The organism is Pseudomonas sp. PA-1-3F (genome assembly GCF_021609665.1).
Classification (GTDB): Bacteria; Pseudomonadota; Gammaproteobacteria; order Pseudomonadales; family Pseudomonadaceae; genus Aquipseudomonas; species Aquipseudomonas paracarnis.
This window is the reverse complement of record NZ_WJZD01000024.1, coordinates 1-55,424: the sequence shown is the minus strand read 5'-3', so window position 1 is coordinate 55,424 and position 55,424 is coordinate 1. Positions and strand designations below refer to the sequence as shown.

General features: G+C 59.6%; 60 protein-coding genes (1 of these 60 running past the window's edge). 29 read left to right on the top strand and 31 right to left on the bottom strand.

Annotation, left to right across the window (positions count from 1 at the left end; all coding sequences use genetic code 11):
- The 3 genes from GIV26_RS18065 to GIV26_RS18055 all read left to right on the top strand — a co-directional run.
- A protein-coding gene (locus GIV26_RS18065; RefSeq protein WP_236281730.1) for an MFS transporter crosses the window boundary here: on the top strand, positions 1-952 show its 3' portion. Its footprint begins 365 nt before the window's first position; only the last 952 of its 1,317 coding nucleotides appear in the window; the start codon falls outside the window, past its left edge; its stop codon occupies positions 950-952.
- Between the two features lie 11 nt (positions 953-963).
- The gene (locus tag GIV26_RS18060; protein WP_127881265.1) at positions 964-2,196 is read left to right on the top strand and encodes a Zn-dependent hydrolase; all 1,233 of its coding nucleotides are present in this window, start codon (positions 964-966) and stop codon (positions 2,194-2,196) included.
- A gap of 134 nt (positions 2,197-2,330) precedes the next feature.
- A complete protein-coding gene (locus tag GIV26_RS18055; protein ID WP_236281728.1) occupies positions 2,331-3,383 on the top strand; it encodes a histone deacetylase family protein in 1,053 nt (350 codons plus the stop codon).
- An 18-nt stretch (positions 3,384-3,401) separates the two neighbouring features.
- Here GIV26_RS18055 and GIV26_RS18050 read toward each other — a convergent pair whose 3' ends face one another.
- Positions 3,402-3,755, bottom strand: coding sequence for a type II toxin-antitoxin system RelE/ParE family toxin (locus tag GIV26_RS18050; protein WP_236281726.1), 354 nt, complete (start codon positions 3,753-3,755; stop codon positions 3,402-3,404).
- Positions 3,752-4,156, bottom strand: coding sequence for a ribbon-helix-helix domain-containing protein (locus GIV26_RS18045; protein ID WP_080757712.1), 405 nt, complete (start codon positions 4,154-4,156; stop codon positions 3,752-3,754). Before GIV26_RS18045 ends, GIV26_RS18050 begins: the two co-directional genes overlap by 4 nt.
- A gap of 210 nt (positions 4,157-4,366) precedes the next feature.
- Between GIV26_RS18045 and GIV26_RS18040 the strand changes: the two genes are divergently transcribed.
- Positions 4,367-5,269, top strand: a complete 903-nt coding sequence (locus tag GIV26_RS18040; RefSeq protein WP_034127031.1) for a LysR family transcriptional regulator — start codon at positions 4,367-4,369, stop codon at positions 5,267-5,269.
- Here the strand turns inward: GIV26_RS18040 and GIV26_RS18035 are convergent.
- On the bottom strand, positions 5,261-6,019 hold the full coding sequence (locus GIV26_RS18035) for a substrate-binding domain-containing protein (RefSeq protein WP_236281724.1): 759 nt from the start codon (positions 6,017-6,019) through the stop codon (positions 5,261-5,263). The two genes, GIV26_RS18040 and GIV26_RS18035, sit on opposite strands and share 9 nt — an antisense overlap.
- The gene (locus tag GIV26_RS18030; protein WP_003189550.1) at positions 6,016-7,323 is read right to left on the bottom strand and encodes an MFS transporter; all 1,308 of its coding nucleotides are present in this window, start codon (positions 7,321-7,323) and stop codon (positions 6,016-6,018) included. The genes GIV26_RS18035 and GIV26_RS18030 overlap by 4 nt, the downstream gene beginning before the upstream one ends.
- A gap of 197 nt (positions 7,324-7,520) precedes the next feature.
- On the opposite strand from GIV26_RS18030, the gene GIV26_RS18025 reads away from it, so the two are divergent.
- Both GIV26_RS18025 and GIV26_RS18020 read left to right on the top strand, forming a co-directional pair.
- Entirely contained in the window at positions 7,521-7,667 is a 147-nt protein-coding gene (locus GIV26_RS18025) for a hypothetical protein (protein WP_164919346.1), read from the top strand.
- 152 nt (positions 7,668-7,819) lie between these two features.
- Positions 7,820-8,746 carry a LysR substrate-binding domain-containing protein gene (locus GIV26_RS18020; protein ID WP_003189553.1) on the top strand — a complete coding sequence of 309 codons (927 nt, stop codon included), beginning with the start codon at positions 7,820-7,822 and terminating at the stop codon, positions 8,744-8,746.
- A gap of 46 nt (positions 8,747-8,792) precedes the next feature.
- Here the strand turns inward: GIV26_RS18020 and GIV26_RS18015 are convergent, their stop codons facing one another.
- From GIV26_RS18015 to GIV26_RS17985, 7 genes are all read right to left on the bottom strand, one after another.
- Positions 8,793-9,197, bottom strand: a complete 405-nt coding sequence (locus GIV26_RS18015) for a hypothetical protein (RefSeq protein WP_054920030.1) — start codon at positions 9,195-9,197, stop codon at positions 8,793-8,795.
- 27 nt (positions 9,198-9,224) lie between these two features.
- Positions 9,225-10,112 (bottom strand): hypothetical protein, encoded by an 888-nt coding sequence (locus GIV26_RS18010; protein ID WP_233098214.1) that lies wholly within the window; start codon positions 10,110-10,112, stop codon positions 9,225-9,227.
- A gap of 110 nt (positions 10,113-10,222) precedes the next feature.
- Complete coding sequence (locus GIV26_RS18005) at positions 10,223-11,407, bottom strand: amidohydrolase family protein (protein ID WP_089041235.1); 1,185 nt, start codon at positions 11,405-11,407, stop codon at positions 10,223-10,225.
- A gap of 18 nt (positions 11,408-11,425) precedes the next feature.
- Positions 11,426-12,445, bottom strand: a complete 1,020-nt coding sequence (locus tag GIV26_RS18000) for a TauD/TfdA family dioxygenase (protein ID WP_096143706.1) — start codon at positions 12,443-12,445, stop codon at positions 11,426-11,428.
- A gap of 142 nt (positions 12,446-12,587) precedes the next feature.
- Positions 12,588-13,658, bottom strand: a complete 1,071-nt coding sequence (locus tag GIV26_RS17995; RefSeq protein ID WP_096143705.1) for a fatty acid desaturase family protein — start codon at positions 13,656-13,658, stop codon at positions 12,588-12,590.
- A 180-nt stretch (positions 13,659-13,838) separates the two neighbouring features.
- Positions 13,839-14,375, bottom strand: a complete 537-nt coding sequence (locus tag GIV26_RS17990) for a hypothetical protein (RefSeq protein ID WP_052199952.1) — start codon at positions 14,373-14,375, stop codon at positions 13,839-13,841.
- A 14-nt stretch (positions 14,376-14,389) separates the two neighbouring features.
- Positions 14,390-15,349, bottom strand: a complete 960-nt coding sequence (locus GIV26_RS17985) for an isopenicillin N synthase family dioxygenase (protein ID WP_034126602.1) — start codon at positions 15,347-15,349, stop codon at positions 14,390-14,392.
- Positions 15,350-15,627: 278 nt separating this feature from the next.
- On the opposite strand from GIV26_RS17985, the gene GIV26_RS17980 reads away from it, so the two are divergent.
- Complete coding sequence (locus tag GIV26_RS17980) at positions 15,628-16,587, top strand: LysR substrate-binding domain-containing protein (protein ID WP_236281722.1); 960 nt, start codon at positions 15,628-15,630, stop codon at positions 16,585-16,587.
- 32 nt (positions 16,588-16,619) lie between these two features.
- On the opposite strand, the gene GIV26_RS17975 is transcribed toward GIV26_RS17980, so the two are convergent.
- The 3 genes from GIV26_RS17975 to GIV26_RS17965 all read right to left on the bottom strand — a co-directional run bounded on the left by GIV26_RS17975 (position 16,620) and on the right by GIV26_RS17965 (position 20,685).
- A complete protein-coding gene (locus GIV26_RS17975; protein WP_236281720.1) occupies positions 16,620-17,555 on the bottom strand; it encodes a LysR family transcriptional regulator in 936 nt (311 codons plus the stop codon).
- Positions 17,556-17,692: 137 nt separating this feature from the next.
- On the bottom strand, positions 17,693-18,880 hold the full coding sequence (locus tag GIV26_RS17970; protein ID WP_236281718.1) for a cyanate transporter: 1,188 nt from the start codon (positions 18,878-18,880) through the stop codon (positions 17,693-17,695).
- Between the two features lie 182 nt (positions 18,881-19,062).
- The gene (locus GIV26_RS17965; RefSeq protein WP_236281716.1) at positions 19,063-20,685 is read right to left on the bottom strand and encodes a 5-guanidino-2-oxopentanoate decarboxylase; all 1,623 of its coding nucleotides are present in this window, start codon (positions 20,683-20,685) and stop codon (positions 19,063-19,065) included.
- A gap of 111 nt (positions 20,686-20,796) precedes the next feature.
- On the opposite strand from GIV26_RS17965, the gene GIV26_RS17960 reads away from it, so the two are divergent.
- A complete protein-coding gene (locus GIV26_RS17960; RefSeq protein WP_236281714.1) occupies positions 20,797-21,666 on the top strand; it encodes a LysR substrate-binding domain-containing protein in 870 nt (289 codons plus the stop codon).
- 75 nt (positions 21,667-21,741) lie between these two features.
- Here the strand turns inward: GIV26_RS17960 and GIV26_RS17955 are convergent, their stop codons facing one another.
- Positions 21,742-22,356 carry an NAD(P)-dependent oxidoreductase gene (locus GIV26_RS17955; protein WP_106117888.1) on the bottom strand — a complete coding sequence of 205 codons (615 nt, stop codon included), beginning with the start codon at positions 22,354-22,356 and terminating at the stop codon, positions 21,742-21,744.
- A gap of 34 nt (positions 22,357-22,390) precedes the next feature.
- Positions 22,391-23,257 (bottom strand): MBL fold metallo-hydrolase, encoded by an 867-nt coding sequence (locus GIV26_RS17950; protein WP_060764432.1) that lies wholly within the window; start codon positions 23,255-23,257, stop codon positions 22,391-22,393.
- Between the two features lie 105 nt (positions 23,258-23,362).
- Between GIV26_RS17950 and GIV26_RS17945 the strand changes: the two genes are divergently transcribed.
- A complete protein-coding gene (locus GIV26_RS17945; protein ID WP_034126609.1) occupies positions 23,363-24,268 on the top strand; it encodes a LysR family transcriptional regulator in 906 nt (301 codons plus the stop codon).
- Between the two features lie 91 nt (positions 24,269-24,359).
- The gene (locus GIV26_RS17940) at positions 24,360-24,539 is read left to right on the top strand and encodes a hypothetical protein (protein WP_003189580.1); all 180 of its coding nucleotides are present in this window, start codon (positions 24,360-24,362) and stop codon (positions 24,537-24,539) included.
- Here GIV26_RS17940 and GIV26_RS17935 read toward each other — a convergent pair.
- Complete coding sequence (locus GIV26_RS17935) at positions 24,532-25,407, bottom strand: helix-turn-helix domain-containing protein (RefSeq protein ID WP_236281712.1); 876 nt, start codon at positions 25,405-25,407, stop codon at positions 24,532-24,534. The two genes, GIV26_RS17940 and GIV26_RS17935, sit on opposite strands and share 8 nt — an antisense overlap.
- Before the next feature lie 189 nt (positions 25,408-25,596).
- Between GIV26_RS17935 and pobA the strand changes: the two genes are divergently transcribed.
- Positions 25,597-26,781, top strand: a complete 1,185-nt coding sequence (pobA, locus tag GIV26_RS17930; RefSeq protein WP_236281762.1) for a 4-hydroxybenzoate 3-monooxygenase — start codon at positions 25,597-25,599, stop codon at positions 26,779-26,781.
- 66 nt (positions 26,782-26,847) lie between these two features.
- A complete protein-coding gene (locus GIV26_RS17925; RefSeq protein WP_236281711.1) occupies positions 26,848-28,365 on the top strand; it encodes an MDR family MFS transporter in 1,518 nt (505 codons plus the stop codon).
- A gap of 56 nt (positions 28,366-28,421) precedes the next feature.
- Here the strand turns inward: GIV26_RS17925 and GIV26_RS17920 are convergent, their stop codons facing one another.
- From GIV26_RS17920 to GIV26_RS17910, 3 genes are read right to left on the bottom strand one after another with little or no spacing between them, the layout of a single operon-like run.
- The gene (locus GIV26_RS17920) at positions 28,422-29,261 is read right to left on the bottom strand and encodes a cache domain-containing protein (RefSeq protein ID WP_236281709.1); all 840 of its coding nucleotides are present in this window, start codon (positions 29,259-29,261) and stop codon (positions 28,422-28,424) included.
- 55 nt (positions 29,262-29,316) lie between these two features.
- Positions 29,317-29,787, bottom strand: coding sequence for a cyanase (gene cynS, locus GIV26_RS17915; protein WP_236281707.1), 471 nt, complete (start codon positions 29,785-29,787; stop codon positions 29,317-29,319).
- Positions 29,788-29,815: 28 nt separating this feature from the next.
- A complete protein-coding gene (locus tag GIV26_RS17910) occupies positions 29,816-30,457 on the bottom strand; it encodes a carbonic anhydrase (RefSeq protein WP_236281705.1) in 642 nt (213 codons plus the stop codon).
- 112 nt (positions 30,458-30,569) lie between these two features.
- On the opposite strand from GIV26_RS17910, the gene cynR reads away from it, so the two are divergent.
- Positions 30,570-31,421, top strand: a complete 852-nt coding sequence (gene cynR, locus GIV26_RS17905; RefSeq protein ID WP_034126614.1) for a transcriptional regulator CynR — start codon at positions 30,570-30,572, stop codon at positions 31,419-31,421.
- A gap of 93 nt (positions 31,422-31,514) precedes the next feature.
- On the opposite strand, the gene GIV26_RS17900 is transcribed toward cynR, so the two are convergent.
- The gene (locus tag GIV26_RS17900; RefSeq protein WP_236281704.1) at positions 31,515-32,288 is read right to left on the bottom strand and encodes a transporter substrate-binding domain-containing protein; all 774 of its coding nucleotides are present in this window, start codon (positions 32,286-32,288) and stop codon (positions 31,515-31,517) included.
- A gap of 448 nt (positions 32,289-32,736) precedes the next feature.
- On the opposite strand from GIV26_RS17900, the gene GIV26_RS17895 reads away from it, so the two are divergent.
- The 5 genes from GIV26_RS17895 to GIV26_RS17875 all read left to right on the top strand — a co-directional run bounded on the left by GIV26_RS17895 (position 32,737) and on the right by GIV26_RS17875 (position 37,393).
- A complete protein-coding gene (locus GIV26_RS17895; protein ID WP_034126616.1) occupies positions 32,737-34,107 on the top strand; it encodes a glutamine synthetase family protein in 1,371 nt (456 codons plus the stop codon).
- Positions 34,108-34,207: 100 nt separating this feature from the next.
- The gene (locus GIV26_RS17890) at positions 34,208-34,807 is read left to right on the top strand and encodes a class I SAM-dependent methyltransferase (RefSeq protein ID WP_054919994.1); all 600 of its coding nucleotides are present in this window, start codon (positions 34,208-34,210) and stop codon (positions 34,805-34,807) included.
- A gap of 122 nt (positions 34,808-34,929) precedes the next feature.
- On the top strand, positions 34,930-36,063 hold the full coding sequence (gene rnd / locus GIV26_RS17885; RefSeq protein ID WP_034126618.1) for a ribonuclease D: 1,134 nt from the start codon (positions 34,930-34,932) through the stop codon (positions 36,061-36,063).
- Positions 36,060-36,353, top strand: coding sequence for a YcgL domain-containing protein (locus GIV26_RS17880; RefSeq protein ID WP_236281702.1), 294 nt, complete (start codon positions 36,060-36,062; stop codon positions 36,351-36,353). Before rnd ends, GIV26_RS17880 begins: the two co-directional genes overlap by 4 nt.
- Positions 36,354-36,460: 107 nt before the next feature.
- Positions 36,461-37,393 (top strand): D-2-hydroxyacid dehydrogenase, encoded by a 933-nt coding sequence (locus GIV26_RS17875; protein ID WP_054919992.1) that lies wholly within the window; start codon positions 36,461-36,463, stop codon positions 37,391-37,393.
- A 140-nt stretch (positions 37,394-37,533) separates the two neighbouring features.
- Here the strand turns inward: GIV26_RS17875 and GIV26_RS17870 are convergent, their stop codons facing one another.
- Positions 37,534-38,127, bottom strand: a complete 594-nt coding sequence (locus GIV26_RS17870; protein ID WP_034126620.1) for a nitroreductase family protein — start codon at positions 38,125-38,127, stop codon at positions 37,534-37,536.
- A 153-nt stretch (positions 38,128-38,280) separates the two neighbouring features.
- On the opposite strand from GIV26_RS17870, the gene GIV26_RS17865 reads away from it, so the two are divergent.
- Positions 38,281-38,730 carry a YcgN family cysteine cluster protein gene (locus GIV26_RS17865; protein ID WP_137211423.1) on the top strand — a complete coding sequence of 150 codons (450 nt, stop codon included), beginning with the start codon at positions 38,281-38,283 and terminating at the stop codon, positions 38,728-38,730.
- Positions 38,731-38,743: 13 nt separating this feature from the next.
- Entirely contained in the window at positions 38,744-39,964 is a 1,221-nt protein-coding gene (locus GIV26_RS17860; protein WP_236281700.1) for a hypothetical protein, read from the top strand.
- Positions 39,965-40,046: 82 nt separating this feature from the next.
- Here GIV26_RS17860 and GIV26_RS17855 read toward each other — a convergent pair whose 3' ends face one another.
- The 4 genes from GIV26_RS17855 to GIV26_RS17840 all read right to left on the bottom strand — a co-directional run bounded on the left by GIV26_RS17855 (position 40,047) and on the right by GIV26_RS17840 (position 42,242).
- The gene (locus GIV26_RS17855) at positions 40,047-40,397 is read right to left on the bottom strand and encodes a YgaP family membrane protein (protein WP_014717485.1); all 351 of its coding nucleotides are present in this window, start codon (positions 40,395-40,397) and stop codon (positions 40,047-40,049) included.
- A gap of 67 nt (positions 40,398-40,464) precedes the next feature.
- Entirely contained in the window at positions 40,465-40,932 is a 468-nt protein-coding gene (locus tag GIV26_RS17850; RefSeq protein WP_236281698.1) for an RNA methyltransferase, read from the bottom strand.
- A gap of 159 nt (positions 40,933-41,091) precedes the next feature.
- Positions 41,092-41,466, bottom strand: a complete 375-nt coding sequence (locus tag GIV26_RS17845; RefSeq protein WP_236281696.1) for a YajD family HNH nuclease — start codon at positions 41,464-41,466, stop codon at positions 41,092-41,094.
- Between the two features lie 89 nt (positions 41,467-41,555).
- On the bottom strand, positions 41,556-42,242 hold the full coding sequence (locus GIV26_RS17840; RefSeq protein ID WP_034126624.1) for a spermidine synthase: 687 nt from the start codon (positions 42,240-42,242) through the stop codon (positions 41,556-41,558).
- A gap of 78 nt (positions 42,243-42,320) precedes the next feature.
- Between GIV26_RS17840 and GIV26_RS17835 the strand changes: the two genes are divergently transcribed.
- Complete coding sequence (locus GIV26_RS17835; RefSeq protein WP_054919987.1) at positions 42,321-42,602, top strand: hypothetical protein; 282 nt, start codon at positions 42,321-42,323, stop codon at positions 42,600-42,602.
- On the opposite strand, the gene GIV26_RS17830 is transcribed toward GIV26_RS17835, so the two are convergent.
- The gene (locus GIV26_RS17830) at positions 42,599-44,641 is read right to left on the bottom strand and encodes a S9 family peptidase (RefSeq protein WP_236281695.1); all 2,043 of its coding nucleotides are present in this window, start codon (positions 44,639-44,641) and stop codon (positions 42,599-42,601) included. The genes GIV26_RS17835 and GIV26_RS17830 overlap by 4 nt on opposite strands.
- 24 nt (positions 44,642-44,665) lie before the next feature.
- Here GIV26_RS17830 and GIV26_RS17825 point away from each other — a divergent pair, with 24 nt between their 5' ends.
- The 3 genes from GIV26_RS17825 to GIV26_RS17815 are packed head-to-tail and all read left to right on the top strand — an operon-like array spanning position 44,666 to position 46,556.
- The gene (locus GIV26_RS17825) at positions 44,666-45,196 is read left to right on the top strand and encodes an MFS transporter (protein WP_236281693.1); all 531 of its coding nucleotides are present in this window, start codon (positions 44,666-44,668) and stop codon (positions 45,194-45,196) included.
- Between the two features lie 30 nt (positions 45,197-45,226).
- Positions 45,227-46,003, top strand: a complete 777-nt coding sequence (locus GIV26_RS17820; protein WP_003189615.1) for a class II glutamine amidotransferase — start codon at positions 45,227-45,229, stop codon at positions 46,001-46,003.
- Positions 46,004-46,013: 10 nt separating this feature from the next.
- Complete coding sequence (locus tag GIV26_RS17815) at positions 46,014-46,556, top strand: DUF2937 family protein (RefSeq protein ID WP_236281691.1); 543 nt, start codon at positions 46,014-46,016, stop codon at positions 46,554-46,556.
- 114 nt (positions 46,557-46,670) lie between these two features.
- Here the strand turns inward: GIV26_RS17815 and GIV26_RS17810 are convergent, their stop codons facing one another.
- A complete protein-coding gene (locus GIV26_RS17810) occupies positions 46,671-47,591 on the bottom strand; it encodes a LysR family transcriptional regulator (protein ID WP_034126629.1) in 921 nt (306 codons plus the stop codon).
- Between the two features lie 175 nt (positions 47,592-47,766).
- Between GIV26_RS17810 and GIV26_RS17805 the strand changes: the two genes are divergently transcribed.
- From GIV26_RS17805 to GIV26_RS17790, 4 genes are all read left to right on the top strand, one after another.
- Positions 47,767-48,507, top strand: a complete 741-nt coding sequence (locus GIV26_RS17805; RefSeq protein WP_034126630.1) for a 5-oxoprolinase subunit PxpA — start codon at positions 47,767-47,769, stop codon at positions 48,505-48,507.
- Positions 48,504-49,208, top strand: a complete 705-nt coding sequence (locus tag GIV26_RS17800) for a 5-oxoprolinase subunit B family protein (RefSeq protein ID WP_060764437.1) — start codon at positions 48,504-48,506, stop codon at positions 49,206-49,208. Before GIV26_RS17805 ends, GIV26_RS17800 begins: the two co-directional genes overlap by 4 nt.
- Entirely contained in the window at positions 49,205-50,116 is a 912-nt protein-coding gene (locus GIV26_RS17795) for a biotin-dependent carboxyltransferase family protein (protein ID WP_181124656.1), read from the top strand. The genes GIV26_RS17800 and GIV26_RS17795 overlap by 4 nt, the downstream gene beginning before the upstream one ends.
- A gap of 105 nt (positions 50,117-50,221) precedes the next feature.
- Positions 50,222-50,764, top strand: coding sequence for a hypothetical protein (locus GIV26_RS17790; RefSeq protein WP_236281689.1), 543 nt, complete (start codon positions 50,222-50,224; stop codon positions 50,762-50,764).
- Positions 50,765-50,806: 42 nt separating this feature from the next.
- Here GIV26_RS17790 and GIV26_RS17785 read toward each other — a convergent pair whose 3' ends face one another.
- From GIV26_RS17785 to GIV26_RS17775, 3 genes are all read right to left on the bottom strand, one after another.
- Positions 50,807-51,985, bottom strand: a complete 1,179-nt coding sequence (locus GIV26_RS17785; RefSeq protein ID WP_003189625.1) for a vWA domain-containing protein — start codon at positions 51,983-51,985, stop codon at positions 50,807-50,809.
- On the bottom strand, positions 51,985-52,830 hold the full coding sequence (locus tag GIV26_RS17780) for an AAA family ATPase (protein WP_003210690.1): 846 nt from the start codon (positions 52,828-52,830) through the stop codon (positions 51,985-51,987). The genes GIV26_RS17785 and GIV26_RS17780 overlap by 1 nt, the downstream gene beginning before the upstream one ends.
- Before the next feature lie 213 nt (positions 52,831-53,043).
- A complete protein-coding gene (locus tag GIV26_RS17775; RefSeq protein ID WP_236281687.1) occupies positions 53,044-54,120 on the bottom strand; it encodes a DUF748 domain-containing protein in 1,077 nt (358 codons plus the stop codon).
- 127 nt (positions 54,121-54,247) lie between these two features.
- Here GIV26_RS17775 and cysK point away from each other — a divergent pair, with 127 nt between their 5' ends.
- Positions 54,248-55,222 carry a cysteine synthase A gene (cysK, locus tag GIV26_RS17770; RefSeq protein ID WP_003189630.1) on the top strand — a complete coding sequence of 325 codons (975 nt, stop codon included), beginning with the start codon at positions 54,248-54,250 and terminating at the stop codon, positions 55,220-55,222.
- Positions 55,223-55,424 lie beyond the last annotated feature (202 nt).

Genomic DNA, 55,424 nt, shown 5'->3' with positions numbered 1-55,424 from the left:
GGTGCAGGGTATTGCGGTTGGCGGCGAGTGGGGTGGGGCGGTGTTGATGGCTGGCGAGCACGCGCCGAAAGGGCGGCGTAATTTCTTTGCATCCTTCGCGCAGTTGGGCAGCCCGGCCGGTTTGATTCTTTCCTTGCTAGCGTTCAGTGCCGTCACTCGTTTACCTGAAGAGGACCTGCTCAGCTGGGGCTGGCGCCTGCCGTTCCTGGCCAGTGCCTTGCTGTTGATCGTCGGCCTCGCGATTCGCCTGGGTGTGAACGAGTCGCCGGAGTTCCTCGAAGACAAGGCCCTGGCGGAAAAAGCGCGAGCGATCAAGCAGGACCAAGCCCCCGTGCTGGAAGTGATGAAGACCGCTTGGCGTCCACTGTTGTTGTGCATTGGCGCCAATACGTTGGGGATTGCCGGCGTGTATTTCACCAACACCTTCATGATTGCCTACAGCACTCAGCAACTTAATCTGCCGCGCTCGTTGATTCTGGAATGCCTGTTCTTCGTCGCCATTATTCAGTTCTGCGTCCAGCCGCTGGCCGCCTGGGTGGCGGAGAAGGTCGGCGCTACACCGTTTCTGTGCGCCATGTGCGTGCTGGCAATGGCCTCGCCGTACCCGATGTTCGTCCTGGTCAGCAGCGCTGAGGCGCCGTTGATCATCCTCGGCATTGCCCTGGCGGTGGTGTGCATGGCGTCGTTCTACGCCGTCATCGCAGGTTTTGTCAGCGGCCTGTTTGAAACCCGTGTGCGCTACACCGCGATCTCCCTGGCTTACCAGGTATGCGGCGCGCTGGCCGGCGGCCTGACACCGTTGATCGGCACCTGGCTGGCCCATCAATACTTGGGCCAATGGTGGCCGATGGCAGTGTTTTACAGCGTGATCGCGGCGGTTTCGTTGGTGTGCGTACTGGCCTTGTCCCGCCGCCATGCCACGGCCCACCGCCTGGAAATGGCACACAGTTGAGGGAGTCAGCAATGTTGAAGATTAATGGCGAGCGCCTGTGGCGTAGCCTGATGGACATGGCCGAGATCGGCGCGACCGCACGCGGTGGCAGCTGCCGCCTGGCGTTGAGCGCTGAAGACAAGGCCGGTCGTGAGCTGTTCAGCCACTGGTGTAAAGCAGCCGGCCTGACGTTGAGCATGGATGCCATCGGCAACCTGTTCGCCCGCCGCGCGGGTACCGACAATGACGCCGCCCCGGTGATGATGGGCAGCCACCTGGATACCCAGCCCGAAGGCGGACGCTTCGATGGGGTGTACGGCGTGTTGGCTGGCCTGGAGGTCATCCGCAGCCTCGACGACCACGGCATCCAGACGCGCAAGCCGTTGGAAATTGCAGTGTGGACCAACGAGGAGGGCGCCCGTTTCACCCCGGCGATGCTGGGCTCGGCAGTGTTCACCGGCACACTTGCCCTGGACATGGCACTGGCAACCGCTGATGTAGACGGTATCAGCGTGAACGAGGCGTTGCGCACCACCGGCTACAACGGTGAGCGCCCGTTGGGTGGCGCAGTGGATGCGTATTTCGAAGCGCATATCGAGCAAGGCCCGATTCTGGAAGACAACGCCAACAGCATCGGCGTAGTCACCGGTGGTCAAGCGATTCGCTGGCTCGATGTACGGGTCGAAGGCATGGCCGCGCACGCTGGCACCACGCCGATGCCGTTGCGTAAAGATGCGCTGTACGGCGCGGCAAAAATGATCCAGGCCCTGGAAAACCTCGCTGCCGATTTTGCCCCGCAGGGCCTTACCACTGTGGGTGAACTGAGCATCGCCAAGTCGTCGCGCAACACCATCCCCGGCTTGCTCAACTTTACCGTCGACCTGCGCCATCACCGCGACGCCGACATCGACGCCATGGAGCAGCAAGTGCGTGCACGCCTGCAGGCTATCGCGGACAACCGTGGCCTGAGCGTCACCATCACGCCTCACTGGATCAGCCCGGCTACGCCGTTCGACGCCGAGTGCGTGGCTTGCGTGCAGGCTGCGGTGGACGGCTTGGGCTACAGCCAGCAGACCATCGTCAGCGGCGCCGGCCACGATGCGATTCACCTGGCGCGCTATTGCCCCACCGCGATGATCTTCATCCCCTGCGTCGGCGGCCTCAGCCACAACGAAGCCGAGGATGTCTTGCCCGACGATGTGCGCCAGGGTACCGATGTCTTGCTAAACGCCGTCTTGAAACGCGCCGGGCATGTTCATTTCTAAAGGCCGACGCCGCCCCCCTGTGGGAGCTGGCTTGCCTGCGATTGCGCACTGTCAGAGAGCAATGTATTGCCTGATTCACCGCCATCGCAGGCAAGCCAGCTCCCACAGGTTCTGTGTTTATCCAGGAGCAACTCATGAAGACGTTTTTTCACCCCGAACAACTCCTGCATCACCCGCGTAGCTACTATTCCCGCGGCCAGATGCGCACGCCCCAGGAGGTTCCCGAGCGAGCGCGCAACTTGCTGCTGGCTGCGCAAACCCTGGGCTTCGATATCCAGCAACCGACTGATTACGGTATGGATCCGTTGTTCGCCGTGCACGGCGGCGACTACCTGGCTTTTCTTCAAGAAGCTCACCAGCGCTGGAAAGAAATCCCCGAAGACTGGGGCGACGAAGTCATGTCCAACATCTTCGTGCGTGAACCCAATGCCTTGCGCGGCATCCTGGCCCAGGCGGCACGCTACCTGGCCGATGGCAGTTGCCCCATCGGTGAGTTGACCTGGCGCTCGGCTTATTGGTCAGCCCAAAGCGCCATCGCCGCAGCGGGAGACATCCTCGACGGCGCCCCTGCCGCCTACGCCTTGTGCCGGCCGCCGGGCCATCACGCCCGCTTCGACGCGGCCGGTGGCTTCTGTTACATCAACAATGCGGCCGTGGCTGCGCAAGCACTGCGCCAGGGTTTCCAGCGTGTCGCCGTGCTCGATACCGATATGCATCACGGCCAAGGCATCCAGGAAATTTTCTACGACCGCGACGACGTGCTGTATGTGTCGATCCACGGCGACCCGACCAACTTCTATCCTGGCGTGGCAGGCTTTGCCGACGAAAAAGGCGGTGGCGCCGGCGAGGGGTACAACCTCAACCTGCCGATGCCCCATGGTGCCAGCGAAGCGGTGTTCTTTGAAAAGCTGGAGCAGGCCCTGGCAGCGGTGAAGGACTTCTCGGCGGATGTGCTGGTGTTGTCACTGGGCTTCGATATCTATGAGCTGGACCCACAAAGCAAAGTCGCGGTGACGCGGGAAGGCTTTGCGCGGTTGGGAGCCCGCATCCGTGCGCTGGGGTTGCCCTGCGTGATCGTGCAGGAAGGCGGGTATCACTTGGAAACGTTGGACAGTAATGCCCAGGCGTTTTTCGGTGCACCAGCGGCTTGGAACGCGCTTTCAGGCCCTTTATTAAAGGGTGTTTGAACGCTAAAAGCCTGCTGATCAGTTTTCAGCAGGCTTTTCAGCCCTTGTCGGGTGCTCGTTCTGATCTGCGTGCAACAACGCCATGTAGTCTTGCCCGCCGTAAAACACCCCCACTATCGATACCGTTTTGAAGTCAGGCTTCACCCTGAAAGCAATAATGGTGCTGCGACGATAGTGAGTGATGCGCAAGTCTTTCAGCAGGTCGTCACGGCGCATGCCACGCAAGGGAAACAGGGCAAGGCTTTCACAGTAGCTGACAAGATTGTCGATAAAACGCGCCGCTACAGGAGGGGAGCCGACATCGCTGATGTAGTCTTCAAGGGCATCGAGTTGCGCCAAGACCTCGGGCGAAAAAACTACCGAGTAGCTCACGCTTCCCCTGTGCCTTTGCGCTGACGTCTGGCGGCCATATGTTCGCGGACCTGTTCTGGCGATAACCCAAGCTCAGGCTTCGCCTCAAGGGCGGTCGCTGCGGGGATGACTTCGGCTCTGAGCCAATCCTCCATGGCACGATCACGCGCCAGCAACGCCCGCAGGCCGTCGCGAATCACTTCACTTTCGCTGGCATATTCGCCAGCAGCCACCTTGGCTTTGACCAGAGCCGCCATTTCAAGGGGCAAGGTGATGCTCATTTGCTGGGTTGAGCGCATGGGTGTATCCGCCTGAGGTGAGTGGGATTCAATCCTACTCGACCATTGGCGCGATGCAAGAAGCAACTGATCGATGCCGATGCCCGGCGCCTCGTCGTCCATCCAGAAGGGGTAGGTTTCCATGAGTTGCTACGTCTCCAGTTGTGTAGGTCAGGCCGAAAGTATTGACCCGTTTTGGCGATCGCGTTGCCGTAGGTGGCTGATAACCTGCTGATATGTATGACTTCATATGTGTAACAGGATGATCTCGGCAAACCATCTAGGCACACATGGCGTCCCACCGGCTCCCATACGATAATGCTCGCCACCTCGACCACCTTTGGCCTGCCTCCCGTGATCATCAACTTCGACCTCAATGACCTCCAAGCTTTCCGCGCCGTGGTGGACAAGGGCAGTTTTCGTGGCGCTGCCGAGGCCATCCGTATCTCGCAACCGGCCCTCAGTCGGCGTATCGAAAAGCTCGAATCCGCGCTGGATGTAAAGCTGTTCGAACGCACCACGCGACGGGTCAGCCTGACCATGGTCGGGCGTGCATTTTTACCCCAGGTTGAGCGCATGCTCGACGATCTCGACATCGCGCTGATGGGTATCAGCAACGTCGCCTCGACGCGCATGGGGAATGTCACCATCGCCTGCGTGCCGTCTACCGCGTACTACTTCATGCCCCATGTGATCTCCGAGTTCCACAAGCTATATCCGAAGATTCGCCTGCGGGTGCTGGATGCCAGTGCCGGCGAGGTGTGCAATGCGGTAGCCAGTGGCGAGGCGGACTTTGGCGTGAGTTTCAGCGGCAGCCTGGCCGATGAGGTGGAATTCGAGTTGCTGCTGCAGGAGCGCTACGTGCTGGCCTGTCGACGTGATCACCCTCTGGCTGGGCGTGACAGCGTGAGCTGGACCGAGGCCTATGAGCATGACTACATCGAGGTGGATAAGACGTCGGGCAACCGCTTCCTGCTCGACCAGGCCCTGCGAGGGGTGCGGGTGAAAAAGCCGAGTATCTGCGAGACGCACCACGTGACCACGATGATCGGGCTGGTGGAGGCAGGGTTGGGCGTAGCGATGGTGCCGTCGATTGCGATGCCGGCGCACACTCATCCGATTCTGGTCAGTGTGCCGCTGGTGGAGCCCCAGGTGCTGCGCAATGTGGGCTTGATCAAGCGCCGCGGGCGGACATTGCCACCGGCGGCGCTGGAGTTGGAGCGACTGGTGCGGGAGATGCCGTTCCGGTCAGCGTGACACCGAGTCCAGGCCGGTGGATTGCACCTCCTGCTGGGCCTCGGGCGATGCCATGAACTGCAACAGTGCCTTGGCCTGCTCAGGGTGTTTGGCGTTCACTGGAATACCGGCGGCGAAACGGGTAACGGACTGCACGTCTTCCGGGATCTTGCCCACAAACGTCACGCCCTTGACTGGCAACAATTCTGCCACTTGTTGCAAGCCGACCTCGTAATCACCCTTGGCCACCTGTTCGCCCACCGGCACGCGTTGGATCATGGTGCCCTTGGCCGGCATACCGAGTTTCTTGAACAATTCCTTCTCGACATAAACGCCGCTGGCGCTATCCGAATAGGCCACCGACTTGGCTTGGCTCAACACAGCCTTGAGCTCGGCGTCGGTATTGATCGAAGGTTTGGCCGCACCTTCCTTCACCACCAGGCCAATCCGCGAGTCCGCCAGCTCCACGCGGGACGCGGGGTCGACTTTGCCTTGTTTGATCAACTCATCCAGGGCATAGCCGACCATGATCACCACATCGGCGTGCTCGCCACGGGCCAGGCGGTTGGGAATCGCTTCCGGCGCCTTGCCCATGGACGGGCCAAGGATGGTGTCGAGGGTGTCACCGCTTTGCTCGGCGTATTGCGGGCCGAGCAATTTATACGCGGCGGTGAAGCCGCCCGAGGTCATGACCTTGAGTTGTTCGGCCTGGGCTGATAGCGCCAGGGTGCCGAGGACGACAGCAGCGAGGGTCTTAAGCAGCGGCTTCATTGCGCAGCCTCCTGCATGACTTGGCCACGGGTATTGGCGCGGCGATACAACGCCAGGGTCGAGCACAATGCACACAGTGCGGCGAAGATCATCCAATACGCAGGTGAAGCCTTGTCTTCGGTGATGTGAATGAACCAGGTGGAGATCGCTGGCGTGAAGCCACCGAACACTGCTGTCGCCAGGCTGTAGGCCAGGGAGAAACCCGCCACACGCACTTCCACCGGCATGATTTCAGTCAACGCCGGGATCATCGCGCCGTTATACATGCCATACAGGAATGAGAACCACAGCAGGGTTTCCAGCATGTGCGCAAAGCTTGGTGCGTTGACCACGTAGGACAATGCCGGATAAGCCGTAAGGACAGTCAGCACCGTCATGGCAATCAGCACGGGTTTACGGCCGAAGCGATCGCTTAACGTGCCGCCGATCGGCAGCCAGAAAAAGTTCGAGATCGCGACCAGCAAGGTCACCAGCAAGGCGTCCGAGGTGCTCAGGTGCAACACGGTTTTACCGAAAGTCGGCGCGTACACGGTGATCAGGTAGAACGCGGTGGTGGTCATGGCCACCATCAGCATGCCGCCGATGACCACGGTCCAGTTCTTCACCAGGGTCGCCATCACTTCACGCATGGTCGGGCGATGCTTGCGGTTGGCGAACTCTTCGGTTTCCTGCAGGTTGCGACGCAGCACGAAGATGAACGGAATGATCACGCAGCCGACGGCGAACGGAATACGCCAGCCCCAATCGGCCACCACCGCAGGTTCCATCCACACGTTCAGGCCATAACCCAGGGCCGCGGCGACGACGATGGAGATCTGTTGGCTGCCCGACTGCCAACTGGTGTAGAAGCCTTTACGGCCCGGCGTGGCCATTTCGGACAGGTACACCGACACGCCACCCAGCTCCGCACCGGCCGAGAAACCTTGCAGCAGGCGCCCCAACAGCACCAGAAACGGCGCCCACAGGCCGATGGTCTGATAACTCGGCACCAGTACGATCAGTAGCGTACCGCTGGCCATGATCGACAAGGTCACGATCAAGCCTTTGCGACGGCCCACGTCATCGATGTAGGCACCCAGAATAATCGCGCCCAATGGACGCATCAGGAAGCCAGCGCCGAACACGGCGAAGGTCATCATTAATGACGCAAACTCATTAGCGGCCGGGAAGAACGCGGCAGCGATATAGGTGGCGTAGAAACCGAACAGAAAGAAGTCGAACTGTTCGAGAAAATTGCCCGAAGTAACGCGCAATACCGCGCCTACTTTCGAGGGGGCAGCCGCAGGCCGGGAAGGGGTCGTCATGGTTTTGTGTCTCCAGCGTTCTTTTTAAAGTGCTTGTTTCGCTTAAGACTTGGGATAGTGGCTGACACATTTAGAAATGATAAGTGACTAATTTGGATGAATTGATGCGTGTTGGCTATCAATCCGTCCCGGCTTCAAAACAACCCGTCGTGTCCTATGCTTGAAGCTGTTTCCAATTCTTATGGGCGGAGGCCGTTATGGGCAACGAACACAAGCAGCACAACGAGCCGGAGCGTGAAGAACCCCGGCGGCAGCGCGAAGACGAAAAGCCGCAAACCTGGAAGCATCCGGACGACGGCACCGAGCTTTCCGAGCGTGACCAGGAGTTTCCGCTCAAGCCTTGAGTCAGGTAACCGCTCCCACATTTTTAAGCGCAGCGGCAACCTTCAAACGCAGATTTACCGTCCCCAACCCGTTTATTGAGCAGTACGCACATAGACGCAGCCCCGCAGCCTTCCTAAACTGCCGCTTGTCTTGGGGAAAGGGGCAGGCGCCGATGAATCGCAATGAATTACGCAAGGCTGACATCAATCTGATGGTGGTCTTTGAAGCACTGATGCTCGAGCGCAATGTGACGCGGGTGGCGGAGAAGCTGTTTCTCGGCCAACCGACCATCAGTTCGGCCCTCAACCGCCTGCGTACCCTGTTCAACGACCCACTGTTTATTCGTGTCGGCCATCGCATGGAGCCTACGGCGCGCGCCGAGGAGATCATCCAGCACCTGTCGCCGGCCCTCGACTCGCTGTCTTCGGCCCTGAGCCTGACCCATGATTTCGACCCGTCCATCAGCACCATGACTTTCCGCATCGGCCTGTCCGATGACGTTGAGTTCGGCCTGCTGCCACCCTTGCTACGGGCCTTGCGTCAGGAAGCGCCGCAGGTGGTGTTCGTGGTGCAGCATGTGGATTATTGGCGCATTCCCGACCTGCTGGCTTCTGGCGATATTACCGTCGGCATCACCCAGACCCGCGGGTTGCCGGCCAATGCCAAGCGCAAGCTATTGCGGCACATCCGCCCGTGCCTGCTGCGCGCCGATGCCTCGGACACCCCGCTGACCCTTGACGAATATTGCGCACGGCCTCACGTGCTGGTGTCCCACACCGCCAATGTGGCCGGGTTTGCCGATGAGTGGCTGGCAGAGGTGGGCCGCAAACGCCATGTAGTGCTCTCGGTGCCGCAATACAGTTCGTTGCCGGCCTTGCTTGCCGGCACCGACATGATCGCCAGCCTGCCGGATTACACCGCCCAGGCCATGGCCGCCAGCGGGAATCTGTTCTGCGAGCCGTTCCCGTTCGAAACCCCGACCCTGGATTTGTCCATGGTGTGGCTCAGCCACGTTGACACAGACCCGGCGGAACGCTGGATGCGCTCGCGGCTGGAGGCATTCATGAGTGATCGCGGGTTGGTAGCGAATAAAGCCTGAGGTTTATACCCGTGCTAGGGGAAGGAGGGGGGCGCCTCAAGAACGGCTAATCCTGAACGTGCTCTTCTTGAACGGGGTTGCCAATCAGCGACGCACGCAAAATACGGATGCGTTGTTCGGAGTGATAGGCGCCTGCTTCCGTAAACCTGAGGAATGCTCGCGCGCAACACTTACAGCCCCAGACGCTTGAAATATTATAAGGAAAGAAATCAAAGCAGATAGGCGCGTCTTCAGACCAGAAATGGGTACCGTTCGGGTGGTATTCCTCAAGGCTGAGTTCTTGTGCCCTATCGGTCGGGATTTCGCCTATGAAGCGCAACAGGCTGCTCGCCTCGAGTGTTTTGGGTAAGGTTTCCCACCCCTGCGACAAGCCCCGAATACAAGAGCAGGCAGTAGTCTCCAGCGAAGAGCGTTCGGCAATCTGCCTGATATTTTCTGGCGTGAGTATCATTTTTATGCAGTTCCAGGCAGTAATAGCTCAGATTCGATTCTTGCTTAAAACCAGTTTATTCAAATAGCTTTCAACTCTGGGTAAAACAAACTGCAGTATCTTCGGCATGGTGTGAATAGGCAGTTGGCAGCATGCAAAATACAACGCCATTGTGGGCGATAAGCTGACACCAAGAGCAGACCATAATAGTCCAACATTTCTATTGCCACCGTTGAGTGCCATGGTGAACTTGGCGATCAATGACCCGGGATATAAGCAGCCCATGAGGAGCTGCAGGCAGACGTTGATGCAATAGGCAATGGCGATCATCGAGATGGCCAACGACGGGGTCTCCAGAATTACCTGCTGCATGCCCGCCATCGTGCCTACTGCAAAGAGGAAAAGCGCGATGACGACAATACCGTCAATAGCCAGGCCGTGCGTGGCGACGAAGGTGTGCGAAAAACGACGTATCAAAATAGCAGCGCCTTCGGCGCCTCCTATCAACACGGCCAGTCTGATCGCCAGATCAACGGGGTTCAAGGAGAGTGAAAGGCCATCAGCGAATAGGTGGAGTATCAGCGGAGCGGTGACAGGGATAATTGCCATTGAGCAGAGCGCAGTCACCAGTGACATGGAAGGGTCAAGCCCGAGCATTCTCGCGACGGCTGCATTTCCGCTGGCGGGCGGGGCGGCAACAGCGATGGCTATCGCAAGGGAAAGTTCTTGATTGCCGGTGAGGTAGAGCGAAAGCATTCCAAAAATATAAGGGCAAGCCACCACCATCAGGGCTGGAAATATCAGGGATATTTTCAAGTTTCTGGCTGCAGTGATGACTTCAGCGTTGTTAATACGCAGGAGAGTGCCCAGAACAAATATGAAAACCATGACGGGGAGCAATGGCCTCGCCAAGTCTGCAAGATAGGGAATAGCCAATCCAATTGCGCAACCGCATGCGAGTACGGTAGGCCCTCTGCGCGTAATTTCGGGCAGAATTCTATGCATATGAGTGCTCTCGAGGCGACGTCCCTTTCGGGACGCTGCTATTAGGTACGCAGAGTTATTTCAGGTGTGACAGATGGCGGTGGCGAGTTCCTGGATTGCCTCACGACCAGGCGCCCATCGATCAGAATCGAGGTAATACTTGGAAGGTCACCACTGCTGAAACTTCCAAGTACGCTGGGTTGCGCTCCTCCCAAAGGCCCACAGGCGATCAGAATGTCGGCTTCTCTTCCGACGCCCAGAATCCCCCGATTCAACTTTCTCACCTTGGCGGTGTTACCCGTTGCGAAACAGACGGCCTTTTCCGGTGGAACGTCGCCGAAACTACTGAGCAAGGCAATTGCCCTGAGCATGCCAAGCGCGGGAACCCCACATCCGGCAGGAGAATCCGTGCCAATGACGATACGGTCCAGTTGGTTCATTTCTCGTGCGTAATTCAGGGTGGTGACCGCCGCGAACTCGTTGCCGTTATGTACGATTTCCAGGGCACCCAGACAGCCTTCACACAGGCATCTGATTTGGCTGGGTGCCAGTGCGGTATAGCCGCCATTGATGTGCCCGATGATATCGGGCGCAATTTCAAGGATCTCTTCTGCACCCATGCTCTGGGAGGTAGAAATTGAAGGACCGCCCGTGTGGGTAATGGAAGTCATGCCGTGTTTGCGAGCCATCTTGACCAATTCAGCTGCACGACTGACTGACTTGACCGGGCCTATCCCGACCTCTCCCAGTTGGTTGATGCCTTGAGCAACCATTGCGGCGAAATCCTCATCCGAAAATTCATCGTTGAGCAGTGGCGCGCCGGCTTCCATTTTTATTCCGCTAGGGCGCGCATTGGAGAAAGAGCGCTGCGCTGCGATTGCCATGGCGATAGTACCGACCCTGTCGGTCGGTAGCCCCGGAACGTGCACTTCCCCGGCAGAGATCATGGTCGTCACGCCGCCCTGCAAGGAGTGCCAGATCCAATTGTGGTTGCCAGAGCGCGGGCTGTACTCACCCAGTGTCGGGTGAGTGTGGTTGTCGATCAAACCTGGCATGACCGTGCTCTGTTTGGCGTCAATCAGCAGGTCAGCGTGTGAAAAATCCACATCTGCTGCCTGACCCACGTAGGTGATCATTCCATCAACACTGACGAGGGTATCTGCTGTAATGAGTGGAGACGCGAGATCACCCGTGAGGAAAGTGCCTATATTATGAATAATTGATGTATATGGCTTATGGTTCGACATTTAATTTATCTCTTTATATCATCGAGTAACGGGTTCGAAGATCCGCGCGCCACACTTGTTGAATGAACGGAAGTTCCACAAGTTGTTCGTGATGAACAAACGCTGGATCCAACGATACGCATGCCCCTCTGGATCGAAACTGGGGGTGAACTTGTCACGCGAATGGAGCATGAAACGATTGTTGATGTACACCAACTTGCCAGGTTGAATGTCCAGCGGCCGCGCTACGCTTTTAAGCGCGTTGTAAAACCTCAACAGGGTATTTTGTGCTTCGTGATCAGCGGCAATTACCATGTCCGGGTAAAACGCAGCAGTGACTCTAGGGTGAGTCAGCGGGCCGCTCAGAATTGGGTACACATGAGTTTCTTTCGCGCCTGCGGCACTGTTCCTCCAGCGGTAGGGCTGACGAATGATGAAATGTTTGCCATATAGGATTTCAATATCGGCCTGTTCCAGAACCTGAAGGGCTTCCCTCGCATCGGCCACCCAGGTTTTCGGGCCCACCCCGGCAGGGTCACCGCGAACGCCGAGAAGCAGAAGAGCCAGCGGCGAGGTGTCTCCACGGGAGTCATAAGCCTGAAAGGCATTTTCGGTGTGCAGGTCCAACTCCAGGTCCGAACCGTTGCCGGTATACTCGCCTACGGCCTCCGGATGCGGTACCAAGTCATTGACCAGTTTTGGCCCCTCATGCTTGATGGAGTAGGGCTCCGCTATCAAACTGCCCAGGGCAACCAGCACATTTTCAGAAAGATAACCACTTTTGAAGTTCAAGCTATTAGCGTCGCCTTGCGGGCTGCCAAATGTGTCATCAATCGGAAGGTTCTCAAATACACAATAAGAAGCATCGTCATCTTTAAGTGATTCAAGCTTTTTTAGAAGTCGCGCGGGAAACTTTTGATAAGCGCTCATGCGAATGAGGTGGATGTAGTCTCGCCCGCCCGTTGGCTCGTAACAAATGTCTATGAGCGCGTCCCGAATACTCTCTTTTTCAACAGCCGTCAGCCAGAAGCTGTTGGCGTCTGCACATGAATCGTCCACACGCACTCCTTTATAGATCTGATTGATTTGTCATGAGTTGAGTTATAAGTAAGTTACGACTTTCAAGCGCTGAGGTGGGGGTCTCCGTATCCACGACCTGACAGTGTCCATGCTTTGATAAGGCCCGACCTGAGTGGGTGACTCAACCTAAGAGCTTATCTGTGTACGCACCGGTGAAGTGATGGGTGTTAAATTGGCCATCAGCATCATAGGGTTGTCCTTCATCGGTGCTGATGATTCTTGATAACCGCCCACGATGATAGGCAGTCATGAAGTTGAAGAATGGCGTGCTTTCTTCTCTTGTGTCCGTTATTCCGTAAAGCCTCAACTGTTTGGTTATGGCAGCTTCCAGTTGTGGCAACATATACCAAGGGCATGTTGGAAAGCAGTGGTGGGCCGCGTGGTAACCAAAATTCAAAATAATCAGATTGAGGAAGGTAAACTTTCTTGCCACCGGTACGGAGAAGGTATTTTGGATTTCGTAGTGTTTTCCATGGGTTAGCTTTTCTCCCGCTGTATACACCTGCTGGAAAGAATGCTGGAAACAGTCGACGAATCGTACGATGTGTATCCTAAGGAAGGAGGAGGCTTGCCATACCACCACAAGTATCAGGGAGAACCGGGCAAACGTAGCGAAGGCTACAACGTAAATGCACAGGCTTCCAATACCCCTTGCAACTTCGCGCCTGCTGCCACTGAATATCACGGAGTAAATATTGGTAAGCTTGATCACATAGTAGAAGGCGGGCAGATATATTTTTTCTGCAACAATGATTGCACTGAATAGCCTCGGGTGAGCGACAGCAAAGTGACCACTATCGAACCCACCAATATCAATTTTTTCGGCATGATGGCGAACATGATCTTTTCTATAGGCTTCAAATGAAAAGAAAGAGAGGCCGTTAAGGAAAGACAGCAACTCTCCGATGACAGAATTGACTTTCTTCGACTTGAAAACAGAATTGTGCGCGCAATCGTGGCTCAGGTACCAGGACCAGATTTTGGCAAGGGCAATCAAGATAATCGCGCCGAGTACCGCAACGATCTGTTGAGTATACGCCAGGAATATGCCCCCTACAGTGAAGGATGCTATTGCACTTAGTATCATCACCGATGGCAACAGTCTTCGCTCTTTAGCTATTGAAATAAGCAGGGTTTTCACGTTGGCGTCTTTGATGGCGCGCAGATAATTATCAGCATACAGTAAAGACATCTCATCACCTTCAAGAGCAAAATCACTGAAACGCTTATTGAGCTGGTTTGGGGGCTAGCATTGAACAACCGATCATGCCTGGACAGGTGTAATCACTTCCGTGCGCATGTGGAACTAACGGCGGGGTTTGAATATGTGTGCATACACAATGCCAAAGATGTATTGCAGGTGTACGGCTGGCTAGGGTTCTTTTGCTGTTGCATCTGGCACCAGTGAAGGTGGTACTAGCGAGACCGTAGCGTGCGTATCCGCGTCCACGGGTTGTTCGCTGCTACTGGATTTGTAGCCGATCAGTATCACGCCGACGATGCACAATAAAACACCGGCAATATTTAAATAAGAGAGTCCTTCTTTAAGCAGAAATACCCCGATGAAGCCGAGCGCAATATTGATAATGGCGCCGGTAACGATATTGCCCGTACTGAGGTCCCATCCACTGCGATACATCATCAAAAAGCCGATTTCCATCATCAAGATGCAAAACGCGATGCCTCCCTGAAGCCAGGTCATTTGCTTCAAGCCCGCGAGTAACGTTCCACTGCCCAAAAAAAACGGCAACATCAAGGTGGACAGGATAACGATCGCCACATAAATACTGACAATTGAAACCAAGGGGTTGATCGTAGACGGTATTTTCTTCATGAGCATGTGATAGCCCACGGTGCCCAGTATCGCTACGATCGCTGATAGATAGAATGTGTATTCTTTACCTAGCACGTTCAATACTCCTACTAGTTGGGTTCAAGTTCACGAAATGTGGTGGTTTCCAAGAACCTCTGGTCCATGTACTCACCCGCGATGATCGCTCCGTATTTCGCAGGACTGCCGTCTGCGCAACAGCTGGGCAGGCACTCCACTTTGGCGGTGTAGTCTGGGTCCATAAAGAACGCCGCCGAATGGCGTAATTTGCCGGAGGTATTTATCACTCGATGCAGCGTTGCCTTGTAACGGTCATTCGTCCAGCGAGACATTAGATCCCCGACATTGACGACAAAGGCATTTGGGATGGGTTTGACTTTGATCCAGGTGCCGTTGGCACTCTGTACCTCCAACCCCCCGGTGGCACTTTCCGAGATCATGGTTATCCAGCCGAAGTCTGTATGCTCTCCAGCACCCATCGGCGCTCCCTGCGTATATTGGGTGGAGGGATAACGCAGGACTCTCAATTGGGCCATCGGCTTCTTGAATTTATCATCGAAGTAATCGATCGGCATATTGAGAGCAAGGGCAAACACGTTTAGCAGTTTTTTTCCGAACGCAAGCATTTGCGAGTGATATTCCCTCATCGCAAGCTTGAAGTCGGGTAATTCCTCTGGCCATACATTGGGGCCGTAAAAAGGTAATTTGGCTTTTACGAACTCGTCGTCAAGCGACAAGTCCGCGGCCATGTCAAAACCCTCTTTGACATCGCCCAATATGCCATCCGACTTATCAGCGCCTTCGCTAAAGTAGCCACGCATATAGGGGGATTTATGAATTTCGATTTTTTCCTTGGCCTGAACAGGCAGGTCAAAAAACGATTCTATTTGAGAGAAGACAGTTGAAATAAGCGTGTTATCTACACCGTGATTGACGACGGTGAAAAATCCGACCTCCCTGCACGCGTTGTCGATCTCCTTTACTAGACGTGGTGATATCTCTGCTCCCTGCGTCAAACTACCGACGTCAATGATAGGTATGTTCTTTTCCATGAATGCACCATGTGCTCTAAAAAAGGCGCAACGAGACCTACTCCATGAACGCTGAAGTGCACTCAGGGATAGACCGTATATAGGCCAGTGTCATTTAGTTAGACTAAAGAATTTCGTCAATCCGCAAGCGCAGTCAGTATGGACTCGACATTCTCGATCGACGCGCCTCCTGTTACCGGCTAGGTGGCGTAGCCTAGAATTCACTTCTATGAAAGCGAAGGCAAATCAGATAAAGTAAGCCTGGCTTAGTTTTTTTACCATGGAAGGGGGATTGATTAATGTTCGCAAAATTGCCGTTGACAGCCATTCGTGCATTTGAATCTGCCGCAAGACTCGGTGGGTTTAAAGCAGCCTCCGCAGAGTTGTTTGTTACCCCAGCGGCAGTATCACAACAAATAAAAGCACTTGAAAACTTACTGGGTAGTATGCTTTTTGTGCGCACTCCCCACGGTGTTCAACTCACAGCGAACGGTGAGAGGCTATATTCAAAGGTGCATCTTTCGTTTCTGGATATAAGCGGTAGTATGTCTTCGCTCAAGCCACCCGCCGACTCCAACACACTCCGAGTTTCTACCACGCCGGCATTTGCGTCTTTATGGTTGATCCCTCGGCTGGCGAAATTTTATAGCGAACATCCAGACATTCATGTCAGTGTTGAAACCAGTAATGAAGTGGTGGATTTGTTTCGTGACTCATCTGTTGATTTAGCTATTCGTTGTGGGTTTCGCGATTTTCCAGACTTGTACAGCCACGCGCTTATGCGCGAACAGTTTGGTGTTTTCTCTCATGCCCACTGGAGGCAAGAGGAAGTTAAAACTTCGTTGAAACTTATAAATATACGTTGGGCGACGTCATCGCCCGCTTCAATTAGTTGGGCGTCCTGGTGCGCGGCTGCGAATCATGAAAGTTGGCTATCAAACGCGGTCTATCGTGAATACAACGATGAGCATTTTGCGCTCCAGGCCGCTATTGCCGGGCATGGCTTGACGCTGGCGAGCACGGTCTTGGCGGCAGACTATGTTGCGAATGGATTGCTGATTCCTTACAGACCCGACATCAAGATTCCGGGCGCGCAGTTTTCAGCTGTATGCGTGCCGGGGCGTGAGCGTTCAGGTGCCGTAAAGCAGTTTCTGGCGTGGATGGTCAAAGTAATAGCAGACTGCCATATCGATTGCCCTGTCGCTCGGGATGTCGCGTCACAGGCTGTCACTAAGCGCCGAACGTCACTGGCTATCTGATTAGGGTGTGGAGAGCTTGATCAGGCGCGTTCCTATAACAAACCCTGATCCGCACACACCTTCACCACTTGTTCCCGAAACCAGGTATTGGCGCTGTCCTGCCCACTGGTTTCGTTCCACTGCATATCCAGGGTGAACCCCGGCAAACCGTTAGGTGCTTCGCAAACACCGAATGCCGGCGCCGGTGCCAGTAACTTTTGCACGCGGCGGGGCAAGGTGACGATGAAGTCGGTGCCGGCAATCATCTTCAATGCCGCGCTGTAGCTGTTGGCCCGTGCAATCACCTGACGCTTGCGGGCCTGGCGCGCAAGCCAGCCATCGATCATGTTGGTGTCGGAGGTCCACGGCGTAGGGAATACGTGGCGCCGCTCAACGAAGGATTGCATGCTGAACGCCTGTTCTCTCGGCGCTGAGCGTTGGTCGCACACGCAGACCAAGTCGTCCTCCAACAGCATCTGGGTCTTGAAGTCTTTGTGAGCGCGGTGAAAGTGCGGGCCGAAGCAGATCACCAGGTCCAGGCGACCTTCACGCAGGTCGTCGGCGGGGATGTCGGTCTCCAGCTTCTGCACATTGACGATTACCGGCAGGTCGGCATGGTCGAAGCGCTTCAGCAGGCGCGGCAGGATCAACTGTTCGAAATATTCCGGCGCGCACACATTGAAGGTCACGGCCTGTTGGGTCGGATCAAAAGCTTGGCCACCGGCATGGCACAGGTTGATGCTTTCCAGAATCTTGTGCACGTGCTCGTACATGGTGGTGGCCTTGTACGTAGGACGCATGCCTGCGCGGGTGTTGATAAACAGCTCATCTTCAAAGCTGGTGCGCAGCTTCTTCAGGCTATAGCTCACGGTGGACTGGCTGACGAATAGCGTTTCAGACACCTCGGTAACGCTGCTCTGGTCGTAGACGGCGATAAACACCATCAAATCCTGCATATCGAGCTTTCTGAGCAAGTTACTGTTTAGCATCGGTTTCGTCCGTAAACCCTTTGTACCGAACTCAGTACAAGACTGAGCAAAATGTTAACGGAACGCTCGTACCAATAGAAAGCTCTGTAGGACCCTTCAATGTTTTGTGTGGGACAAAAAATGTTTGTAATACGACGTCAGCGGATATGGCGTGCGTAATGCGCCGGGTTGAAACGCATGACGATCAGCAGCATCAGCCCGCTCACTGCCATCAATGACCACCAGGCCCATTCGAAGCTGCCCAATTGGTCGCGGATTATGCCGGCAATGAGCGGCGACAGGCCGGCGATCAGATAACCGATGCCCTGCACAAACGCGGTAAGGCCACCGGCGCGGCGCGGGTTGTCGAGGTGGTCCAGGGACAGGATCAGGCTCATCGGAAACAGGCCGCCAATCCCCAGGCCGAGCAGGCATGGCCACAACAGGCTCCAGTGTTGCGGGCTGAGAATGAGCCCGCAGAAACCCAGGATGATCAGCACCAGCAACACCGCCACCACGCCACGCTTATCCTGGCGGCGGTTGGCGATGGCCGGGGTGACCAGGCCGGAGATCACTTCCATGGCGGTCAAGAAGCCCAGCAGCAAGCCGGCATTCTGTTCACTCCAACCCTGCTCGACGTAGTAGGGCGCCAGCCACGCCAGCACACAGGTGTAGGACGCGGTGCCGAGGCCAAAAAAGATCGCCAGCAACCAGGCGCGGCGATTGCTGAAAAAAGCCTCCTGAGGGCCCGAGCCGGCTTGAGGCAACGGCGGCAGTGCCGCACGCTGGGCATACCAGAACACCAGGGCAAACAACGCCAGCAGTGCCCAGATAGCCAGGCCGATACGCCAACTGCCGGTCCGGGCTTGCACCAACGGCGAGAACGAAGCAGCCAGAGCCGCGCCGCCCATGATCGCGGTGACATACAGGCCCATGAATAACGAGACATTGGCACTGAACCGCGACTTGATCAGCGCCGGCATCAATGCCTGAATCAGCGCAATGCCGACTCCCGCCGCGATGGCACTCACGATGAGTTCCAGTGCCGAATCCAGGAACAACCGCGACAAGGTCGCCAGCCCAATCACCAGCAGCGACAGCACAATGCTGCGATGCTCGCCCACGCGCTTGGCCAGGCCCATGCCAAAGAACATCGCCAGGCCCATGGCCATGACCGGCAACATGGTCAGTAAGGCGGCGCTGCTGAAACTTAGCGGCACATCCTCACGAATCGACGCCAGCAAGGGCCCCACGGCCGCCATCGAGGGGCGCAAGTTGAGAGCGACGAGCACTACGCTGATCATCAGCCATAGTGCGGAGGTGGATTTTGCCTGAACGTTTTCCATGGGCCTGCCTTGAATGAACAAGGGCGAATCAGGCCATGGAGCGTGCAGCGGGGCAAATCAGAAAGTCGCAGGGGCTATTGAAAAAATGCGGATGCCGAGGGGTGAGGTAAGCGCGCATTGGGCGCTGGCTGGCAGGGCGTCACGGGAGCAAGCTCCCTCGCCACAGGTCCAGCGTTGCGGGATTACAGATTCGTCAACTCCCACCGCCCTTGGTCGATTTCAAGCAGCGTCGGCCCCTGGCGATCAGCAGCAGCATGCAATGCGGTGCGAAGATGTTCGATGCCGCGGATGCTTTCTGCCGCGCAACCCAAGGCCGTGGCCACGCCGATAAAGTCCGGCGTGTAGATGCCCACACCCACCGGCTCGATGTCACGGTTGACCATGTACTTCTTGATCTCTTCATAACCCTGGTTATTCCACAACAGCACAATCACAGGAGTACGGGCCTCCACCGCGCTGGCCAGTTCCGGCAAGGTGAATTGCAAACCGCCGTCGCCGATCAGGCACACCACCGGTTGGCCATCGCCGCGCCCGAGCCAGGCACCCATGGCGGCGGGCAGGGCATAACCCAGGGTGCCGTAACCGGTGGAGGCGTTGAACCACCGACGTGGGTGGTCGAGGTTCAGGGTCAGGTTGCCGCTGTACACCGGTTGAGTGGAGTCGCCCACGAACATCACGCCGGGCAATTCCTCCAGAACCGCGTTGAGAAACCGGGTTTGCGCACGCGTCGCAGCGTCCCAGGCAGGTTCCAGGTCGGCCCACAAACGGGCGACGCGTGCTGCACCCCAGTCGGCAGTGCGCGGCGCCGGCGGCTGGCGGTTGATTTCGGTAAGCAGGGCTTGGGCGGCAATGCGCGCATCGGCCACCAGTGCCACTTGGGGCGGGTAGTTTCGTACGGTCTGGTCCGGGTCGATATCGATGCGCAGCAGCGTTCCGGGAATGTTGAAACCGCCGGCGAAGGTGACGTCGTAGTCGGTCTCCGCCAACTCGGTGCCGATCGCCAATACCACGTCAGCTTCAGCCACCAAGGCACGGGTGGCGGGCAGTGTCTGCGTGGAGCCGATCAGCAGCGGGTGCGCGGCGGGCAACATACCCTTGGCGTTAATGGTCAAGGCCACGGGCGCGCCGAGGGTTTCTGCGAGGTGGGTCAGTTCGGTGGCGGCGTCAATGGCGCCGCCACCGGCCAGGATCAGCGGGCGCTTGGCCGCAGCCAGCCACTGGCGCATCTGCTCAATGGCAGCCGGGGCTGCGCCGGCTCGGGTGACGCTGACAGGCGTGCTGCCCAGCAACGCGTCGGCATTTTCCACCAACACATCCAGGGGGATCTCTATATGCACCGGGCGCGGCCGACCAGCCTGGAACAACGCAAACGCCCGCGCCAGCACGGCGGGCAGTTCGGCCGCTGACATCAAGGTATGGGAGAACGCCGCCACCCCGGCCACCAGCGCGCTCTGGTTCGGCAGTTCATGCAACTTGCCGCGCCCGCCGCCCAACTGGCTGCGTGCTTGCACGCTGGAAATCACCAGCATCGGGATCGAGTCGGCATAGGCCTGGCCCATGGCCGTGGTGATATTGGTCATGCCGGGGCCGGTGATGATAAAGCACACGCCGGGCTTGCCAGAGGTGCGCGCATAACCGTCGGCCATGAAGCCGGCACCCTGTTCGTGGCGCGGGGTGACATGCCGAATACTGGAGCGCGCCAAGCCCCTGTACAGCTCCACGGTGTGTACGCCGGGAATGCCGAATACGTGGTCCACGCCGTAGCGTTCCAGGAGGTGCACCAATACTTCGCCGCAGGTCGCCATACAGGTCGCTCTTGTGATGGGATCGAAGCGCTATTGGAGCGGTTGGCCGGTGGCGGCAACAATCGATAAAAAGTCATACTCGCCATGTCCTCCCGTCATGGCTGCGCCCCGATGAAACGCCTCCCACCGTTACCTGCGTTGCACACCTTCTGGGTCACGGCCCAGTGCTGCAACTTCACCCGTGCCGCCGAACACCTGCACATCACCCAGGGCGCGGTGAGCCGGCAGGTGGCCGGGTTGGAAAGCCAGTTGGGCTATGCCTTGTTTCAGCGCCAGGCGCGTGGCTTGAGCCTGACGGAGGAGGGGCGCGAATGGCTGGCGTGCGCGCAACAGGTGTTTGGCTTGCTCGCTGACGCGGTGGAGCACATCGGTGACCGGCGCCGCACCTTGCAGCTCAAAGCGTCCACCTGCGTGATGCGCTGGTTGTTGCCGCGCTTGCTGCACTGGCAAAAAGAGCGCCCGGATGTGCCGGTGGAGCTCACCACGACGGTGGCCTATAACGTCGACTTTCGTCGTGAGACGTTTGACGCGGCGGTGATCTATGGGCCCATCGCCGAGCAGTCCGCCGAGGCGCGGCACTTATTCGACGAGCGCCTAACGCCGGTCTGCGTGCCTGGGTTGCTGGGCAGTTTGCGTACGCCGCAGGATTTGCAGCATCAGGTACTGTTGCACCCGACCCGAGACGAGCGCGATTGGACGTTGTGGCTCAAGGCTGCCAATGCCTGCTTGAGCGATCCCATCCAACGGCACCACTTCGAAACCTTGGACTTGGCAATGACCGTAGCGTCCCAGGGCACCGGGGTGGCGATGGGCGACAGTGCGCTGATTGGCGAGGATCTGAAGGCGGGGCGGTTGGCGATGCCGTTTGAACTGCGGGTGTCGACGGGGATGGGGTATTTCCTGGTGTATCCGCCGGGGAAGGAACCGTCGGTTGGGTTGGTCGCGCTGATGGATTGGTTGGTGAGTGAGGCCCGTGCGTGAGCTGGCTTGCCCGTACATCGCCCTATGTAGGAGCGAGCAAGCTCGCTCCTACAAAAAAGGCAAGTCAGCGTTGGGTCAGTAACCGACGGTAAAGCGCTGGCGCGAATGCTTCGGTGTTTCCACTTCATCCAGCATGGCGATGGCGAAGTCGGCAAAACTGATCGAGCTATTGCCGTCACTGTCCATCAGCAGCTCATCCTTGCCCAGGCGGAATTTGCCCGTGCGCTCGGTGCCGTCGAACAGGGCCGATGGCGACAGAAAGGTCCAATCCAGCTCCTTTTCCTGACGCAACGTTTCCAGGAAGTCAGCCCCGGCACTGGCTTCAGCTTTATATTCAGCCGGGAACCCTTCGCTGTCGATCACGCGCCCGCCACCGGGCAACAACAGCGAACCTGCGCCGCCGACCACCAACAAACGTTTCACCCCGGCCTTTTTCACCGGGCCGATCACGGCGCTGGCGGGAAGCGTGGCGAAGTGCGCCGCGCTGATCACCACGTCGCTGCCGCTGATGGCGTGTTGCAAGGCTTCGGCATCCAAGGCATCAACCTGTTTGACCGTAACGCCAGGACGCACAGCCAGCTTGTCGGTATTGCGGGCGATGGCGATGACGGTATGCCCGCGACGCAGCGCTTCTTCCAGCAGTTGGCTACCGGCGCGGCCAGTGGCACCAATGATTGCGATCTTGCTCATGATGTTCTCCAACAGGGTTAAGGTTTAAAGCCAGTTACCACTTCATTTCGCCCTTGGCGACTTTGGCGCTCAGTTCCAGCGAGCTTTCGTCGGCGAGGGTGGGGTAGCGTTTTTTCATGGCCGCAATCAGGGCGGCGGAGTCCTTGGCCTTGGCGGTTTCGAGGTCGAAGGCCTTGATGTAATCGGCGGTGAAGTTGACCGAGGCCAGCGATGGCGTGCCCAGGTAATGGCCTGGCACCACGGTGTTCGGTTTCAGGTCTTCAATGCGCTTGAGGGTGGCCAACCAGTCTTTATGGGATTGCGCGCTCTGGGTATCAGCCATCCAGACGTGGATGTTTTCAGCGATAACCACACCACCGACCACGGCCTTGATCGACGGGATCCACACAAAGCTGCGATCTGGCTGCGGGCCGTCGAGGCCCACCACTTCAAGCTGCTGTCCTTCCAGGGTCAGGCTGTGGCCTTTAAGTACCTGCGGTACAAGGGTCTTGGCCGGTTTGTCTGCGCCCATTTTCGGGCCCCAGAAGGCCAGCTTGTCGGCGACAGTGGCGTTGATATGGTCGACCACCGGCTGCGGCGCCAGCACCTTGGCGTCGGGGAAAGCGGCGGTGAGGGTGTCCAGGCCGAAGTAGTAGTCCGGGTCGCCATGGCTGATGTAGATGGTGGTCAGGCGTTTGCCGCTGGCGCGGATCTTCTGCACCAGTTGCTCGGCTTGGCCTTTGCCGAATTGCGCATCCACCAGGATCGCGTCTTTCTCGCCGCTCACCAGCACCGAGCTGACCGGGAAGATCGCGGCTTCGCCTGGGTTGTACACGTCCAGTTTCAGCTCTGCCGCCGCTGCGTGGGCAGCGAAGGCCAGGGCGGCGGTGGCCAGGGTCAAGCGTTTGAAGGTCGAGAACATCGGGCAGCTCCTGCCATAGATAAGGGATGCACAGAGCTTAGTTGCATAAAACGCGACAAAAAATGCGATGCTGGGACATAGTTTGTTTCTAAAAGCGGGCAAATCATGGATCGTCTTCAAGCAATGCGCGTGTTTGTCACCGTGGTGGACCTGGGCAGCCAATCCGCCGCCGCCGACCACCTTGACCTGTCGCGCCCGGTGGTCTCGCGTTACCTGGCGGAGCTGGAAGACTGGGTGGGTGCACGCCTGCTGCACCGCACCACGCGCAAGCTCAGCCTCACTGCCGCCGGGGGGGAAACACTACCGCGTTGCCGGCAATTGTTGGACTTGTGTGGGGATATGCAGGCCGCCGTCAGCGAACCCGATGATGCACCCCGAGGTCTGTTGCGCCTGAGCGTCAGCACCTCGTTCGGCCAAGCGCAGCTGGGCGCGGCGATTGCCGAATACGTCAAGCTTTACCCCCTGGTGACGGTGGATTTGCAGATGCTTGATCGCACGGTGAACCTGGTGGACGAGCGCATCGACCTGGCGATCCGCACCAGCAATGATCTGGACCCTAACCTGATCGCCCGGCGCCTGACCGTATGTCGCTCGGTGGTGTGCGCCACACCGGCTTATCTGCGCGAGCATCCGGCGCCGCAGAAAGTCGAAGACCTGGCCCGGCACAATTGCCTGACTCACTCCTACTTCGGCAAGAGCCTGTGGCATTTCGAAGAAAACGGAGAGCACGTGTCGGTGCCGGTCCACGGCAATATCACGGCCAACGAGGCCAGCACGTTAATGCGCGTGACGCTGGCCGGGGCAGGGGTGGCAATGCTGCCCAGTTATCAGGCCGGCGAGCTGATTCGCAGTGGGGAGTTGGTGCGCTTGCTGCCGCACGCCGAGCCACGACAAATGAACATCTATGCGGTGTACGCCTCACGCAAACACATGCCTTCGGCGTTGCGTAGCCTCCTGGATTTCCTGGTGCTGCGCTTTCCTGAAGAGCCGGGTTGGGATGTCGGGCTTTGAGCTGAAATAAGCGCGCTGAATGGCATCGCATCAGGGCAAGTTGACCTATGCTTTAAACAGCACCCTGTAGATCCGTTCAGAGGTCTGTGCCATGAGCATTAAAACCAGAAAGTACCTGACAATTTTCACCCTCTGCGCATTGGCAACAGCGCTGTATGGGACTGCCGCCTACCGCGTCGAGCAAACGCGCATGCAGCCAGCGGCGTTCGCTATCAGCTGCCATCAGGACCAATGCGTTCCCCGCACCGGCAGTTTCAGTGCGCTCAGGTAGGCTGCTCTGCCTTCAATTGTTCACGAAACGCCTTGGGTGAAAACCCGACCCTGCGGCGAAACAGCCGTGAGAAGTTGGTCGGGTCGGAAAAACCCAGCACTTCGGACATCTCGTTTATGGTCATGCTGGTGTAGGTCAGCAGGCGCTTGGCTTCCAGCAATTGGCGGTCATGCATGATCTGCAACGCCGGTTGTCCACCCAATTCCCGACACGTCCCGTTCAAGTGTGAGACCGAGATGCCCAGCTTGTGGGCCAGGTCTTCAATCTTCGGGTGTTCGCGGTAATGCTGTTCGACCAGTTGCGTAAACCGCCGAAAGTACTCACGACCCCGCGGCGCGCGTGGATGGCGGCGCTGGATCGCCTGGCGGCTGACCCATACCAACAACACGCTGACCAGGGCGTGCAGCATCATGTCCCGTGCCGGTTGGTCATCGGCGTATTCGTCCTGCAAGCGTACGAACAGGCTGTTCAAGTAATCGCTGTCCTTGCCCGCCGGGTAGCTGCCAAGTGTGTGCAGGCCATCGACGGGAGAGCCCAGTTGCGCCTGCAAGTGGCTGACCAGCGGCGCCGAAAGCGTTACCACAAACCCTTCCACATCCTCGGAAAAACGAAAGCCATGCACGCACAGCGGTGGCAGCACTTGCAGGCTCGACTCGTTAAGCGTGGTGCGCTGGCCCTCGATTTCCAGTTGTGCCTGGCCTTTGTGCACATACAGCAACTGGCACAGGTCCGCGTGCCGGTGGGGCTGGATTTCCCACTGGTATTCCCGACTGCGCCGGGAAATGGTTTCGCAGTGCAACAAATCGGGAGTCGGCCACTGCTGGCTTTCCCCGTAAAGCTTGAAGACCGGAATCGCGGTTTTGGTCATGGTTTCAATCCGATACTCAGGATAATGGTTCGGTAATCGCCCCGATTGGCGAAAAGCACAGGTTTTGACGCAGTTTTCACCTTCTTATGAGCCTCACTCAAGTGAAAAATGTCAGCCACAAGAGCAATGACAACTCTTTCACTCCATACGTTCGCGTGAAGCTTGAAGGTCATAAAAATAATGAAAACCCTGAAAACCCAAGTCGCCATTATTGGTGCCGGTCCTTCCGGATTGCTGCTCGGCCAACTGCTGCACAACGCTGGCATCCAGACCCTCGTTCTAGAGCGTCAGAGCGCCGATTACGTACAAGGCCGTATCCGCGCCGGTGTGTTGGAACAGGGCATGGTCGACCTGCTGCGCGAAGCCGGCGTCAGCCAACGCATGGACGCCGAGGGTCTGGTGCACGACGGGTTTGATATTGCCCTCAATGGCCAACTCACCTCCATCGACCTCAAGGCCTTGACCGGCGGCCAGTCGGTGATGATCTACGGCCAGACCGAGGTCACCCGCGACCTGATGGCCGCCCGCGCAGCCGCGGGTGCCATTACCCTGTACGAAGCCTCCAATGTTCAGCCCCATGACCTGAAAAGTGAACAGCCATGGCTGACCTTCGAGCATGAAGGCCAAGCCTGTCGCCTGGAGTGCGACTACATTGCCGGCTGCGACGGTTTCCATGGCGTGGCCCGCCAGTCGATACCGGCGCAAGCGCTGAAGGTGTTCGAACGGGTCTATCCCTTCGGCTGGCTGGGCGTGCTGGCCGACACGCCGCCGGTACATGCCGAACTGGTGTACGCCAAACATGCGCGGGGTTTTGCGCTGTGCAGCATGCGGTCGCCGACCCGCAGCCGTTACTACCTGCAAGTGCCGGTCGAAGAGAAGCTGGAAGACTGGGCAGATGAACGTTTCTGGGATGAACTCAAAAACCGCCTGCCCGGCTCATTGGCCGAACAATTGGTGACCGGCCCGTCAATCGAGAAAAGCATCGCGCCGCTGCGCAGCTTTGTGGTGGAACCCATGCAGTACGGGCGCCTGTTCCTGCTCGGCGATGCCGCGCACATTGTGCCGCCCACCGGTGCCAAGGGCTTGAACCTGGCGGCCAGTGATGTGAGCACATTGTTCCGCATCTTGCTCAAGGTGTACCGCGAAGGGCGCCTGGACTTGCTGGAAAAATACTCGGCAATCTGCCTGCGCCGAGTGTGGAAAGCCGAGCGGTTTTCCTGGTGGATGACCTCGATGCTGCATCAGTTTCCCCAGGCGGATGACTTCAGCCAGCGTATTGCCGAAAGCGAACTGGACTATTTCATTCGCTCTGAGGCTGGGCGTAAAACCATCGCAGAAAATTACGTCGGCCTTCCTTACGAGCCTATCGAATAGCCTGCTATCGTATCGAGCATTCCCACCGGTGACCGTTGCCTGTGGGCCCTGCTCGAAGGTTCTGCCGTGACACACCTCAATCAGCCCGCTCCAACCGTTCCCGCCGTGCGCAGTATCCTGGTCGCGCTGATGATGGCGATCTTCCTGGGTGCCCTGGACCAGACCATTGTCGCCGTGTCCATGCCGGCCATTTCCGCACAGTTCCATGACGTCAACCTGCTCGCCTGGGTGATCTCCGGCTACATGGTAGCGATGACCGTGGCGGTGCCGATCTACGGCAAGCTCGGTGACCTGTATGGGCGCCGCCCCATGATGCTCATCGGCATGGGGGTGTTCACCCTCGCGTCGCTGTTCTGCGGTCTTGCGCAAAGCATGGAGCAACTGGTGCTGGCGCGGGTTCTGCAGGGTATCGGCGCTGGCGGGATGGTCTCGGTGAGCCAGGCGATCATTGGCGACATTATTCCTCCCCGCGAACGGGGACGTTATCAGGGGTATTTCAGCAGCATGTACGCGGTGGCCAGCGTGGCCGGGCCGGTGCTGGGCGGGTATATGACCGAGTACCTGTCGTGGCGCTGGGTGTTTTTGATCAACCTGCCACTGGGCGCCGGCGCCTGGTACGTGGCCCATCGCACCCTGGTGGGGCTGCCGGTGCCGCAGCGCAAGCCGATCATCGATTACCTCGGCACGGTGCTGATGATCGTCGGCCTCACCGCCTTGTTGCTGGGCATCACTGAAATCGGCCAGGGCCATTCGTGGCGTGACGATCAAGTGCTGGGGTTGCTGGCCTGCGCACTGATGGCGTTAAGCGTGTTTGTGTGGCACGAACGCCGGGCGCGGGAACCGCTGTTGCCGATGCACTTGTTTGCCAACCGCAGTGCGGTGTTGTGCTGGTGCACGATTTTCGTCACCAGCTTCCAGGCGATTTCCCTGACGGTGCTGATGCCCCTGCGCTACCAGACCGTGACCGGCGCTGGTGCCGACAGCGCAGCCCTGCACTTGCTGCCGTTGGCGATGGGCTTGCCGATGGGCGCGTATTTCGCCGGGCGCATGACCTCGGTGACCGGCCGCTATAAACCGATGATCCTCAGCGGCGCGGTGTTGAGCCCGCTGGCGATTCTCGGCATGGCCTACAGCGCGCCCCAGGCGGTGGCGCTCACCAGCGTCTTCATGTTGTTGTGCGGTATCGCCGCCGGCATGCAGTTCCCGACCTCGTTGGTGGGGACGCAGAACTCGGTAGAGCAACGGGATATCGGTGTGGCCACCAGCACCACCAACCTGTTTCGCTCCCTGGGCGGGGCAGTGGGGGTGGCTTGCATGTCGGCGTTGCTGCTGGCGCTGTTGCACGATTCCAGTTTCGCCCATTTGACGAGCGGCGCACTGGTGGCCGAAGGCAGTTCCGGCAACGTACTGCTCGACGGCCTCAACGCCGCACCCGGCCCGGCGCAGGATGCGTTGCGCGACGAGTTGGCGGTGACGTTCCGGCATTTGCTGATGGTGAGTGCGGCGGTGTCGCTGCTGGGGTTGGCCGCTGCGATAGCGATGCCGAATCGGGTACTGCGCGGCCGTGAAGACAAAGTTAGATAAGCGGACGCGGAGCGTCCCAGGCGGCGTTCCCACGCAGAGCGTGGGAACGATCAGGATCAGGGGCTGTAATACCCGACCGCAACCATGAAATGCCCGCTCTTGCGCACATAGGCGTGCTTGTTCTCGACCTTGCCCGTCACCGGGTTTTTCCAGCGGTATTTGTATTCGCCCTGGTCCTGTTCAGCCATCATCTGGAGGATCGGCACACCCACCGGTTTGCCATCCGGGTCCTTGATCTTGGCAAAATCGGTGTTGATCAGGCGCAGGTTGGTGCCATGGGCGACGTAGCGCTGCGTGTTCAGGTCCACCACGAATACGTAGAGATCATCTTGCAGGAAGCCGCCTTGCAAGGAGTTAATCGCCTTGAGCGTGCCGGCTTCATCCTTGACCAACGCCTCCACCGCCTTGTTGCGCAGCGCCCGTGCCTGTTCCGGTGTGGCGCGCGGCAAGTAATAACCGACCGCCAGGATGCGTTCGCCCACGCGCTGATAAAACACGTGTTTATGTTCGACCTTGCCGTCATTCCAGTTCTGCCAGCGGTAGTCGGCCTGCTGGATACCCTGGCCTTCGGGCACGCTAAGGGCTTGTTTGAACGAGGCTTGCAGGTCGGGCCCGAGCACCTCGGACACATCGCGACCGATCAGCGCGGAGGAGGGCCCGCCACTGGCCAACAGCACGCCTTTTGTATCGACCACAAACACATAACGGTCCTGGTCGATGAACTCGCCCTGACGGCTGAAGGCGGCGAAGGCCTTGTCACCTTGCTTGTGGTAGTACGCCAAGGCTTTTTCCAGCAGGGCCTTGGCGGCTTGGGCATCCGCTTCCTGTGCCGTAGCGGCATGCACCTGGCTGCAACACAACAGCAGCAGCCAGGTGAATCGGAGCAGTCTCTTCATTTACCCGTCCCTCGTTCTTGTTGGTGTGCCAAGAGCGTAGACGGTTGGCGGCAAATCAGAAGGGTTTGGTCGGCAGGTATTTGCCGTCCAGGGTGATGACCGCACGGGAGCCGCCGTCCGGGTCTTCGACTTTCTTGATGTCCAGCTTGAAGTTGATGGCGCTGATGATGCCGTCGCCGAATTGCTCATGCACCAGGGCCTTCAAGGTAGAGCCGTAGACCTGCAGCATTTCGTAGAAACGGTACATGGTTGGGTCGGTCGGCACACCGCTCGGGAAGCTGCCGCGCAGTGGGACGCTTTGCAGCAGTCGGCTGGCGTCATCGTCAAGGCCGAGTTTGCCGCACACGATGTCGGCCGCCTCCTTGGGCAGCGGGTGCTGGCCGAGCAGGGCTGCGGTGACGAATGCCAGGCTCAGCCCGGTGCCGTCGGTGAGGTCCTGCCACGACAGGTTTTTGCGTGCCTTGAGGTCGATAACGGTGTCGGCCAGGGCCAGGCGTGGGGTTTGGGCGAATTGGGATTGCAACATGGTGACGTCCTCTTGGGTTGAATAAGGTTCAGGCGGCGTGGGCGCGGGTGCTGGGGTGGTCGAGCAGGGAGACGAAGCGCCCGGTGTGCCCGTCCAAAGCGTCGATGCCGCCGGTTTCGATGTCGTACACCCAGCCATGCAGGTTCATCCGGCCTTGTTCCAGCGCCAGGGCGACCGAAGGGTGGGTCTTGAGATTAGCCAGTTGGGCGACCACGTTTTCGCGCACCAAGGCATCCAGGCGGGCAGCGTCCGAGGCATGCGTACGGGCTGCATTGATCACCTTGGCCGACTCGGCATGGCGCAACCAGTTGGCCACGGCGGGCAGGTGGTCCAGGCATTTGCAGGTAGAAATTGCAGTCATTGCACCGCAGTCCGAGTGCCCGCAAATCACAATGTCGCTGACGCCCAGCACCGCTACGGCATATTCGACTGTGGCCGACACGCCTCCCGGTTCCGGGCCGTAGGACGGCACTATGTTGCCGGCGTTACGGATGACGAACAGGTCACCGGGTTCCTGCTGGGTCAACAGCTCGGGGACTACGCGGCTGTCAGAGCAGGACACGAACAAGGTGCCGGGGTTTTGCGTGGTCGCCAGGCGTTTGAACAAGTCACTGCGAGGGGTAAAGGCTTCACGTTGGAATTTGCGAAAGCCGTCGATGAGATGCTGCATGGTGGTTCTCCTTGCGTCGCTGATGGGGCAAGGATGGAAGTTTTCGGCTATAGCGTCCAAGACCGGTTTATTATGTTTTCTATAAGCCATGCCTATAGTTGGAGCGCTGCCCATGCTGTTGCGTCATATCCGTTACTTGCTGGCCGTTGCCGAGCATCGCAATTTCACGCGTGCCGCCGAGGCGCTGCACGTGTCGCAGCCGACCTTGTCGCAACAGATCAAGCAACTGGAAGAAAGCCTGGGCGCGCCACTGCTGGACCGTTCCGGGCGCAGTGTCAGCCTGACCGACGCGGGGCAGGCCTATGTGCGTTATGCGCGGCTGGCCTTGCAGGATCTACAGGCCGGCACCCGCGCCATACATGACGTGCAGGACCTGCGCCGGGGGCATTTGCGCCTGGCCATGACGCCGACCTTCACCGCCTACCTGATCGGCCCGCTGCTGGCACGCTTCAATGCGTCGTATCCCGGCATCACCCTGAGCATTGAGGAACTGACCCAAGACCGCATCGAAGCCGCCCTGGGCGAGGACCTGCTGGATATCGGCATCGGCTTTACCGGCGAGCATGGGCTGGAGATCGACTGTGAGGCGCTGTTTGTCGAAGAGCTGAGCCTGGTCGTCAGTGCCAGCCATCCAGAACGCACACAACCAGCCTGGCTCGAACAGCCCCTGGTGCTACTGAACACAGGCTTCGCCACCCGCCGCTATATCGACGACTACTGCCACCAGCAAGGGGTTAAACCGCAGATTGCCATGGAGGCCAACTCCATCAGCGCGATCATCGAAATCGTGCGCAGCACGCCCCTGGCAACCATCCTGCCCCGCGCACTGGCCGAGGCCCAGGCAGGCCTGCATGCCGTGGTGATCAATCCACCGTTGCCGCAGCGCACCGCGGCACTGCTGAGTCGCAAGGGCGCGTATCGCAGCGCTGCGTGTGCGGCGTTTGTAGCGTTGATCAAGGCGTAGGACCGGGCTGACGCCCCAGGATCTCAATGTGGGAGCTGGCTTGCCTGCGATGACGGCCGGACAATCAACACCGATCTACCTGACACCCCGCATTCAAGGCGCAGCCAACCACTGCCCCACAATCCCCGCATACGCCCCCGTCGCCACACTCAAATGCAACCATTGATCCACGTAACTCTTCCAGGCCACATCATCGCGCGGCAACAAAAACGCTTTTTCACTGTACTGCATCGGTTGCTCCGGGTTGACCGCACACAACCCAGGCTTGAGCTTCTGCTGATAACGCGCCTCGCTGGCGTCGGTAATCATCACATCGGCTTTGCCCGCCAGCAGTTCATCAAAAATCGTTACGTTGTCATGCAGGCGAATCTGCGTCTGGCCCAGGTGCGCACGGGCAAACACTTCATTGGTGCCACCGGCGGGCTCGATCACTCGCACCTGGGGCTGGTTGATCTGTTCCACCGTCTGGTAGCGCTGCACATCGGCGCAGCGCACCAGTGGGATCTTGCCATCGACCCCGAGAGACTGGCTGAAGAAGGCTTTTTTCTGACGTTCCAACGACACGGAAATACCGCCCACCGCGATGTCGCAGCGTTGGGTCAGAAAGTCCGGCATCAGGGTTTTCCAGGTGGTGGGCACCCAGTTGATTTTGGCGTTGAGGCTCTTGGCCAGGGACTCGGCCATGGCAATGTCGATACCTTCATAGCCGCCGCCGCTGCGCAGCGAGGTATAAGGCTTGTAGTCGCCGGTGGTACACACGGTGAGGGTGCCGCGCGCAATCACGTCGTCAAGGCGAGATGCAGCGGTGTCGGCCTGGGCGACATTGGCCAGGCTTGCCAGTACACAGAGGGCCAGAGGCGCTTTCATGGAGTCGAATCCTTGGGGCTCGGTTGAAGCAGCCATAATGCCCGTTTTTTGTAGGAACGAGCTTGCTCGCGAAAAAGCTGTGTGCGCCGCTGTGAACCAGGCACCCCGCGTTATCGTTAACGATCTTCGCGAGCAAGCTCGCTCCTCCAGACAGAATGTTTAGCCAAACTGCAACCAAACTCCATCAAGCCTGAATTTACCCGTGTAACCTCGCGTGTGACGCTCAAGTCTTTCTATCACTGTGAATCGCGCATGCACGCTTGCCCCGACACTCACACCGCGACATTGCCGTCTGCGCTTGCGTTCTGGGCCTTGTTCCATTGCCGACACGCGCGCCCGCCAGATACCTCTCTCCTACGTTGATCTACCCCCAAGGATGACGCGCACCTGTGCGCATCTGCCCGGCGGCGCCTGCGCGCTTGCCTGACGCAAACGTATGAGAATTCCCATGAGTGTTTTTGCCAGCCTGCATGAAGCCCAGACCTTCCTTGAACAGAACCCCGACATTGAGATGTTCGAGCTGTTTATCCTCGATAACAACGGCGTACCGCGCGGCAAGCTGCTGCACCGCGACGAACTGCTGGCGGTGTACGAAAGTGGCCGGCCTCTGCCCAGTACCATCCTCGGCCTGACCATCAATGGCGATGACGTAGAAAACTCCGGGCTGGTCTGGGAGGTGGGGGATATTGACTGCCGCGCCTATCCGATCAGCGGCAGCTTGCAGCGCATGCCATGGCGCTTGATCCCCACCGCAGCGGTGCAGGTCAGCATGCACCCCACCGAAGGCCTGCCCGCCACCGTGGCCGACCCCAGGCACCTGCTGGCCAATGTTATCGAGGCGCTCAAGGCCGACGGTTATTACCCGGTGATGGCGGCGGAGCTGGAGTTCTATCTGCTCGACCAGAAGCCCGACAGCAACGGCCGCCCGCAACCGGCGCGGGATGTGGATGGCAATCGCCCGCGTTCGACGCAAGTCTACGGCCTGCGCGAACTGGAGCAGATCGAGCCGTTTCTTGCCGACCTCTACAGCGCCTGCAAACTGCAAGGGATTCCGGCGCGCACAGCTATCTCCGAGTACGCGCCGGGCCAAGTGGAAATCACCCTCGAACACCGCACCGACGCGCTGCAGGCGATGGACGAAGCCGTGCGCTACAAACGCCTGGTCAAGGGCGTGGCGCACAAACATGGAATGACCGCCTGCTTCATGGCCAAGCCGTTCGACGACCTGGCCGGCACCGGCATGCACATGCACGTCAGCCTGGCCGATGCCCAGGGCAATAACCTGTTTGCCAGTGAAGCGACCGACGGCACGCCACTGCTGCGCCAGGCCGTGGGCGGCATGCTCAGTACCTTGCTCGATTCACTGTTGATGTTCTGCCCCAACGCCAACTCTTATCGACGCTTCCAAACCAACAGCTATGCGCCGCTCGCTGCCACCTGGGGCGTGGACAACCGCACCGTCAGCCTGCGCGTGCCCGGTGGCCCGGCTCTATCCCGGCATATCGAACACCGCATCTGCGGTGCCGACGCCAACCCCTACCTGGCGGCTGCTGCGATCCTGGCCGGGATTCATCGAGGCATCCGCGAACAGCTCGACCCTGGCGCCCCGGTGCAAGGCAACGGCTACGCCCAGGCCAAGGAACTGCTGCCCACCGACTGGCTGACCACCTTGCGCGCGCTGGAAACCTCCCGCTGGGCACCGGATGCGTTCGGGCGCGAATTTCTAAGCGTTTACCTGGCGGTCAAACGTGCCGAATACCGCCAGTTCATGGGCGAGGTGGGGGAGCAGGATTGGCGGTGGTACTTGCATCAAGCGTGACCGGTTTTAGCGGGGTGGGCTTTCGACCTTTTTTTCACGTTGCGAAGGTTAAGCTGCGGATCAAGGTCGTTCACTACCGTTTCATTCACATGAGCCCGCGATGTCGCCACAACCTCCATCCTCCATCGAGACCGAATTCACCGAGCGCTATGACCGTGAGCATGCCAGGGGCTGTGGCGACCCGCGTCCGCCCAGGCTGTTGCAGCGCCTGTCGGCGTGGCGCGATGCGCGGTTGGTACGCCAGGCCCTGAAAGTGGCGGGCGAGCCAGGGCTTATCCTCGACCTGGCGTGCGGTTCCGGGCGCTTCTGGCCGGTGCTGGCCGAACACGTCAACCGTGTGATCCTGGCCTCGGACAACTCCCAGGCGATGCTCGATCACGCGCGCACCCATCACCCGGGTACGTTGCTCAAGCGTGTCAAAACATTCCAGGGCTCGGCGTTTTCCATTGGCCTTTCGGCGAATGCGGTGGACTGCATTTTCTGCCTGGATTTGTTTCGCCATGTGCCCGGCAGCGATGCACGGCTCATGTTATTGCATGAGTTTCACCGCGTCAGTCGCGACACGGTGATTGTTGCCGTGAACGTGGGCACGCCGGTAGAGAGCGAGTTTCGCCAAGCCGGCTTCAAAATCCTCAATTACCAAGAGTTCCTGCCGGGCTCGCGGCGATGGTGCGTCTACGTTTTGCGTAAGAGAGGATAACGCCCGTTTGTCGGACTATTCTTCATCTCCTGTCGGAGTTTTCATGATGGCGTGTGCACTGCGGATGCTCGCAAGCCCCTTTCGCGATATATACTGCGCGCCATTCTTCAAGGGAGAGCCGTGTGGCCATCGATATTCACTGGATCTGCGACAACGATAGCCTCGGCCAGCATTGCGCCGAATGGCAGCAGTTGCCATTCGTCGCCCTCGACACCGAATTCATGCGGGTCGACACCTTTTACCCTATTGCCGGGCTGATCCAGATCGGTGATGGCGTGCGCGCTTACCTGATCGACCCCCTGACTATCGACAATTGGCAACCCTTGGCCGCCTTGCTGGAGAACCCGGCGGTGATCAAGGTGGTGCACGCCTGCAGCGAAGACCTGGAAGTGCTGTTGCGCCTGACTGGCAGCTTGCCAGTGCCGTTGTTCGACACCCAATTGGCGGCGGCGTACCTCAACCTCGGTTTCTCCATGGGCTACTCGCGCCTGGTGCAGGCGGTGTTGGATATCGAGCTGCCCAAGGGCGAAACCCGCTCCGACTGGCTGCAGCGGCCATTGTCAGAGACGCAGGTCAGCTACGCCGCCGAAGACGCCGTGCACCTGGCCGAGGTTTACACCCGCCTGCGCCCGCAACTGTCGGACGACAAATACGCGTGGGTATTGGAAGACGGCGCCGAACTGGTGGCCAACCTGCGCCGTGAGATCGACCCCTACGAGCTGTACCGCGACGCCAAGCTGGCGTGGAAATTGTCCCGTGCCCAACTCGCGGTGCTGCGTGAACTCTGCGCCTGGCGCGAGCAGCAGGCTCGTGCCCGCGACTTGCCGCGCAACCGCATCGTTCGCGAGCACTCGTTATGGCCCCTGGCCAAATCCCAGCCGGATAACCTCGCCGCCCTGGGAAAGATCGAAGACATGCACCCGCGCACCGTGCGCCAGGACGGCCAGTTCCTGCTGGACCTGATCAAACGCACTGCCAGCCTGCCCATGGACCAATGGCCGCCTGCCGTGGCAGAGCCGTTACCGGTGGACGCTGCAGCGTTGATCAAGCAACTGCGTGCCCTGGGCCAAACCTTCGCCGAGCGCCTGGACATGGCGCCGGAACTGATGCTGCGCAAGAAAACCCTCGAAGCCCTGGTTAAAAGTGGCTACCCCGATGGGCCTTACCAATTGCCAGACTCGCTGCGTGGCTGGCGCCGCGAGTTGATGGGCCAGGCGTTGCTCGACAGCCTGGCCAATGCCGGAGAACAGCCTTGAAACGTATTTGCTCCATCTACCGCAGCAAGAAAAAAGACGGCATGTACCTCTATGTGCTCAAAAGCGATGCCCTGGAGCGCGTGCCCGAGCCGTTGATGGAAGCCTTTGGCAAGGCGCATCACGCCTTTGACATGGTGCTGACGCCGGAGCGCAAGCTGTCGCGCGAAGACGTCGCCGTGGTGCTGGAAAACCTCGACAAGCAGGGCTACCACCTGCAAATGCCGCCGGCCGAGGACGAGTACATCGAGCACTTGCCCGAAGAGCTGCTGCGCCGCAACGACCCGATGTGATCGACCAGTGCCCGCTTCAGGGCACAGCTTCAATGGAATCGTATTAGAGGACGGTGGCCGTAAGGATGCGGGCGGCCGTCTGCACTGTTTTTTCAAAGGTTTGAACCATGCGTGTTCTGATTGCTGAACAGGATCATCCGCTCTACGCCCAATTGCTCAGGGACGCCGCCCCAGACCTCGAAGTGCTGACCAGCGGCGACTCGGCCGAACTCTCGCGCCTGGCCGCCGACTGTCCGGTGTGGCTGGGCCAGCCCGATCTGTTGGCTACCCTGCTGCGCCAGGGCCATCATCCGCAATGGCTGCAATCGACCTGGGCGGGCATCACGCCCCTGCTGGCCGATGGCTTGCCACGCGACTACCGGCTGACCCGCGCGGTAGGCATTTTTGGCCAGGTCATGGCCGAGTTTGTCCTCACCTACATGCTGGGCCACGAGCGCGAAGTGCTGGCGCGGTTGGTCAGCCAGGTGGAGCGCAAATGGGATAACCGCATGGGCCAGAGCCTGGCGGGGCGTAAGGCGCTGATCGTCGGCACCGGTGACATCGGCCAGCGCGTGGCCGAGTTTCTGCTGCCGTTCGGCGTGCAGTTGTATGGCATCGCCAGCCAGGCCCGCGAGCAGGCACCGTTTATCGAAGTGGCGGGGCTCGACCAGTTGGGCCGGCTGGTGGGGGAGGTGGATTACGTGATCAACCTGCTGCCCAACACGCCTGATACCCATGACCTGTACGACGCGGCGCTGTTCAAGCAATTCCAGCCCACCGGGTTGTTTATCAACGTCGGACGCGGCGTGGCGGTGGTGGACGCCGATCTGGTCGAGGCGCTCAAAGAAGGGCACCTGGCCGGCGCGGTGATCGACGTGTGCCGCCAGGAGCCCTTGCCGCAACGCCACCCGTTCTGGACGGCGTGGGGTTTGCTGTTGACCGGGCACAGCTCGGCCCCGACCTCGCCGCCAATGATGGTGGAGTTGTTTGTGCAGAACCTGCGGGCGTATCAGGCCAAGCAAGCGCTACGCGGGGAAGTGGATTTCGAGCGCGGGTACTGAAGAGCTTGCCCGATGACCTCATGTAGGAGCGAGCTTGCTCGCGAAAAACTCACAGGCGCCGCGCTTATTCAGAAAGTGCGCGTCATCGTTGACGTTCTTCGCGAGCAAGCTCGCTCCTACAGAGGATGAGAGGGCGATGCTTAGAGACTGAAGTTCCCCTCGGACACCAGCTCGCTCAACGGCTTGCGCGGGCTCGGCATTTCGCGCCCTTGCAGGTACTCCGGCAAACTCGACTTGTCACCCAGCTTGCCCACCGCCACGGCCGCATGCAGCGCATAACCCTGGGGAATCTTCAGCTCCTTGCGGGTCAGTTCCTGGTCGAAACCGGCCATGCCGTGGGTGTGCCAGCCACTGAGGCTGGCTTGCAGCGCCAGGTGGCCCCAGGCCGAGCCGGTGTCGAAGGTGTGCCACAGCGCCGGGGTTTCTTCGGTAGCACCCGGGGCGATGAAGTCGGTTTTCGACGCGATGATGATCAGGGCCGACGCATGCTGCGCCCAATTGCGGTTGAATTCATTCAGCAGGCCCAGGAAGCGCTCCCAGTCCGGCGTGTCACGGCGCGCATACAGAAACCGCCACGGCTGCGAGTTGTAGGCCGAAGGCGCCCAGCGTGCTGCTTCGAAGAAACTCAGCAGCGTCTCCTGCGGGATGCTCTCGCCGGTAAAGGCGCGGGGCGACCAGCGCTCGGTGAATTGGGTGTGGATCGGATAATCGGCAACACGGGGGTTATTGCTCATGGACAGACCCTGATGAAAAAAACGGGATTCAAAACTACTGCGCCCACCCAGGCCTGACAAGTCTTGCAACACCGTCAGTCGTAAGCGCTTGGCCCCAACGGGCTTGGGCACTAGACTGGCGGCCTTTTCACCTTCCGATACTGATGCAGAGCCATGGCCGCCAAAGTCGAACCTTTCTGGATACGCAAAACCCTTGAGCACCTCGACCAAGAGGAGTGGGAGTCATTGTGCGACGGCTGTGGCCTGTGCTGCCTGCAAAAGCTTGAGGATGAGGACGACAACAGCGTCTATTACACGCGTATCGCCTGCAAACTGCTCGACCTGAAAACCTGCCAGTGCACTGATTACTCCAACCGCCGCGCCTCGGTGCCCGATTGCATCCAGCTCACGCCGGGCCAGGCCGACCAATTCAAATGGTTGCCGCCGACCTGCGGTTACCGCCTGGTCAGCGAGCGCAAGGACTTGCCGCTGTGGCATCACCTGGTCTGCGGCGACCGTGACGCGGTACACCACGAACGCATTTCCCAGTCCGGGCGCATGCTCAGCGAAGGCAGCGTGCCCGAGGACGACTGGGAGGATTACCTGATTTTCCGCGCAGGCTGAATGAGGAGTGTGTATGAAGGTGGCCGCCAAGTGGGCAGCGGGCCTGGTCGTGCTGGCGCTGAGCGGGCCGGGCTGGTGCGCGAAGAAAGTCGACCTGGATTACCACATCAAGCTGTTGCCCCAAAGCCAGCAGGCCGAGGTGCGCGTCAGCCTGTCCCAGGGCGCGGCGGTGCGCAGCCTGAACTTCGACCTGGGCCGCGACGCTGACTACAGCGACTTCAAGGCCGATGGCCAGTGGCAAGTCACGGGCAACCGTGGCCTGTGGCAACCCAGCCCTGACAAGGCCAGCCTGACCTACCGGGTGCGCCTGGCCCATGCGCGCAAGCCCGGCGTGTATGACACACGCATCACGCCCGGCTGGGCGTTACTGCGCGGCGAAGACCTGGTGCCGGCCGCCCGTCTCGACCAGCAAGACGGCGTCGAACTGGTCTCACGCCTGATGTTTGAACTGCCGACGGGTTGGAAGAGCGTCGAAACCGCCTGGCCGCGCATCGGCCAGAACAAATTCCGCATCGACAACGTGTCCCGCCTGTTCGACCGCCCCACCGGCTGGATGCTGGCGGGCAACCTCGGCAGCCGCCGCCTGCGCCTGGGTGATACCGACGTCACCGTGGCCTCGCCCAAGGGCCAGGGGATGCGCCGCATGGACGTGCTGACGTTACTGACGTTTGTCTGGCCCCAGGTGGAGGCCGCGTTCCCGCGCCATCCTGGCAAACTGTTGATTGTCGGTGCCAGTGACCCGATGCGGCGGGGCGCTTATTCGTTACGCGATTCGATCTACCTCAACAGCCGCACGCCGCTGGTTGGCGAAAATGGCAGCAGCCCGTTGCTGCGCGAAGTGGTGCAGGCCATCGGGCGCTTTAATGACCACGACAGTAGTGACTGGATCAGCGAGGGCTTGGGCGAGTACTACGCGATTGAGCTGATGCGGCGTGCCGGTGGCATCACCGATGAACGCTATGCGGCTATCCAGGCGCGGCTGACCAAAGAAGGCAAAGACGTCACCACTCTCAAAGGCGAGCACGTCAACGGCGCGAGGCTGGCGCGTTCGGTGGTGGTATTGCAGGAGCTGGACCGTGAGATCCGCGTGAAGACCCACAACAAACGCTCCCTGGACGATCTGGCGCAGGCGTTGATGCGGGTGAACAGCGTCAACACCAAAGAATTCGTGCAGTTGGCCGAGAGTGTGATCGGTGAGTCGTCGGTGGTACTGGACAGCAAACTGCTGCGCTGATCCAAACCCCTGTGCAATTCAAAATGTGGGAGGGGGCAAGCCCCCTCCCACATTTGAATCTCCAGCATGTCCAAGTCTCAGGTCAGGCTTTAGGTTTCACCGCCTTTTCAGCCGCCACTTCGGCCTTGGTCTTCAGGTTCTTCAACTCTTCACCGGCCCGTTCGATCTTGGTGCGCACGCTGTTCATTTCCTGGCGGCCCTGTTCCAGTTTGTCCTTGAGCGAACTGTGCCCGGTAAAGCCACGGGCCAGTGCCACGCCACCAATCGCCACCTGGATCAAGCCGAAAATCCCGCCGCGGCGCAAGCCTTTACCCACCATCATTACCCCGCCGGCCACCGAGCCGATGCGCTCCCAGCCATGCACGTTCTGGGTGGGTTGAGGCTTCAAGGGGGCGGCTTCGATGATAGGTCGCAAGGTTTTGCTGTCGCTCATGATCAGTCTCCAACAAGGGCAAGTGTTATTAGCTGACTGCGCGCATGTGCCGGATGTTCCCGCAATGTCAGTACTTGGGGCCCGAACGGGTGTTATTGCCCTTGGCCAGTCGGTCATAGAGCACCACGTTGACCGTGGCCGCCAGGTTCATGCAGCCGGTGGTGGGGATGTACACCACGTCCTCGCACCAGTCGCGGATCTCTTTGTCCAGGGAGCCGTCTTCGGGGCCGAAGATATACAGGGCCCGGTCGGGGTGGGTGTATTCAGGCAGCGGACGGGCGCCTTCGACCAGTTCCACGGCCACCGGAATGCAGCCCAGGGGCAGGATCTTTTTCAGGTCGTCGATGCCGATCAGCGGGATATCGTGGTGCACCTTCTTGGTGTCGGTGATGAAATCCCGGGCGCGCTCGTAACGCACGCCGGTGTAGAACACCGAGGCCACGCGGTAGCAGCCGGCGGCACGCATCACCGAGCCGACGTTTTCGGGGGATTTGGGGTTATACAGACCGATGCAGCTGTAGCGTTTATTGCCCACGGGGAAGGGTGCCTTGAGAAAAACGGCGATTATACGGCCTGGGGGGATGCAGTGCTTGGGCGATCGCATCGCGGGCAAGCCCGGCTCCCACGGGGAAATGCATTCCTACTGTGGAAGCTGGCTTGCCTGCGATGAGGCCGGAACAGGCAAAGAAGAACGTTAGTCTTCCTTCTTCATCAACCCCGCCAACGCCGCAAACGGGTTGTGCGTTGCCTTGGCAATGCTCGGGCTGCTGGTGGAGCCTTCGCTGAAGTATTGCTGGTCGGTGTAGCGCGAGTGTTCGTTGTCGTGGCAGTACAGGCACAGCAACTCCCAGTTGGAGCCGTCCTGGGGGTTGTCATCATGGTTGTGGTTGCGGTGGTGGACGGTCAGTTCACTCAAGCGCTTGCCGGAAAACTCACGGGCGCAGCGGCCACACACGTGGGGGTACATCTTCAAGGCTTTATCGCGGTAGCCCATTTCGCGGTCGCGCTGGGCATCGGCGAGGATGCGGTCCAGCTTGGCGGTGTGGGAGGGTGGGTTATTCGAGCTCATCATGGCTCCTGGCTATTATTGGGTGGTTCACGGACAAGGTTGATTCTAGCCGCTCCCACAGGGGATTGGCGCTATTGAATCAACCGTGATCAGCCCTTGAGCTTCTCTGCAATCCAGATGGTATGCCGCGTGCCCTTGTTGCCATGGGCAAACACTTGCACTTCCTCGGCCTTGAAACCGGCCTTGCGCAGTTTGTCACTGAACAGCTTGTCGGCGCTGGCCGACCACACCGCCAGCACACCCTTGGGCCGCAGGGCCTTGGCGCACGCGGCCAGGCCACTGGCCGAGTACAGCCAACTGTTAGCTTTTTGCGTGAGCCCCTCGGGGCCGTTGTCGACGTCGAGCATGATCGCATCAAAGCCTTGGGGCTCGGCCTGCAGTACCTTGGCCACGTCTTCCAGGCGGACCACGGTGCGCGGGTCCAGCAGCGGGCGTCCGGATTTCTCCCCCAGTGGCCCACGGTTCCATTCCACGACGCCGGGCACCAGTTCGGCCACCACCACTTCGGCGCTCTTGCCCAAATGCTTGAGCGCCGCGGCCAAGGTAAAGCCCATGCCCAGGCCGCCGATCAGCACCCGTGATCCTGGGCGTCCGGCCACTTTGCGGCAGGGAATCTCCGCCAAGGCATCTTCGGAGCCGTGCATGCGCGTGTTCATCAACTGGCCACCGTCACCGCCCTGGATCTTGATGACGAAGTCCTCGCCGTATTCGAACAGGCACAAGGCACCGCCGTTGTCGGGGATTGGGGTGGTGTCCAGCAGAACAAAACGTTTCATGGAAATCTCATTGGGAAGGGCATTCTTGCGCGGTTGGGAGTAGCCTTAGGGCATTCCGGTCAGGCCATGGAGCCATCGATGAAGTGCAGCATTCTAACGGTCATTGTGTTGAGCGCGCTCGCATTGGGTACCGCGCAGGCTCAGGAGTTACAAACCGTACCGGTCGCGCCCACGCCAACCCCAGGCGCGCCGGGCACGCCAACGCCCACGTTGTACCCGCAAGTCACGCCGCCCGTTGCGCCCAAGACCCATAATGGCTCGCCACCGCTGGCGCCCATCGTGCTGCCGGCACCGCCCAAGGACCAGACGGTCCCTGGCCTGCAGCAGAACGACAGCAAGCCGAAAACGCCGGGCGGTTAGACCAGACCGAGGGCCTTGAACACAAAGGCATATTCGAGGGCCACGTCACGTAAGCCCTGATAGCGCCCGCTCATGCCGCCATGGCCGGCACCCAGCTCGGTCTTGAGCAGCAGCAGGTTGTCGTCTGTCTTGGTATCCCGCAGCTTGGCCACCCACTTGGCGGCTTCCCAGTACTGCACGCGACTGTCGTTATAGCCGGCGATCACCAGCGTGGCCGGGTAAGCCTGGGCGCTGACGTTCTCGTAGGGCGCGTAGGCCTTGATGCGCGCGTACACTTCGGGGTCCTCGGGGTTGCCCCATTCGTCGTACTCGGTGATGGTCAGCGGCAGTTCCGGATCGAGCATGGTATTGAGCACATCGACGAACGGCACTTCGGCAATCGCCGCCTGGAACAATTCCGGACGCTGGTTGAGCACCGCGCCGATCAGCAGGCCGCCGGCACTGCCGCCGCTGATCGCCAGTTGTGGGGAGGTGGTCAGGCCCTCGGCGATCAAATGTTCGGCGCAGGCGATAAAGTCGCTGAAGGTGTTCTGCTTGTGTTCCTGCTTGCCGTTGCGATACCAGGCCTCACCCAGCTCACCGCCGCCGCGCACATGGGCGATGGCAAACGCCACGCCACGGTCCAACAAGCTCAGGCGCGCATGGGAGAACCACGGGTCCAGGCTTGAGCCGTAGGCACCGTAGCCATACAGGTACAGCGGCGTCGGCTTGCCGAGCTGGTCACGCTTGACCACCAGGCTGATGGGTACCTGAGTGCCGTCGGCGGAAGTGGCCCACAGGCGTTGGCTGACGTAATCGTCGGCGTTGAAGACGCCCAGTACCGGGGTTTCCTTGAGCACGACCTGCGCGCCTGTCGCCAGCTCGAGCTGACGCACTTGGGCCGGGCGATTCAAGGCCTCATAGCGCAGGCGGATCTTGTCGCTGGGGAACTCCAGGCTGTTCTGCACGTAGAGGCTGTAGGCGGCGTCAGGCAATTGCACCCGATAGGCCGGCACATCCTCCGGGTGCACTTCGATGACCGGCAGGCCACCGATGCGCAGGCTCAAGGTCATGGCGCTGGCGTTCAGGCTCACGCCGTCAAGCATGACCTCGTCGCTGTGGGGGATCAGGTTCTGCCAGTCGGCTTCGGTGGGCGGCGTGCCGGTGTCGGCGGCCACGTACAGCGCATGGTTGATGCCGTCGCGGTTGCTGCGGATAAACCAGGTCCACTGGCCATTGCGCTTGCCGTGGTCGACGTCGTATTCGTGGTCTTCGACCCGTGGCGCCAGGCAGGTGAAGGCCAGGTGCGGTTGCTCGGCGTCCAGCGCCCAGACTTCGCTGGTGGTCTTGCTGCCCAGGGCCAGCAACAGTTGGCGTTCGGAGCTTGAGCGGTAGCAATGCAGGAAGAAACGGCCGTCGGGCTCGTGGAAGACTTCCTGCGCTGCGGTGCCGTCCAGGCGATAGCGATACAGCTTGTGCGGGCGATGGGTGTCGTCCAGTTCGCCGAAAAACAGCGTCAGGCTGTCATTGGCCCAGGTCATGCTGCCATCGCAGTTGTCGAACGCCAGTTCGCTGACCTTGTCGGTCGCCAATTCCTTCACGAACAGGGTGTAAATCTCTTCGCCGCTGGTATCGAGGCTGTAGGCCAGGCGTTGGTGATCGGGGCTGATGCTGAACGCGCCCAGGGAGAAAAAGCCGCCATTGGCCAGCACGTTCGGGTCCAGCAACAGCTCTTCGCTGCTGGTGTCCACCTGGTTGCTGTCATCGGCCGGGCGGCGGCAGCGGTAATGGCGGGCGTATTCGTCGCCGGCGGTGGTGCGGGTGTAATACAGATACGGGCCCCAAGGGGAGGGCAGGGACAGGTCAGTTTCCAGAATGCGGCCCTTGATCTCGTCGAACAGGGTCTCGCGCAACGCTTGCTGATCGGCCAGTTGGGCTTCCTGCCAGGCGTTTTCGGCCTTGAGGTAGTCGAGCACCTCAGGGTTGTCGCGTTCTTGCAGCCAGGCATACGGGTCTGGGCCTGGGGCCTTGCGGGCAATCGGTGCGGTGGAAATAGGCATAGATAATTCCCTATCTGGCAGACGGTGGCAGGCATTGCAGCCGCGACACGCAAAAGCCGTTATCATAGCCGCCTGTTTGCCAACCTTGCCATGGACACCATGACCGAGAACGACTATCTGACCGCTTGGGGCCTTTACGCCTTCGCCGCTTTGGGCTGCCTGTTGGTGTGGTGGCGCATGACCCGCTGGATCTGGCGCTGGCTGCGCGAGCCCCTGCAATTGCTGATGGCGGTGTTGCTGCTCAGCCCGACCATTGTCGACCCGGTCAAGACCCAGTTTGCGCCGGCCGTGGCCATTACCGCCCTGGACCTGGTGCTCAAGGTCGGCAACAACGCCTGGCGCGCCATTTCCGACCTGTTCATGTACACGATGATCGTGTTTGCCCTGTACATCGTGTTTGTGCTGATCCGCTGGCCCATCGAGCGCGCCGCCAACGCTCGCCGTGAGCGCAAGGCGGCTGCGGATGCGGCCTTGGCCGCCGAGCCGGAAGAAGACGACGAACCGTTCCGTCGTCCGGCGCCTGCCGGTGGTATGCGGGTCGAACCGCGCCTTTAACGTTGTCTGCCCTGCAGCGAGAGCCCTGGCATGTGTGAATTATTGGGCATGAGTGCCAACGTCCCCACCGATATCGTGTTCAGCTTTACCGGGCTGATGCAGCGCGGTGGGCGCACTGGCCCGCACCGCGACGGCTGGGGCATTGCCTTCTATGAAGGCCGTGGCCTGCGCCTGTTCCAGGACCCGGCTGCCAGTAGCGAGTCGGAAGTCGCATTACTGGTTCAGCGTTACCCCATCAAGAGCGAAGTGGTGATCGGCCATATCCGCCAGGCCAATGTGGGCAAGGTCAGCCTGGCCAATACTCATCCGTTCGTGCGCGAGCTGTGGGGGCGTAACTGGTGTTTTGCCCACAACGGCCAACTGGCGGACTTCAACCCCCGCGCCACCTTCTACCGCCCGGTGGGCGATACCGACAGCGAAGCGGCGTTCTGCGACTTGCTCAACCGTGTGCGCGAAGCCTTCCCCGAGCCGGTGGACATCGAACAGGTGCTGCCCGACCTGATCGCCGCCTGCGCCGAATACCGCAGCAAGGGCGTATTCAACTGCCTGCTCAGCGATGGCGACTGGCTGTTCTGCTATTGCTCGACCAAGCTGGCACAGATCACCCGGCGGGCGCCTTTTGGCCCGGCTCGGTTGAAAGATGTCGACGTGATCGTCGATTTTCAGGCCGAAACCACCCCCAATGATGTGGTAACGGTGATCGCCACCGAGCCGTTGACCGACAACGAAAACTGGACCCGCTACGAACCGGGCCAATGGAGCCTGTGGCGACGCGGTGAATGTGTCAGCCAGGGCGTTACCGAGTAAGGAATCGAGCATGTTGCTTAGCTATCTGCGGTTGGTGCTGTTTGCCGTTGGCTTGTTGGTCGGCGTGCAGGTGCCGGGGTTTATCAATGACTACGCCAAGCGCGTCGAAGCCCACTTGATCGAGGCCCAGACCGGCTTGCGCGGTTTCGAGTCCACGGCGCAGCAGTTTTTCAACGGTGATATGCAAGCCTTGGTGGCGCATTACCGCGCCAGCGATGACCCGGTATTCCAGAGCGACGCCAGCAGCCTGGGCGCTATGCTCGATCGCCAACTCGAGTTGGACAAGCAATACCAGGCCATGCAAGGCCCCTGGTACATCCGTGCCCTGCAAGTGGCGGTGGCTGCCGACCCGGATATCCGTTCGGAGACCTGGAATGGCTACAGCTACCAGATTCTGCTGACGCCTGAAGCCATGGGATGGGGCCGGGGCGGGGCGATGCTGGTGTCGTTCGACATCGAGTGCCTGTACCGCTTGATCGACTGGGTGGTGTTGGGCGGCCGGCGCCTGCGCCAGAGCCGGCCCATCGAAGAACGGGACCTCAAGGGCCTCTAACGACCCACTGATCGTTCCCACGCTCCGCGTGGGAATGCTTTTTCTGACGTTCCGCGTCGCGCTTGGAGGCGCAGAGCGCCCTAGGCTGCGTTCCCAGGCAGAGCGTGGGAACGATTAATCGGGTTTATGCAGTTGCATGCGTTCTGCACCGACTTGCTCGGCATAGCGGGCGACGACTTTCTGGCACAACCCCACAATCTCCTCCACCAATTCCACCCCCACGCGCCAGGACACTACCACCTGCAAGTTCGGCAGGCGCTGGGCCATGGGCAGCATCACCAATTCCCCTCGCTCCAGTTCTTCGCTGACCAGCACCGGTGGCAGCGCGCCAATGCCGAAGCCATCGCGCAGCAACCGGGTGATCGCCGACACCGAGTTCACACAGTTCATGCGCGGTGCGGCCACGCCATTGGCCTGCATCAAACTCAACACGTCCTGATGCGGGTGTGAGTTTTTCGAGTAGGTGATGATGCGTTCCTGGGCCAGTTCGGCGAGGGAGGCGTAGTCGCGGTTGTAGATCGACTGGCTGGCCACGATCCAGGCCATGGGGTGGCTGGCCAGTTCCAGGCTGCGCACGGTTTCCAGGCGCAGCAGGTCGGTTTGCAGGATCAGGTCAAGAAAGCCTTTTTGTAGCTGATCGCTGAGGTTCAGCGCGGTATCGGCGATCAGCTCGATCTCCACCAGCGGGAACAGTTTCATCAGTTCAGCGACCAGCGGGCTGAGCCAGGTGTGGATCACCGTGTCCATCGCGCCGATCCGAATGCGCCCGACCTTGCTGCTGGTGGTCTCCAGAGACTGCTTCAAACCCTGCATGGTCACCATCATTTGCTCGGCATAGTCGAGCACTTTCAAGCCTTCCGGGGTCAGGCTCACGCCTCGCGAGTCACGCAGGAACAGCTTCACGCCCAGCTCGCTTTCAAGCACGGCAATGCGGCTGGAAATCGAGGCCTGGGTGGTGAACAGCTTCTCGGCCGTGAGCCGGAAGCTCTTGAGCCTGGCCACCCAGACGAAGGTTTCGAGGAACTTCAAATTCATGGGATCAACTTTTTCTTATGCATGGATCGGTTTTTATTAGTTGGACGTCGCACCGGGCAAGCGCCAAAAATCGAGCTATTCCACGATAAGCGTCGTCGGGGTGTCAGGACAAGTTGCGAGTTCTGCGTAAAAAATCCCACACTACAAGAAAACAAAGCCTACAGGAGCGACCACCGTGAGCCGCCTGCTACTGAACTGCGACATCGGCGAAAGTTTTGGCAACTGGACCATGGGTCTGGACGCCGAAGTCATGCCGTTCATTGATTGCGCCAACGTGGCCTGCGGCTTCCATGCCGGCGACCCGAGCATCATGCGCAAGACCGTCAGTCTGGCGTTCAAGCACGGCGTACAAGTGGGCGCCCACCCGGCCTACCAGGACCTGCAAGGCTTCGGCCGGCGCTCCATGAACTACACGCCGCAGGAAATCCAGGACCTGTTGCACTATCAGATCGGCGCGCTGGACGGCATCTGCCGCGCTCAGGGCGGGCGCGTCAGCTATGTGAAACCCCATGGTGCGATGTACAACGACATGATGGCCAACCCCGCGCAGTTGCGTGCGGTGATCCAGGCCGTGGCCGCCTACGGCGACCTGCCGCTGATGCTGCTGGCCACCCGGGATAACCGCGCGGCCCAAGCGTTGGGTGATGAATACGGGGTGACGCTGTGGTTCGAAGCCTTTGCCGACCGTGCCTATGACAGCAAGGGCCATCTGGTTTCCCGCCAGTTGCCCGGCGCGGTGCACCATGACAGCGAAACCATTGTGCAGCAGGCCCTGACCCTTTCCCGTGGCGAATCGCTGATTGCCAGCGACGGCAGTCCATTGGTACTCCAGGCCAATACCCTGTGTGTGCATGGCGACAACGCCAGTTCGGTCGCTGCCGTGCAGCGTATCCGTGAAGCGTTGAAAACAGCATGAACCCACGCATCGAAGTGGTGGCGATCGACTGCCTGATGGTGCGCCTGTTTGACGTGATCGCCGAAGCCAACATGCCGTGGATGCTCGCGGCTACCGAGCGCCTGCGCAATGGCTTTGGCTTGGCATTGGTGGACCTGGTGCCGTCCTACACCACCTTGATGGTGCATTACGATCTCACTGCGCTAACCCCGGCCCAGGCCCGGGCGCTGATTGACCAGGCCCTCACCGATCTGCAACCCCAGGCCCAGGGCAGCGGCCAGTGCCATGTGTTGCCAGTGTGGTACGACCTGAGTGTCGGCCCGGAACTGACCTTGCTGTCCCAGCGCAGCGGGCTGCCCGTGGAGGAGGTGGTCCGCCGCCACAGCGCCCACGAGTACCAGGTATTCGCCCTGGGCTTTGCCCCTGGGTTTGCCTTTATGGGGCTGGTGGACGAAGTGCTCGCCACCCCACGCCTCAACACGCCGCGCAAACGCGTGGCCGCTGGCAGTGTCGGTATCGCCGAACGGCAGACCGCCGCTTACCCGGTGGTGTCCCCAGGCGGCTGGAACCTGATCGGCCGCACCCCGGCCAAACTGTTCGACCGTGAGCGCGACGGCTACAGCCTGATGCAGCCCGGCGACACGGTGCGCTTCGAAGCGGTCAGCCACGCGCAATTCATCCACTTGGGTGGCGACGACACGCCGCTGGAGGCGCAGGCATGAGCCGCTTGATCATCGAGGCCAGCACGCCGCTGTGCCTGTTGCAGGACGCCGGTCGTTTTGGTGTACGCCACCTGGGCGTGACCCAGGGCGGCGCGCTGGATTGGGTGTCGATGTCCTGGGCCAACTGGCTTTTGGGCAATGCCCTGGATGCCCCGGTGGTGGAAATTACCCTGGGGGGCTTTACCGTACAGGCCGAGGATTATTGCCTGCTGGCCTTGGCCGGTGCGGACCTGGGCGCCTATGTCGATGAGCGGGCGATAAGCCCCGGTCGCAGTTTTATCCTGCAAAAGGGCCAGCGACTGCGCTTCACTCAGCCGTGCAATGGGGCACGCGCTTATCTGGCCGCGCCCGGTGGCTTTGATGCGCAGACTGTACTGGGCAGTTGTGCCACGGTCGTGCGCGAAGCGTTGGGCGGGGTGGACGGTTGCGGCAAGGCACTGGCCCAAGGCGGGCGGTTGGCCTATTCCGGTACGGGCGGTGCAATGAAGGTGCTGGTCAACCCGGATGTGCAATCCGGTGCATCACTGGACGTGATCATCGGCGCGCAGATAGGCCAGTTCAGCGGGCAGAGTCTGTTTGATGCCTTCAACGCCGAATGGTCTCTGGACAGCCGTGCCGACCGCATGGGCGTGCGTTTGCTCGGCACGCCGTTGCAGTATCAGGGGCCGTCGTTAATTTCCGAAGGGATACCGTTGGGCGCGATCCAGGTGCCCCCGGATGGGCAGCCGATTGTGTTGCTCAATGACCGGCAGACGATCGGCGGTTACCCGCGGTTGGGCGCGTTGACACCTTTATCCTTGGCGCGGCTGGCGCAGTGTTTGCCGGGGGAGAAAGTCCGGTTGGCCCCGGTGGTGCAGGAAACAGCGCATCGGCAGCACATAGAGTATTTACGCAGGTTTTCAGCGTAAGTGGGTTTTAAAGATGAGTCCTACGACATTGCAGAATTTTGTCGTCTTTGCCCCAGCGCACAGCCATGCAAGCCTTGATTGGCTTATTCACTATCAGGCTTTGCTATGCGCTATTTGAAGATATATGCCCAGGATGTACTCGATAACGATATTCCGGATGTGGTCTATCTGGAGTTTTATGACACCGCCCAAACCCCCGCGCTTGTGCATCGGGCAACGGCATTTGATATTACTGACGATGGCCAGTTTGACTGGATTATTGCGGATGATCTCAATCAAGACGGCATTGTCGACAAGGTTGACCGGGAGATGGCACTGGAGTTTTCCCAGCTGTTTCTGGCGTTTCAGTGGTTCAGTCTCGATGAGCCCTTTGACAAATACCTGAAGGTGTTTGCCGGCGACTTCGATGACAACGGGATTCCTGATACGGTACGGCTGCACTTCCATCAGGGCGAGGGAGACCCTCGAGATGAAACCATCGTCTATTCGGCGGCGGTATACAGCGACGGGAATGGTCAAGGGGCCAGTGTTTCGATCAATCAGGATGTGAACAACGACGGGAAAGTAGACCGCCAGGATTCTGAACTGATCAAACAGTTCGCTGCGCTATTTCTCAGGTTTTCCTGGATCGACAGCGAGCACTGCTGAGTGCCGTGCCTGTAGCCGATAGCATCGGCTACAGGCCAGGGTTCACTTGGATAGAAAACGCATGCCCTCTTCAAGCCCGCGCAGCGTCAGCGGATACATTTGATCCTCCACCAACTCCCGCACAATCCCCGTCGACGCCGTATAGCCCCAGGTATCTTTCGGGTAGGGGTTAATCCAGATCAGCTTCTTGTACTTGGCCATGAAGCGCTGCATCCACACATACCCCGGCTCCTCGTTCCAATGCTCGACGCTGCCACCGGCCTGGGTGATTTCATAGGGCGCCATGGCCGCATCGCCGATAAAAATCACTTTGTAGTCGGCGCCGTATTTGTGCAGCAGGTCCTGGGTGGAGGTGCGTTCGGAAGTACGGCGCTGGTTGTTCTTCCACACCGATTCGTACACGAAGTTGTGGAAGTAAAAATACTCCAGGTGCTTGAACTCGGTCTTGCACGCGGAGAACAGCTCTTCGCAGATCTTCACGTGGGCATCCATCGAGCCGCCGATGTCGAACAGCAGCAGCAGCTTGATGGTGTTACGCCGTTCGGGGCGCATCTGGATATTCAGCAAGCCGGCATCGCGGGCGGTGTGGTCAATGGTGCCGTCGATATCCAGCTCTTCGGCCGCGCCCTGGCGGGCAAACTTGCGCAGGCGGCGCAGGGCGATCTTGATGTTGCGCGTGCCCAGTTCCACCTGGTCGTCGAGGTTCTTGTACTCGCGCTGGTCCCAGACTTTCACCGCCTTGCCCTGACGCTTGCCGGCGTCACCGACGCGAATGCCTTCAGGGTTGTAGCCGCCAGAACCAAAGGGGCTGGTGCCGCCGGTGCCGATCCACTTGTTGCCACCGGCGTGGCGTTCTTTCTGTTCTTCCAGGCGTTTCTTGAACTCCTCGATCAGCTTGTCGAGGCCACCCAGGGACTGGATCTGCGCGCGTTCTTCATCGCTCAAGGAACGTTCGAATTCCTTGCGCAGCCATTCTTCGGGGATCAGCGCCTGCAGGTGGTCGTCGAGCTTTTCCAGGCCGTTGAAATAGGCGCCGAAGGCCCGGTCGAACTTGTCGAAATGCCGCTCGTCCTTGACCAGAATCGCCCGTGCCAAGTAGTAGAACTCGTCCATGTCGGCGAAGGTCACGCGCTGTTTGAGCGCGTTGATCAGGTCGAGCAGCTCGCGCACCGACACCGGTACCTTGGCGGCACGCATTTCGTTGAACAGGTTGAGCAGCATCAGCGATTACCGCGACGGCTCATGAACGCCAGACGCTCCAGCAACTGCACGTCTTGCTCGTTCTTCACCAGGGCGCCAGCCAGGGGAGGGATGGCCTTGGTCGGGTCGCGCTCGCGCAGCACTGCTTCGCCAATATTGTCGGCCATCAGCAGCTTGAGCCAGTCGACCAGCTCGGAGGTGGACGGTTTTTTCTTCAGGCCCGGCACCTTGCGCACATCGAAGAACACGTCCAGCGCTTCGCTGACCAGGTCTTTCTTGATGTCCGGGTAGTGCACATCCACGATCTTTTGCAGGGTGGTACGGTCGGGGAAGGCGATGTAGTGGAAGAAGCAGCGGCGCAGGAACGCGTCCGGCAGCTCTTTTTCGTTGTTGGAGGTAATGATGATGATCGGGCGCTTCTTGGCTTTGATGGTCTCATCGATTTCGTAGACGTAGAACTCCATCTTGTCGAGTTCTTGCAGCAAATCGTTGGGGAACTCGATGTCGGCCTTGTCGATTTCATCGATCAGCAGGATCACCCGCTCTTCGGACTCGAAGGCTTCCCAGAGTTTGCCCTTCTTCAGGTAGTTGCGCACGTCGTGGACCTTGTCCACGCCCAGTTGCGAGTCACGCAAGCGGCTCACTGCGTCGTACTCGTAGAGGCCCTGATGCGCCTTGGTGGTGGACTTGATGTGCCAGGTGATCAGCTTGGCGCCGAAGGATTCGGCCAGTTGCTCGGCAAGCATGGTCTTGCCGGTGCCCGGTTCGCCCTTGACCAGCAATGGCCGTTCCAGGGTGATGGCGGCGTTGACGGCCAGTTTCAGGTCATCGGTAGCCACATAGGCCTGGGTGCCTTCGAACTTCATCGGTCATTCCTCGAATTCATCAATGGCCTGACTATACCGCGCAGCCCCGGCGACTGTGAACGCAGACGGGGCATTCAGTCTCTGAATGGCGGGTCACATCAGCCCTGGCCCATGCAGGAAGTGTGGGAGCTGGCTTGCCTGCGATGACGGTGTATCAGTGACAGATGAGCTGGCTGACCCACCGCCATCGCAGGCAAGCCAGCTCCCACAGGGTTAATCAGCGCTGGGCTTGGGCTGTTCGTAACGAGCATTGAACGCCTGGATGAACCCATTGCGCAGAATTGCGATCACCGCAGAAAACGCACTGACATTTTGCTGATGCACGCTACCGCTCAGCTCTACACGGGTGGCGAACTGGTTTTTACGCTGGTTTTTCAGCACGGTTTCGCTGGCGCCCACCACGGCTTCCCAGATCGAACGGAAGATATTCTTGTCCTGGTTTTCAACGTCTTGTTGCCAGTCGAACACCTCCACATCGCGCAGCAGCGGCTTGATGTAGCCGGTGAGCCGGCCATTTTCAGCCTGGGCTTCGATCACTACATCGCCCGTGCCGGCCTTGAAGTCGAACTTGCCATAGGCAGAGGCGAAGTCATTCATGCGTTTTAGTTGCAGGTCGCGGGCGCGGAAGCGGAACTCGAACTCTTCGAAATCGCTCAGCGGGTCAAAGGTGGCGTTGGCTTCCAGGGGCGCCTGGCCTTGCAGCAGTGCCTGGCCTTCAAAGCGTGCATCACGCTTGCCTTTGACATCCACCACATTGGTCAGGTTATAGAAGCTGGCGTTGACCCCGGTGGCGTTGATATTCACCTGGGGCTTGGAGCTGAAGTTATGGAAGGCGATCTCGCCGTCTTCGATGCGCACTTCATTGAGGGTAATTGGCAGCAGCTTGCGCAGTTGTTCCTGCCAATCGGTGCCTTTACCGGTCTGGGACGCCTGCTTGTTGGCCCCGCCATCGACGAAGTTGATCTGCGGGCGCACAAAATGCCCCTCGGCCACGACGGCATGGTCGTACCACAGCGAATGCCAACTGACTGCGAACTCGATCAGCGGCGCCTTGACGAACGGTACCGGGACCTTGCCGTCCACCTTGACGATTTGCAGGCCGTTGATCCGGTATGCGCCGCGCCATAGCGCCAGGTCCACATCGGCAATCTCGCCGCGGTAATCGCCCATATTGGCGAGTTTGTCGTTCAGGTAGTTGCGTACCAGGTAGGGCAGCGCGATGTGCACGGCAATCAGGACCAGCACCAGAGCGGCGATTGTCCCTAACGGCCAACTGTAGCGACGTTTCATTGGGCAGTTCTCCTAGCTTGTAGGGGATTGACTGTTCTGATCGTCGCAACGTTCCTCCTTCTGGACGCTTGGGAGCACGAGGCATACCCTTGGGGCCTTTCCCAAAGTCTCGACAACAGGAATCGCCATGAGCCGCATCTTCGCAGACAACGCGCACTCCATCGGTAATACGCCTCTGGTTCAGATCAACCGCATCGCACCGCGTGGCGTGACGATCCTGGCCAAGATCGAAGGGCGCAACCCGAGTTATTCGGTCAAGTGTCGCATTGGCGCCAGCATGGTCTGGGATGCAGAAAGCAGCGGCAAGCTCAAGCCGGGCATGACCATTGTCGAGCCGACTTCGGGCAACACCGGTATCGGCCTGGCGTTTGTCGCCGCCGCCCGTGGCTACAAATTGCTGCTGACCATGCCGTCGTCCATGAGCCTTGAGCGCCGTAAAGTACTCAAGGCCCTCGGCGCCGAGTTGGTACTCACCGAGCCGGCCAAGGGCATGAAGGGCGCCATCGACAAGGCTGCCGAGATCGTCGCCAGCGACCCGGCCACCTACTTTATGCCGGCCCAGTTCGATAACCCGGCAAACCCTGCGATCCACGAGAAAACCACCGGCCCGGAAATCTGGAACGACACCGATGGCGCCGTGGACGTGCTGGTGGCAGGCGTGGGGACCGGCGGCACGATCACCGGAGTATCACGCTATATCAAGAACACGGCGGGCAAGCCGATTCTGTCGGTGGCCGTGGAACCCATGGTTTCCCCGGTGATCACCCAGGCCTTGGCGGGTGAAGAGATCAAACCCAGCCCCCACAAGATCCAGGGCATCGGCGCCGGATTCGTGCCGAAAAACCTCGACCTGTCGATGGTCGACCGCGTGGAGCTGGCGACCGACGAGGAGTCCAAGGCCATGGCCCGACGCTTGATGCTGGAAGAAGGCATCTTGTGCGGGATCTCCTGTGGCGCCGCCATGGCCGTGGCCGTGCGCCTGGCCGAGAAGCCGGAGATGCAGGGCAAGACTATTGTGGTGATCTTGCCGGACTCCGGTGAGCGCTACCTGTCGAGCATGTTGTTCAGCGATTTGTTTACCGAGCAGGAAAACCAGGCCTGATCTTAAGGGCAACCCTGTGGCGAGGGAGCTTGCTCCCGCTGGGTTGCGCAGCGGCCCCATTATTCTGGGAGCGCTTCGCACCCCCCCCGGAGCACGCGCCCCCCCCCCCACGCTGGTGTTTGTTCCCCCCGCCGGCTGCGCCTTCTTCCCAATAGGCCAAATGGTTATTATTGCGCCGTTTCTCTTATACTCCTATCGCTCC

Coding starts and splice junctions, on each gene's coding strand:
- GIV26_RS17845 (WP_236281696.1), bottom strand. CDS start 41,466: ATGAGCTCGAATAACCCACCCTCCCACACCGCCAAGCTGGACCGCATC.
- GIV26_RS17960 (WP_236281714.1), top strand. CDS start 20,797: ATGAAACGCCTCCCACCGTTACCTGCGTTGCACACCTTCTGGGTCACG.
- GIV26_RS17980 (WP_236281722.1), top strand. CDS start 15,628: ATGTTCGCAAAATTGCCGTTGACAGCCATTCGTGCATTTGAATCTGCC.
- GIV26_RS17945 (WP_034126609.1), top strand. CDS start 23,363: ATGGATCGTCTTCAAGCAATGCGCGTGTTTGTCACCGTGGTGGACCTG.
- cysK (WP_003189630.1), top strand. CDS start 54,248: ATGAGCCGCATCTTCGCAGACAACGCGCACTCCATCGGTAATACGCCT.
- GIV26_RS17965 (WP_236281716.1), bottom strand. CDS start 20,685: ATGGCGACCTGCGGCGAAGTATTGGTGCACCTCCTGGAACGCTACGGC.
- GIV26_RS17865 (WP_137211423.1), top strand. CDS start 38,281: ATGGCCGCCAAAGTCGAACCTTTCTGGATACGCAAAACCCTTGAGCAC.
- GIV26_RS17955 (WP_106117888.1), bottom strand. CDS start 22,356: ATGAGCAAGATCGCAATCATTGGTGCCACTGGCCGCGCCGGTAGCCAA.
- GIV26_RS17935 (WP_236281712.1), bottom strand. CDS start 25,407: ATGACCAAAACCGCGATTCCGGTCTTCAAGCTTTACGGGGAAAGCCAG.
- GIV26_RS17830 (WP_236281695.1), bottom strand. CDS start 44,641: ATGCCTATTTCCACCGCACCGATTGCCCGCAAGGCCCCAGGCCCAGAC.
- GIV26_RS17795 (WP_181124656.1), top strand. CDS start 49,205: ATGAGCCGCTTGATCATCGAGGCCAGCACGCCGCTGTGCCTGTTGCAG.
- GIV26_RS18005 (WP_089041235.1), bottom strand. CDS start 11,407: ATGTCGAACCATAAGCCATATACATCAATTATTCATAATATAGGCACT.
- GIV26_RS17970 (WP_236281718.1), bottom strand. CDS start 18,880: ATGGAAAACGTTCAGGCAAAATCCACCTCCGCACTATGGCTGATGATC.
- GIV26_RS17875 (WP_054919992.1), top strand. CDS start 36,461: ATGCGTGTTCTGATTGCTGAACAGGATCATCCGCTCTACGCCCAATTG.
- GIV26_RS18035 (WP_236281724.1), bottom strand. CDS start 6,019: ATGAAGCCGCTGCTTAAGACCCTCGCTGCTGTCGTCCTCGGCACCCTG.
- GIV26_RS17975 (WP_236281720.1), bottom strand. CDS start 17,555: ATGCTAAACAGTAACTTGCTCAGAAAGCTCGATATGCAGGATTTGATG.
- GIV26_RS17815 (WP_236281691.1), top strand. CDS start 46,014: ATGTTGCTTAGCTATCTGCGGTTGGTGCTGTTTGCCGTTGGCTTGTTG.
- GIV26_RS17895 (WP_034126616.1), top strand. CDS start 32,737: ATGAGTGTTTTTGCCAGCCTGCATGAAGCCCAGACCTTCCTTGAACAG.
- GIV26_RS17900 (WP_236281704.1), bottom strand. CDS start 32,288: ATGAAAGCGCCTCTGGCCCTCTGTGTACTGGCAAGCCTGGCCAATGTC.
- GIV26_RS18055 (WP_236281728.1), top strand. CDS start 2,331: ATGAAGACGTTTTTTCACCCCGAACAACTCCTGCATCACCCGCGTAGC.
- cynR (WP_034126614.1), top strand. CDS start 30,570: ATGCTGTTGCGTCATATCCGTTACTTGCTGGCCGTTGCCGAGCATCGC.
- GIV26_RS17985 (WP_034126602.1), bottom strand. CDS start 15,349: ATGGAAAAGAACATACCTATCATTGACGTCGGTAGTTTGACGCAGGGA.
- GIV26_RS17940 (WP_003189580.1), top strand. CDS start 24,360: ATGAGCATTAAAACCAGAAAGTACCTGACAATTTTCACCCTCTGCGCA.
- GIV26_RS17790 (WP_236281689.1), top strand. CDS start 50,222: ATGCGCTATTTGAAGATATATGCCCAGGATGTACTCGATAACGATATT.
- GIV26_RS18015 (WP_054920030.1), bottom strand. CDS start 9,197: ATGATACTCACGCCAGAAAATATCAGGCAGATTGCCGAACGCTCTTCG.
- GIV26_RS17860 (WP_236281700.1), top strand. CDS start 38,744: ATGAAGGTGGCCGCCAAGTGGGCAGCGGGCCTGGTCGTGCTGGCGCTG.
- GIV26_RS18045 (WP_080757712.1), bottom strand. CDS start 4,156: ATGGAAACCTACCCCTTCTGGATGGACGACGAGGCGCCGGGCATCGGC.
- GIV26_RS17890 (WP_054919994.1), top strand. CDS start 34,208: ATGTCGCCACAACCTCCATCCTCCATCGAGACCGAATTCACCGAGCGC.
- GIV26_RS17820 (WP_003189615.1), top strand. CDS start 45,227: ATGTGTGAATTATTGGGCATGAGTGCCAACGTCCCCACCGATATCGTG.
- GIV26_RS18025 (WP_164919346.1), top strand. CDS start 7,521: ATGGGCAACGAACACAAGCAGCACAACGAGCCGGAGCGTGAAGAACCC.
- GIV26_RS17800 (WP_060764437.1), top strand. CDS start 48,504: ATGAACCCACGCATCGAAGTGGTGGCGATCGACTGCCTGATGGTGCGC.
- GIV26_RS17840 (WP_034126624.1), bottom strand. CDS start 42,242: ATGAAACGTTTTGTTCTGCTGGACACCACCCCAATCCCCGACAACGGC.
- GIV26_RS18020 (WP_003189553.1), top strand. CDS start 7,820: ATGAATCGCAATGAATTACGCAAGGCTGACATCAATCTGATGGTGGTC.
- GIV26_RS17950 (WP_060764432.1), bottom strand. CDS start 23,257: ATGTTCTCGACCTTCAAACGCTTGACCCTGGCCACCGCCGCCCTGGCC.
- GIV26_RS17855 (WP_014717485.1), bottom strand. CDS start 40,397: ATGAGCGACAGCAAAACCTTGCGACCTATCATCGAAGCCGCCCCCTTG.
- GIV26_RS17810 (WP_034126629.1), bottom strand. CDS start 47,591: ATGAATTTGAAGTTCCTCGAAACCTTCGTCTGGGTGGCCAGGCTCAAG.
- GIV26_RS17920 (WP_236281709.1), bottom strand. CDS start 29,261: ATGAAGAGACTGCTCCGATTCACCTGGCTGCTGCTGTTGTGTTGCAGC.
- GIV26_RS17780 (WP_003210690.1), bottom strand. CDS start 52,830: ATGAAGTTCGAAGGCACCCAGGCCTATGTGGCTACCGATGACCTGAAA.
- GIV26_RS17775 (WP_236281687.1), bottom strand. CDS start 54,120: ATGAAACGTCGCTACAGTTGGCCGTTAGGGACAATCGCCGCTCTGGTG.
- GIV26_RS18060 (WP_127881265.1), top strand. CDS start 964: ATGTTGAAGATTAATGGCGAGCGCCTGTGGCGTAGCCTGATGGACATG.
- cynS (WP_236281707.1), bottom strand. CDS start 29,787: ATGTTGCAATCCCAATTCGCCCAAACCCCACGCCTGGCCCTGGCCGAC.
- GIV26_RS17785 (WP_003189625.1), bottom strand. CDS start 51,985: ATGCTGCTCAACCTGTTCAACGAAATGCGTGCCGCCAAGGTACCGGTG.
- GIV26_RS17870 (WP_034126620.1), bottom strand. CDS start 38,127: ATGAGCAATAACCCCCGTGTTGCCGATTATCCGATCCACACCCAATTC.
- GIV26_RS17835 (WP_054919987.1), top strand. CDS start 42,321: ATGAAGTGCAGCATTCTAACGGTCATTGTGTTGAGCGCGCTCGCATTG.
- GIV26_RS17910 (WP_236281705.1), bottom strand. CDS start 30,457: ATGCAGCATCTCATCGACGGCTTTCGCAAATTCCAACGTGAAGCCTTT.
- GIV26_RS17995 (WP_096143705.1), bottom strand. CDS start 13,658: ATGTCTTTACTGTATGCTGATAATTATCTGCGCGCCATCAAAGACGCC.
- GIV26_RS18030 (WP_003189550.1), bottom strand. CDS start 7,323: ATGACGACCCCTTCCCGGCCTGCGGCTGCCCCCTCGAAAGTAGGCGCG.